Source organism: Vibrio sp. 10N.247.311.49, from assembly GCF_041467655.1.
Lineage (GTDB): Bacteria > Pseudomonadota > Gammaproteobacteria > Enterobacterales > Vibrionaceae > Vibrio > Vibrio crassostreae_C.
The window spans coordinates 56,828-114,498 of record NZ_JBFSVA010000012.1; the positions used below are offsets into that span (position 1 = coordinate 56,828).

The 57,671-nt window shown below is 41.9% G+C and carries 46 protein-coding genes and 7 pseudogenes (1 of these 53 cut by a window edge); 22 read left to right on the top strand and 31 right to left on the bottom strand.

All coding sequences use genetic code 11. From position 1 onward, the window contains the following. A protein-coding gene (locus AB6E54_RS13370) for a hypothetical protein (RefSeq protein WP_102394558.1) crosses the window boundary here: on the bottom strand, window positions 1-507 show its 5' portion. 69 nt of this gene lie to the left of the window's left edge; only the first 507 of its 576 coding nucleotides appear in the window; the start codon lies at window positions 505-507; the stop codon falls past the left edge of the window. A gap of 96 nt (window positions 508-603) precedes the next feature. Between AB6E54_RS13370 and AB6E54_RS13375 the strand changes: the two genes are divergently transcribed. After that, entirely contained in the window at window positions 604-1,287 is a 684-nt protein-coding gene (locus tag AB6E54_RS13375; protein ID WP_372106100.1) for an SH3 domain-containing protein, read from the top strand. Window positions 1,288-1,724: 437 nt separating this feature from the next. Here AB6E54_RS13375 and AB6E54_RS13380 read toward each other — a convergent pair whose 3' ends face one another. The 6 genes from AB6E54_RS13380 to napF form a co-directional block, all read right to left on the bottom strand. Then, window positions 1,725-1,862 carry a TIGR02808 family protein gene (locus tag AB6E54_RS13380; RefSeq protein ID WP_010430103.1) on the bottom strand — a complete coding sequence of 46 codons (138 nt, stop codon included), beginning with the start codon at window positions 1,860-1,862 and terminating at the stop codon, window positions 1,725-1,727. Window positions 1,863-1,873: 11 nt separating this feature from the next. Further along, window positions 1,874-2,455: a NapC/NirT family cytochrome c gene (locus AB6E54_RS13385; protein WP_009845456.1), complete on the bottom strand. Its 582-nt coding sequence runs from the start codon at window positions 2,453-2,455 to the stop codon at window positions 1,874-1,876. Between the two features lie 29 nt (window positions 2,456-2,484). Continuing rightward, window positions 2,485-2,940: a nitrate reductase cytochrome c-type subunit gene (locus AB6E54_RS13390; protein WP_102333502.1), complete on the bottom strand. Its 456-nt coding sequence runs from the start codon at window positions 2,938-2,940 to the stop codon at window positions 2,485-2,487. A gap of 125 nt (window positions 2,941-3,065) precedes the next feature. After that, complete coding sequence (gene napA / locus AB6E54_RS13395) at window positions 3,066-5,555, bottom strand: periplasmic nitrate reductase subunit alpha (RefSeq protein ID WP_102320774.1); 2,490 nt, start codon at window positions 5,553-5,555, stop codon at window positions 3,066-3,068. Next, window positions 5,552-5,857, bottom strand: a complete 306-nt coding sequence (locus AB6E54_RS13400; RefSeq protein WP_019824440.1) for a chaperone NapD — start codon at window positions 5,855-5,857, stop codon at window positions 5,552-5,554. The genes napA and AB6E54_RS13400 overlap by 4 nt, the downstream gene beginning before the upstream one ends. Before the next feature lie 23 nt (window positions 5,858-5,880). Next, entirely contained in the window at window positions 5,881-6,360 is a 480-nt protein-coding gene (napF, locus tag AB6E54_RS13405) for a ferredoxin-type protein NapF (protein WP_017062611.1), read from the bottom strand. Between the two features lie 253 nt (window positions 6,361-6,613). Between napF and narQ the strand changes: the two genes are divergently transcribed. After that, window positions 6,614-8,344 (top strand): nitrate/nitrite two-component system sensor histidine kinase NarQ, encoded by a 1,731-nt coding sequence (narQ, locus tag AB6E54_RS13410; RefSeq protein ID WP_017062610.1) that lies wholly within the window; start codon window positions 6,614-6,616, stop codon window positions 8,342-8,344. Continuing rightward, the gene (locus tag AB6E54_RS13415; protein WP_017062609.1) at window positions 8,331-8,963 is read left to right on the top strand and encodes a response regulator; all 633 of its coding nucleotides are present in this window, start codon (window positions 8,331-8,333) and stop codon (window positions 8,961-8,963) included. Before narQ ends, AB6E54_RS13415 begins: the two co-directional genes overlap by 14 nt. Window positions 8,964-9,132: 169 nt before the next feature. On the opposite strand, the gene dcuC is transcribed toward AB6E54_RS13415, so the two are convergent. Both dcuC and AB6E54_RS13425 read right to left on the bottom strand, forming a co-directional pair. Further along, entirely contained in the window at window positions 9,133-10,500 is a 1,368-nt protein-coding gene (dcuC, locus tag AB6E54_RS13420; RefSeq protein WP_016788598.1) for an anaerobic C4-dicarboxylate transporter DcuC, read from the bottom strand. A 522-nt stretch (window positions 10,501-11,022) separates the two neighbouring features. Continuing rightward, a pseudogene (locus AB6E54_RS13425) lies at window positions 11,023-11,930 on the bottom strand (IS5 family transposase). A gap of 79 nt (window positions 11,931-12,009) precedes the next feature. On the opposite strand from AB6E54_RS13425, the pseudogene AB6E54_RS13430 reads away from it, so the two are divergent. From AB6E54_RS13430 to AB6E54_RS13445, 4 genes and pseudogenes are all read left to right on the top strand, one after another. Next, window positions 12,010-12,279: pseudogene (locus AB6E54_RS13430) on the top strand (lipase); the annotation flags it as partial. After that, window positions 12,269-13,461, top strand: a pseudogene (locus AB6E54_RS13435) (outer membrane protein transport protein). The pseudogenes AB6E54_RS13430 and AB6E54_RS13435, both read left to right, overlap by 11 nt. A gap of 194 nt (window positions 13,462-13,655) precedes the next feature. Next, window positions 13,656-14,963 carry an efflux RND transporter periplasmic adaptor subunit gene (locus tag AB6E54_RS13440; protein WP_102333514.1) on the top strand — a complete coding sequence of 436 codons (1,308 nt, stop codon included), beginning with the start codon at window positions 13,656-13,658 and terminating at the stop codon, window positions 14,961-14,963. Beyond that, window positions 14,950-18,027 (top strand): efflux RND transporter permease subunit, encoded by a 3,078-nt coding sequence (locus tag AB6E54_RS13445; protein WP_102333513.1) that lies wholly within the window; start codon window positions 14,950-14,952, stop codon window positions 18,025-18,027. The genes AB6E54_RS13440 and AB6E54_RS13445 overlap by 14 nt, the downstream gene beginning before the upstream one ends. Before the next feature lie 88 nt (window positions 18,028-18,115). On the opposite strand, the pseudogene AB6E54_RS13450 reads toward AB6E54_RS13445, so the two are convergent. The 5 genes and pseudogenes from AB6E54_RS13450 to AB6E54_RS13470 form a co-directional block, all read right to left on the bottom strand. Beyond that, window positions 18,116-18,867: pseudogene (locus tag AB6E54_RS13450) on the bottom strand (DUF481 domain-containing protein). Window positions 18,868-19,058: 191 nt separating this feature from the next. Continuing rightward, window positions 19,059-19,955 (bottom strand): hypothetical protein, encoded by an 897-nt coding sequence (locus AB6E54_RS13455; protein ID WP_065584767.1) that lies wholly within the window; start codon window positions 19,953-19,955, stop codon window positions 19,059-19,061. A gap of 275 nt (window positions 19,956-20,230) precedes the next feature. Next, a complete protein-coding gene (locus tag AB6E54_RS13460) occupies window positions 20,231-20,521 on the bottom strand; it encodes a putative quinol monooxygenase (RefSeq protein ID WP_065584768.1) in 291 nt (96 codons plus the stop codon). A 192-nt stretch (window positions 20,522-20,713) separates the two neighbouring features. Continuing rightward, a complete protein-coding gene (locus AB6E54_RS13465) occupies window positions 20,714-22,084 on the bottom strand; it encodes an endonuclease/exonuclease/phosphatase family protein (RefSeq protein WP_065584769.1) in 1,371 nt (456 codons plus the stop codon). A 279-nt stretch (window positions 22,085-22,363) separates the two neighbouring features. Beyond that, window positions 22,364-23,506: a fatty acid desaturase gene (locus tag AB6E54_RS13470; RefSeq protein WP_017062601.1), complete on the bottom strand. Its 1,143-nt coding sequence runs from the start codon at window positions 23,504-23,506 to the stop codon at window positions 22,364-22,366. A 166-nt stretch (window positions 23,507-23,672) separates the two neighbouring features. Here AB6E54_RS13470 and AB6E54_RS13475 point away from each other — a divergent pair, with 166 nt between their 5' ends. Continuing rightward, window positions 23,673-24,218, top strand: coding sequence for a GNAT family N-acetyltransferase (locus AB6E54_RS13475; protein WP_004731280.1), 546 nt, complete (start codon window positions 23,673-23,675; stop codon window positions 24,216-24,218). Between the two features lie 169 nt (window positions 24,219-24,387). Here AB6E54_RS13475 and AB6E54_RS13480 read toward each other — a convergent pair whose 3' ends face one another. The 3 genes from AB6E54_RS13480 to AB6E54_RS13490 form a co-directional block, all read right to left on the bottom strand. Beyond that, a complete protein-coding gene (locus AB6E54_RS13480; RefSeq protein ID WP_026012341.1) occupies window positions 24,388-25,413 on the bottom strand; it encodes a diguanylate cyclase in 1,026 nt (341 codons plus the stop codon). A gap of 284 nt (window positions 25,414-25,697) precedes the next feature. Then, window positions 25,698-26,642 (bottom strand): ribosome biogenesis GTPase YlqF, encoded by a 945-nt coding sequence (gene ylqF, locus AB6E54_RS13485; RefSeq protein ID WP_108193400.1) that lies wholly within the window; start codon window positions 26,640-26,642, stop codon window positions 25,698-25,700. An 896-nt stretch (window positions 26,643-27,538) separates the two neighbouring features. Beyond that, the gene (locus tag AB6E54_RS13490; RefSeq protein WP_133154074.1) at window positions 27,539-28,537 is read right to left on the bottom strand and encodes a hypothetical protein; all 999 of its coding nucleotides are present in this window, start codon (window positions 28,535-28,537) and stop codon (window positions 27,539-27,541) included. 393 nt (window positions 28,538-28,930) lie between these two features. Between AB6E54_RS13490 and AB6E54_RS13495 the strand changes: the two genes are divergently transcribed. After that, the gene (locus tag AB6E54_RS13495) at window positions 28,931-29,587 is read left to right on the top strand and encodes an inovirus Gp2 family protein (protein WP_086714178.1); all 657 of its coding nucleotides are present in this window, start codon (window positions 28,931-28,933) and stop codon (window positions 29,585-29,587) included. Between the two features lie 37 nt (window positions 29,588-29,624). On the opposite strand, the gene AB6E54_RS13500 is transcribed toward AB6E54_RS13495, so the two are convergent. The 5 genes from AB6E54_RS13500 to radC form a co-directional block, all read right to left on the bottom strand. Continuing rightward, entirely contained in the window at window positions 29,625-30,125 is a 501-nt protein-coding gene (locus AB6E54_RS13500; RefSeq protein ID WP_102333512.1) for a lecithin retinol acyltransferase family protein, read from the bottom strand. A gap of 102 nt (window positions 30,126-30,227) precedes the next feature. Then, window positions 30,228-30,788 carry a tyrosine-type recombinase/integrase gene (locus AB6E54_RS13505; RefSeq protein WP_102333511.1) on the bottom strand — a complete coding sequence of 187 codons (561 nt, stop codon included), beginning with the start codon at window positions 30,786-30,788 and terminating at the stop codon, window positions 30,228-30,230. 211 nt (window positions 30,789-30,999) lie between these two features. Continuing rightward, window positions 31,000-31,428 carry a DUF2787 family protein gene (locus tag AB6E54_RS13510; RefSeq protein ID WP_017102422.1) on the bottom strand — a complete coding sequence of 143 codons (429 nt, stop codon included), beginning with the start codon at window positions 31,426-31,428 and terminating at the stop codon, window positions 31,000-31,002. A 26-nt stretch (window positions 31,429-31,454) separates the two neighbouring features. Beyond that, complete coding sequence (locus tag AB6E54_RS13515; protein WP_102333510.1) at window positions 31,455-31,880, bottom strand: DUF2787 family protein; 426 nt, start codon at window positions 31,878-31,880, stop codon at window positions 31,455-31,457. After that, window positions 31,877-32,353, bottom strand: coding sequence for a DNA repair protein RadC (gene radC, locus AB6E54_RS13520; RefSeq protein ID WP_102333509.1), 477 nt, complete (start codon window positions 32,351-32,353; stop codon window positions 31,877-31,879). The genes AB6E54_RS13515 and radC overlap by 4 nt, the downstream gene beginning before the upstream one ends. A 219-nt stretch (window positions 32,354-32,572) precedes the next feature. On the opposite strand from radC, the gene AB6E54_RS13525 reads away from it, so the two are divergent. From AB6E54_RS13525 to AB6E54_RS13545, 5 genes and pseudogenes are all read left to right on the top strand, one after another. Then, window positions 32,573-33,010 carry an RNase H family protein gene (locus tag AB6E54_RS13525; protein WP_102465041.1) on the top strand — a complete coding sequence of 146 codons (438 nt, stop codon included), beginning with the start codon at window positions 32,573-32,575 and terminating at the stop codon, window positions 33,008-33,010. Between the two features lie 118 nt (window positions 33,011-33,128). Further along, window positions 33,129-33,335, top strand: coding sequence for an AlpA family transcriptional regulator (locus tag AB6E54_RS13530; protein ID WP_102304078.1), 207 nt, complete (start codon window positions 33,129-33,131; stop codon window positions 33,333-33,335). A gap of 152 nt (window positions 33,336-33,487) precedes the next feature. Next, window positions 33,488-33,673, top strand: a pseudogene (locus tag AB6E54_RS13535) (DUF2913 family protein); the annotation flags it as partial. Between the two features lie 324 nt (window positions 33,674-33,997). Continuing rightward, a complete protein-coding gene (locus AB6E54_RS13540; protein ID WP_229647825.1) occupies window positions 33,998-35,914 on the top strand; it encodes a TonB-dependent siderophore receptor in 1,917 nt (638 codons plus the stop codon). A gap of 4 nt (window positions 35,915-35,918) precedes the next feature. Beyond that, a complete protein-coding gene (locus tag AB6E54_RS13545) occupies window positions 35,919-37,424 on the top strand; it encodes an AbgT family transporter (protein WP_102465043.1) in 1,506 nt (501 codons plus the stop codon). 390 nt (window positions 37,425-37,814) lie between these two features. Here the strand turns inward: AB6E54_RS13545 and AB6E54_RS13550 are convergent, their stop codons facing one another. The 4 genes and pseudogenes from AB6E54_RS13550 to AB6E54_RS13565 form a co-directional block, all read right to left on the bottom strand. Further along, a complete protein-coding gene (locus AB6E54_RS13550; protein ID WP_086714187.1) occupies window positions 37,815-38,123 on the bottom strand; it encodes an AzlD family protein in 309 nt (102 codons plus the stop codon). Next, window positions 38,120-38,851 (bottom strand): annotated as a pseudogene (locus AB6E54_RS13555) (AzlC family ABC transporter permease). The gene AB6E54_RS13550 and the pseudogene AB6E54_RS13555 overlap by 4 nt, the downstream one beginning before the upstream one ends. A gap of 284 nt (window positions 38,852-39,135) precedes the next feature. Further along, window positions 39,136-40,305 carry an MFS transporter gene (locus AB6E54_RS13560; protein ID WP_086714188.1) on the bottom strand — a complete coding sequence of 390 codons (1,170 nt, stop codon included), beginning with the start codon at window positions 40,303-40,305 and terminating at the stop codon, window positions 39,136-39,138. A gap of 31 nt (window positions 40,306-40,336) precedes the next feature. Then, window positions 40,337-40,759 (bottom strand): IS1-like element transposase, encoded by a 423-nt coding sequence (locus AB6E54_RS13565; RefSeq protein ID WP_086714189.1) that lies wholly within the window; start codon window positions 40,757-40,759, stop codon window positions 40,337-40,339. A 396-nt stretch (window positions 40,760-41,155) separates the two neighbouring features. Between AB6E54_RS13565 and AB6E54_RS13570 the strand changes: the two genes are divergently transcribed. Then, window positions 41,156-42,130, top strand: a complete 975-nt coding sequence (locus AB6E54_RS13570; protein ID WP_086714190.1) for an alpha/beta fold hydrolase — start codon at window positions 41,156-41,158, stop codon at window positions 42,128-42,130. Between the two features lie 161 nt (window positions 42,131-42,291). Here AB6E54_RS13570 and AB6E54_RS13575 read toward each other — a convergent pair whose 3' ends face one another. After that, window positions 42,292-43,185 (bottom strand): LysR substrate-binding domain-containing protein, encoded by an 894-nt coding sequence (locus AB6E54_RS13575; RefSeq protein WP_086714191.1) that lies wholly within the window; start codon window positions 43,183-43,185, stop codon window positions 42,292-42,294. Between the two features lie 210 nt (window positions 43,186-43,395). On the opposite strand from AB6E54_RS13575, the gene AB6E54_RS13580 reads away from it, so the two are divergent. From AB6E54_RS13580 to AB6E54_RS13590, 3 genes are all read left to right on the top strand, one after another. Then, window positions 43,396-44,163: a carbohydrate deacetylase gene (locus tag AB6E54_RS13580; RefSeq protein WP_086714192.1), complete on the top strand. Its 768-nt coding sequence runs from the start codon at window positions 43,396-43,398 to the stop codon at window positions 44,161-44,163. 108 nt (window positions 44,164-44,271) lie between these two features. Next, window positions 44,272-46,119: a hybrid-cluster NAD(P)-dependent oxidoreductase gene (locus tag AB6E54_RS13585; protein WP_102333506.1), complete on the top strand. Its 1,848-nt coding sequence runs from the start codon at window positions 44,272-44,274 to the stop codon at window positions 46,117-46,119. A 482-nt stretch (window positions 46,120-46,601) separates the two neighbouring features. Continuing rightward, on the top strand, window positions 46,602-47,351 hold the full coding sequence (locus AB6E54_RS13590) for a 3-oxoacyl-ACP reductase family protein (protein WP_086714194.1): 750 nt from the start codon (window positions 46,602-46,604) through the stop codon (window positions 47,349-47,351). 607 nt (window positions 47,352-47,958) lie between these two features. Here AB6E54_RS13590 and AB6E54_RS13595 read toward each other — a convergent pair. Beyond that, window positions 47,959-48,666: an SDR family oxidoreductase gene (locus AB6E54_RS13595; protein ID WP_086714195.1), complete on the bottom strand. Its 708-nt coding sequence runs from the start codon at window positions 48,664-48,666 to the stop codon at window positions 47,959-47,961. A 168-nt stretch (window positions 48,667-48,834) separates the two neighbouring features. Then, window positions 48,835-49,806, bottom strand: coding sequence for a LysR substrate-binding domain-containing protein (locus tag AB6E54_RS13600; protein WP_086714196.1), 972 nt, complete (start codon window positions 49,804-49,806; stop codon window positions 48,835-48,837). Between the two features lie 1,114 nt (window positions 49,807-50,920). On the opposite strand from AB6E54_RS13600, the gene rarD reads away from it, so the two are divergent. The 4 genes and pseudogenes from rarD to AB6E54_RS13620 all read left to right on the top strand — a co-directional run bounded on the left by rarD (window position 50,921) and on the right by AB6E54_RS13620 (window position 53,895). Continuing rightward, window positions 50,921-51,850 (top strand): EamA family transporter RarD, encoded by a 930-nt coding sequence (gene rarD / locus AB6E54_RS13605; protein ID WP_086714197.1) that lies wholly within the window; start codon window positions 50,921-50,923, stop codon window positions 51,848-51,850. A 98-nt stretch (window positions 51,851-51,948) separates the two neighbouring features. Further along, window positions 51,949-52,979: pseudogene (locus AB6E54_RS13610) on the top strand (IS630 family transposase). Between the two features lie 359 nt (window positions 52,980-53,338). After that, complete coding sequence (locus tag AB6E54_RS13615; RefSeq protein WP_102333505.1) at window positions 53,339-53,500, top strand: diacylglycerol kinase; 162 nt, start codon at window positions 53,339-53,341, stop codon at window positions 53,498-53,500. A gap of 5 nt (window positions 53,501-53,505) precedes the next feature. Beyond that, complete coding sequence (locus tag AB6E54_RS13620) at window positions 53,506-53,895, top strand: IS30 family transposase (protein ID WP_267868993.1); 390 nt, start codon at window positions 53,506-53,508, stop codon at window positions 53,893-53,895. 285 nt (window positions 53,896-54,180) lie between these two features. On the opposite strand, the gene mrdA is transcribed toward AB6E54_RS13620, so the two are convergent. Continuing rightward, entirely contained in the window at window positions 54,181-56,067 is a 1,887-nt protein-coding gene (gene mrdA / locus AB6E54_RS13625; RefSeq protein WP_102333503.1) for a penicillin-binding protein 2, read from the bottom strand. A gap of 191 nt (window positions 56,068-56,258) precedes the next feature. Beyond that, on the bottom strand, window positions 56,259-57,554 hold the full coding sequence (locus tag AB6E54_RS13630; protein WP_086714200.1) for a dicarboxylate/amino acid:cation symporter: 1,296 nt from the start codon (window positions 57,552-57,554) through the stop codon (window positions 56,259-56,261). Window positions 57,555-57,671: the final 117 nt, after the last annotated feature.

Consider the following 57,671-nt stretch of genomic DNA (forward strand, 5'->3'; position numbering starts at 1 on the left):
GTATTTTGAAGACAGCTGACGGAATTTTTCACTGAGTGTATGGAGATCTCGGGAGAGTGATTGTGAGCTTTGTACGTGCACCTTTGCGCTTTCTGCCTGGCGCGGGAGTCTTGCTTTGGTGCAGTGTTTGGCGACGGCTTGCCATGAATACGCTAGAGAGTCAGCGCCTTCAAGTTCACTAGACACAACATACGCCTGTTGTAGCAAAACCTCGGAGACGTCATACGCGGTATTCATATGACTATTGAGCTGCACATTAAACCTTTCTTCGTACTTTGCCCAAAGCTCAATGATCTGCTTTTCATTAAAGTGTTTAGATAACAATGTCTGTGACTCATAGGTTGAAAGAACTTGGTTGAACTCTTTGGTGTACTGACTATAGCGACCTTCAAAAGAGAGCTGACGATCCAACAGTGTTTGCCAGTTTTCACGGTCACAATGATTCGCTAGAGCGACATTGGCACTCAAAGTTACGCTTACAATGATAACTTTCCCCCAAAAACTCATGACTTTCCTCTACTTACCGTGCGCTCTATTGAGAGTATAGATGAGCAGCAGCATGAGTTGATGTACACTTGAGACATACCTATAACGGAAGAGCTGGTGGATTTGATGAAAAAAGCGCTGATCGCTTTACTTGTGTTGTTGATATTGGGCGGAGGGGGAGGAGCGGCATACTACTTCTTGGTCATGAATAAAGACCCAATCCCACAAGAGAAAACGGAAGGGCCGGCGTTAGAAGCTACCGAGCAATCTGAATCTGACCTTGTACCCATCATGGATCTTCAGCCTGAACCAGAGCAGACGGAATTTTACGTTTTGGAGAGAAAGCTTGAAGTGGTCGAGCAACCTGAAATTGATGGCTTGATAACAGATTACCTCTATAAAGGGGAAAAGGTGGTGGTACTCGAGAAACAAGGCGAATGGGCACGTATCTCAGACTATATAGTCCTTAAAGAAGGCGGCCCACAGACGGCGGAATGGGTCTCTATGTCAGGCTTATCGAATGATGAAGTCATTATTTCGGAAAAAGAAAGCAAAGAGATATTGGATTCCTATTTGGTTAAGTCTGATGACCTCAAGATCCATCAAGAAAAATTCCGTAATTCGGTGGCTAAACTGATCTCTGAGGGGGAGTGTGCCCCAAGTGATTTTGAAGAATTAGGCGGATGGGTGAAATCTGTTAAGTACAGCAATCGAGATGTCTATTTTATTTATTGTGGTGGGTTGTCCCTTGAAAACAAAATTTATCTTGATGTAAATACAAATGAAATATTTACGAAGTAAAAATCGCCCCATTTTAAGTGTTGGACGTATTAATATTCTTTAGGGTTACCGTTCATAAGTAAAATTTTTGAAATCTTACTTTATCGCAGAGTGGGCTTCTTTATTGGCACCTCATTATATTTAATCCGATATAAGCAGTATCTGGCTATTCCGTTTAAACAATGGGTCTACAGTTTTTATGGTATGAGAGTATTGTTGTCGGGATTCCGTAAAGCAGGTGCTGCCGATTCTTGATAAGGAAGATGTCGATAAAGAGAACGTCGATCCAGAAGCTTCGGAAAACCAAGCTTAACGTTTTGCCTCTTACTTAACAGTAGGAATACCTTAACAGTCGAAATACGAAGCACCAGACAATAAAAAAAGCCACTGAAATCAGTGGCTTTTTCGTATCAACTCATATCAGAATTATCTGGTAGAAGTTGATGGAATCTCGATTGTTAATCGATTTCTTTGTCTTTACCCATAGATAAAATCCAAAGAGATACGGCTGCAACACCTGCAAAGCCACCAAGAATGATAACTGGCATAGCGCTGTAACCTAGGATGTGCCAAATTACGCTTTCTAAAGTACTCATTCAATCGCTCCTTATTGCCAGCCTTCAACGCCGTGCATGTCTGGTAGTTTGTGTGCAATACCTTTGTGACAGTCTACACACGTTTTTTCACCAGAAGCTAGCGCAGTCGAGTGTTGTTTCGCACTACGGGGGCTCTGCTCTGAGAAGTCCATGTAATCGAACTGGTGACAGTTACGACACTCAAGTGAATCGTTCTTCTTCAATCGAGCCCATTCGCGTTCCGCTAGGTGAGCACGACGTGCTTTGAACTTTTCTTCAGTATTGATGGTTTTCGCAATAAAGTGTGCGTATAGCTCTTTAGATGCTTGAACCTTACGAACAATTTTATCTGTCCATTCATGAGGAACGTGACAGTCTGAACAGATAGCACGAACACCAGAACGGTTAGAGTAGTGAATTGTCTCTTGGATTTCAGCAACGATAGGTGCGTGACAGCCAGAACAGAATTCTTCCGTGTTGGTTGCCTCCATACCCGTGTTGAATGCACCCCAGAACAAAAGACCACCCGAGAAACCCAAGAACAAAACAACGCCTACGGCTGCTTTGCTTGGTGTCGCAAGTCTTTTCCAAAACGCTTTAAGTAATTTTATCATATATAGCCTCTCTTACAGTCCGGCTACGATTAACGCAGTGAATCTACAGGTTTGAACTCGTTCTCAACTAGTGGCTTAGCATTAGCTTGAGGTACGTGACACTGTAGACAGAAGTAACGACGAGGTGATACGTCTGCAAGTACCGCATCTTCACGGTTCATGTAGTGAGTTACACTCACTTTAGTAGCACCCATTTCTTTTGCGTTTTTCCAGCTGTGGCAAGAAAGACACTTGTTAGCGTTAAGAGAAACTTCATAGCTACGAATAGTATGAGGCACTAGAGGTGGTTGGTATACGTAGTCACTCTCAAGTACTTGGTCACGAGGGAACTTTTTGAAGTCATCTGCTGCGCGAGTTGCTTCAAGTTCACTTGCACCACGTAGAGATTCTACGCCACCAATGCCGCCTGGGTTATCCAGTTCAGCTTGAACTGCACCAGCTAGCAAAAGACCAGCTGATAGTAGGGCAGTAATCAGTTTTTTCATGGTTAATTTCTCCGCCTAAAGGCTAATTCTTTGAGTGGACTACTTCTTTCAAAAAGTAACGAAAAAAGCAGTCGCAATATTAAAAACGTCAGATCTACGAGCTAAGTGGTAAGAACATATTGTCCTTAAGCGACCTTAGTGATCTTAACTGGACACTTCTTGTAATCCGTCTGTTTAGACAGAGGATCCGTTGCATCCAAGATCAACTTGTTGATCAGAATTCTTGCATCAAAGAATGGTACGAATACCAAGCCTTGTGGTGGACGGTTACGACCACGAGTTTCAACACGAACGCGTACTTCACCACGTTTGTTTTCGATAAGAACTTCATCACCACGGCGAAGACCACGAGCTTTAGCATCAGCAGGGTGGATGTAACAAAGTGCATCCGGTACTGCTTTGTAAAGTTCTGGTACACGACGAGTCATAGTACCTGTGTGCCAGTGCTCAAGAACACGACCTGTACATAGCCACATATCGTATTCATCGTTTGGTACTTCAGGTGGCGCTTCGTATGGTGCATTGATGATCAGTGCTTTACCATCTGGTTTGCCGTAGAAGTCCCAATCAGAACCTTTCTTAGCATATGGATCTGAACCTTCTTTAAAGCGCCATAGTGTCTCTTTACCGTCAACAACAGGCCAACGTAGACCACGAACTTGGTGGTAGCGATCGTATGGTGCTAAATCGTGACCGTGGCCGCGACCAAAGGCTGCGTATTCTTCGAATAGACCTTTTTGAACGTAGAAACCTTGAGCTTGTGCATCGTCGTTAAGCTCTTGAGCTTCAGACAGTGGGAATGCATCAACGTTGCCGTTTTTGTAAAGCACGTCGTACATGGTTTTGCCACGGTACTCAGGCATTTTCGCAACCAGTTCTTCACCCCAAACTTCTTCAATAGTGAAGCGCTTAGAGAATTCCATGATTTGCCATAGGTCAGACTTAGCTTCACCTACAGTTTTCACTTGTTGGTACCATGCTTGTGTACGACGCTCTGCGTTACCGTAAGCGCCTTCTTTCTCAATCCACATTGCTGTTGGAAGGATGAGGTCAGCCGCTTGAGCTGTTGCCGTTGGGTACGGGTCAGAACATACAATGAAGTTATCTGGGTTACGGTAACCTGGCAGACGTTCAGTGTTGATGTTTGGACCCGCTTGCATGTTGTTGTTACACATTACCCAGTAAGCGTTGATTTTACCGTCTTTCAACATACGGTCTTGAAGAACAGCGTGAGCGCCGGGTACCGGTGGAATGGTGCCTTCTGGAAGTTTCCAGATATCTTCTGCAATTTTACGGTGTTTAGGGTTAGCAACCACCATATCGGCAGGTAAACGGTGAGCGAATGTACCAACTTCACGCGCTGTACCACACGCTGACGGTTGGCCAGTTAGTGAGAATGGGCTGTTACCTGGAGTAGAAATCTTACCTGTAAGAAGGTGGATGTTGTATACAAGGCTGTTCATCCATACGCCACGAGTATGTTGGTTCATACCCATAGTCCAAAGTGACATTACTTTGATGTTTGGATCGGCATATTGCTTAGCCAGCTTGATAAGGTCTTCTTGAGATACACCTGACATTTCAGACGCTTTCTCAACTGTGTATTCAGCAACAGACGCTTTGTAGTCTTCGAAAGAGATAGCAGTCATTTCGCCTGAGTTAGGGTTTGCGGCTGCTTTCTGTAGTGGATCATCGTCACGCAGACCGTAACCGATGTCTGTCGTTGCTTGCTTGAAGTTCGTGTGCTTGTTCACGAAGTCCCAGTTAACGGCATCGTTTTGAATGATGTAGTTAGCAATGAAGTTAGCAATTGCTAGATCTGATTGAGGTTCGAAGATGTAACCCGTGTCTGCAAGCTCGAAAGAACGGTGGTAGTAAGTAGACAGTACGTTTACTTTAACGTGTGGGTGGCTTAGACGACGGTCTGTAATACGAGTCCATAGTACTGGGTGCATTTCTGCCATGTTTGAACCCCACAGTACGAATGCGTCTGCGTGTTCAAAGTCATCGTAACAACCCATTGGCTCATCAATACCGAAAGTGCGCATGAAGCCTACTACAGCAGAAGCCATACAGTGACGAGCGTTTGGATCTATGTTGTTTGAACGGAAACCCGCTTTCATCATCTTAACGGCTGCGTAGCCTTCCATTACTGTCCATTGGCCTGAACCGAACATACCAACACCTGTTGGACCGTTCTTCTTCAGTGAAGCTTTCCATTTCTCAGCCATCACGTCGAACGCTTTGTCCCAAGATACGGGTGCGAAATCACCATCTTTATGGAACTCACCATCTTTCATACGAAGAAGAGGTTGTTCTAGACGGTCTTTGCCGTACATGATTTTTGAAAGGAAGTAGCCTTTGATACAGTTAAGGCCTTTGTTTACAGGAGCTTCTGGATCGCCTTGAGTCGCAACCACTTTACCGTTTTGAGTACCTACTAGTACTGAACAGCCCGTACCACAAAAACGACAAGGCGCTTTATCCCACGTGATTTTTGTTTGATCAGAGCTAGCAATCAGGTTGGTTGCTGTTGCCGGTAGAGTTACACCTGCAACGGCTGCCGCTGATGCAGCTGCGTTTGCTTTCACAAACGCACGTCTTGTCATTTTCATACTTCACCCTCAAGTTGAGAATTGTTGCTTCCAGTTTCTAAATCCGTTTCGTCCAGTCCAGTCTCGATTTGGTGATAAACCAAAGCTGTCCCTAAAACGTTCGTAATATTATTAATTTCTTCGATGGTGTCCGTTACAAAACCTTGGTTCTCGGTTTCTAGGACCACGATGATTTTGCCTTCAGGGCTGCTGCCGTAAATCTCTGCATTATCGAATTGCTCGATTTGTGCTTTGATCTCGTCTAGATGCTCTGGGCTCACATGCACGACTAAACTTGATATATGCACTTCATTTAGTGCCATAAATTGCTCTCGTTATTTTTGTTTTATGCATTACTCACAAGAATAGCCGAAGTAGGGCAAATTGCTACGCAGGCCCCACAACCGCTACACTCATCTAACTCGATTTTTGGTAGAGCAACACTGCCTGCTCTAAGTTCAAATTGAATGGCCATAGGTTCACACATGTCACCACAGCTTCGGCATTCAACATTTTGTTGCGCTAAACACTTATCAGAGATTTGTGCTTTTGCTTGCCAAGGCTCTCCTTGCTTTGGCTTAAAAATGGGTTCGGGACAAACATCTGCACATTGATAGCAGAACGTACACTCATCAATAGAGAAATCTACAGTGGGAAAACCACCATCGCCTACAATGATTATCTTAGTCTCACAACTCTCGATGCATTTACCGCAGCGAGTACAGTCATCTGTAAAGCTTTCTAGGCTGTCAATCCAAGGCAAACGAATCTGGCTTGAGTCAACTTTTCGTCTAGAAAAAAGACGGCGTTTTGATAGATCTACCACTAGATACCTATAGATGTTACTAAGATGTTGTAATTGTAGGTCATTATTCTATTAATATCTTGTAATGAGTCCTCACAAGTAGTGTAGTTTTAGAAACAATTGTATAAATACCCCCTAAGGGCTAATTGGGGGCATATATTGTCTTAGATCAATAAATTACGGAGCGAGTGATCACATATTGAATGGAGCTATGATTTTTGATGTGTGACAATACGATATCGCTGGCAAGTCATTTATCAATAGGAAGGCACTTTTGCTTATAAAACCGGTTTCATCTGTAACAAGTACGATAGCAAAATCTTTGCTCTCTATACTGCTGTTGTCGGTTGCTACGACTGGCTTTGCCATCTTTACTTTGGCTTCAAGTTTGAATGATGCGGAAGCGGTTAACGTGGCCGGTTCAATGCGAATGCAAAGCTACCGTTTAGCCCATGATATTCAAATAGAATCTGTCGATTATGAATCTCATATTCGTGAATTCGAAAGTTCTCTTTACTCGCCATCCATGACTAATTTGGTCAGTTGGAATGTTCCGACAGACATCACAGAAGATTACTATTTAATTATCGGCCGTTGGCATGAGCTAAAACAGGTCTTGAATAGCGAAGAGCGCGATCACTATCTCGTGTTGGTTGAAAACTTCGTGGCTGAAATCGATGGCTTCGTTTATAAGCTGCAAGAGTTCTCTGAAGACAAGTTAATAAAGTTAGCGTGGGCTGGTGGTATCGGCCTTGGTGGGATTCTGGTCATATCTCTTTTTGTTGTTCACTTTGTACGTAAACAGGTTGTTAAACCGCTACATGCTCTTGTCGGTGCGAGCCAAAGAATCAAAAACAGCGACTTCGAGGTAGAACTCAAGGTGACCAGTAACAACGAAATGGGCATTTTGACCAAAACCTTCAACTCGATGGCCAAAGATTTAGGCGTGCTTTATCGAAACCTTGAAGATGTGGTGGATGCAAAGACGATTGAGCTGCAAAATGCGAACCAGTCGCTGCAGGCACTTTATAACTCGTCACAAGAGCTCACGGTGACGCGTATTGCTCCTGAAAACTTCCGAGCTATCTTGCAGCATCTCGTGAGCTTGGAAGGGATTGGATCACTGAGGCTCGAGATTGTCGATAACTCAGGCCGTTCATTGATTATGGATGAAGGTTACGATTCGAATTTAGACTACGAAAAGTTTGAGATGAAACTCGACGATAACGAACTTATTCTCGGCTATTTATACTGTTCATATCACCACGGGCACTCAACTAAAGCTCTGATCGAAAGCTTCATTCAACTGCTATCGAGAGCGATCTACTACAATCGTGCTCAAAAGAAAGCTGAACAGCTTATTATCATGGAAGAGCGTGCCACGATTGCACGTGAACTCCACGATTCATTGGCTCAATCACTGTCGTACTTGAAAATTCAAGTTACACTATTAAAGCGTGTGATTGGCAAACTGCCAGAGCAACAGCACCGAGAGCAATCTGAACAAATCGCGTCTGAGATCGGAAACGGCTTAGCCGACGCTTATACCCAGTTAAGAGAGCTACTCACCACATTTAGGTTGACCATTAAAGAGGGCAACTTTGGAGACGCCTTAAGTACCATGCTTGAGGCGCTCAGCGAGAGAACCGATGCGAAGATTAACCTCACTAATAATCTCTCATCGATCGAGCTTGATGCGCATAGTCAGGTTCACTTGCTTCAATTGATTCGTGAAGCAACAATAAATGCAATAAAACACGCCAATGCCGACTTGATAGATGTATGCTGTATCGATGAGGACGGTGAAGTATTAGTCGTGATAAAAGATAATGGAGATGGCTTTGACTCAAGTAGTTCCAAGGTGAACCACTACGGGATGAGCATTATGCAGGAGCGTGCGGCAAGACTGAATGGCGACTTGACGATTGAAGCGGCGCAAGGTGAAGGCTGTACAGTCATATTGAAATATAAAAGTTTGAAGGAAGTTAAAGTTGACGATTTGTAAAGTAATGCTGGTTGATGATCATCCATTGATGCGCAGAGGTATAAGCCAATTACTGAGCTTTGAAGACGAATTCGAAGTGATTGCAGAAGCAAGTAACGGCACTGAAGCGGTTGCTCTTGCTCATGAAGAAGAACCTGATTTGATCCTTTTGGATCTCAATATGAAGGGCATGTCTGGTTTAGATACCTTGAAAGCACTTCGCACTGACGGTTCTAGCGCAAACATTGTTATTCTAACGGTTTCTGATAGCCCTGCAGACATTGAAGCGATTGTAAAAGCAGGCGCTGATGGCTACTTGTTGAAAGACACTGAACCCGATGAGTTAATTGAACTGCTTAAGCAAGCACACAGCGGTGACAAGGCTTACAGCAGTGTGGTTGCTCGTTACCTAAATGATGCTGGAAGCCGCAATGATATCTTCGAACAACTGACTGAACGCGAAATGCAGATCCTTCAAGAAGTCGCGAAAGGTTACCGCAATAAGCAGATCGCTGATCACCTGTTCATTTCTGAATCGACAGTTAAGGTACATATGAAGAGTCTACTGAAAAAGCTGCAAGTGCCTTCCCGTACCGCTGCCACGGTTCTGTATCTAGAACGCTATGGTGAAATGAAGTAGGGCTTGGTCCTTTGAGATAACACTATTTCAAGCCTGACTGTTTATACATGTCTCGATAGTTTTGACGATGTGAGAAAGTGACATTAAAAAAGGCGCTGAACTTACTAAGTTCAGCGCCTTTTTATTAGGGCATTTTATATCCAAATAATCATGTCTGTTTTACTGACAATTAAGCTGCCATTGGTACTAGAACAAGCGTACCGAAGATCACCGTGATAAGACCACAGATTACTGGTACTGAAGTACGTTTAACGACTTCAAACGGGCTGATTTTACCCATGCCAGAAGTCGCTACAATTACACCCGAAACAGGAGAAATTGTACGGCCTAAGTTAGACGCTTGAAGCATTGGGATGATTAGGAACGCAGGGTTCAAGCCCATTTTCGCAGCAAGTGACGGAGCCAGTTCTACGAATGCATAGAATGGCGCGTTACCAGAACCTGTCGCGATAGCAGCAGCAACTGTTAGACCAGTCAGGATAAGCATTAATGCGATACCGCCAGCGCCAGCTGATTCAGCAAGGCCGATTAGGTTATCAATTGCACCGATAGACATTAGGCCCTGAGCAAATACACCCGCCGCAACCAACAGCATTACTACGCCTTTAAATGCTTCGGCCATACCTTGGTAGCAAGAATCTAGGTCTTCTAGTGTTTTTTCGCCGTCAAACTTCTTCACAACGTAATCGATAACAGCGCCCACGAAAATTGAACCTACTACGATGGTGTAGATATCAAGTGAAAGGCCCGGAATGGTACGACCGTTGAATAGAAATACTCCAAAAATAGGTAAGAATGGAAGAGCAGCATAAAAAGCCGGCGCATTCGTTTCAATTTCTGAAACGTCTACTTTTTCCATTGGCGTGTTTTCTTTCTTATCTAGGTATTTGTTCCAGAAGAAAGCCGCACCCGCCATCACGATGATCGCACAGATAGAAACAGGCAGTACCGTTTGAACAGCAAACACATCAAGAGACATACCTGATTTTTCTGCTGCGATAACCACATCACCCGACGTTGGTGAAAGAATGATTGCTGCAGGTGATGCACAAACCGCCACCGCTGCTGGACGAGAAATACCCATTGCCGTCATCATTGGGAATAGGGTCGCCATCAATAGCACGCCAAGGCCTGTTGCAGAACTTACTGCTAGAGACATTAGACACGCTACGATGTAAGCCGCAACAAGAAGTACGTATGGAGATTTGATAGCAGCAAGCGGTTTAGAGAATTGTTTTACTACCACATTGTTTGCGCCGATATGCGTCATGTAAGAAGCAAAGCCACAAAGAAGCATGATTTGCATGCCTAGGCCGCCTCCACGGTACTGAAGCATGTACTTAACGAATTCTAGTGAGTCGGTAACCATGTTACCTGTTGAAGCGACCTTAGCGGGTAAGACTGTGTGACCTATAAGGCCAGTAATAAGAAGTAGGGCAAGGCCAGCTGTCAGTAATACACCTGCCGCTTTATAGCCTTTCACAATAAAGTAACCAACAGCGATAGTAATCACTAATCCGATCAAGAGCTCTAACATAGAAATCTCCACAAAGTTTAAAAAAATATAAGAAAGTGTTTCAGAATATGACAATGAATGTACAGAAAACTGCACTGTGGCACGAGGCATAGTTGAGGTTGATATGATCTAAGACAAACATTTTCTTTGATGTTAATTGTGGTTGTAAATCATGAACAACTACTGTTGTTTAGATGTTAATAAACAAATTATCTATCTCAATAGAATATAACTTGGATCACCTTTATAGTGAGGAGTTGTATACAAAGGTGTGGATTTATAAATCTATGACTTTTGGAGCCTAACGTGCAGAACTAAAAAGAAGTGTGTATTTTTACATGATATCGGATTAATTTATGAACTGATGCCTACTGGGAATGGAAAGTTAAGTAGGCTTCAGCGAGAGTTGAATTGATGTGGAAATGCATAGCTCCTAACGTATTGGCTTAAGTACAGCTACTGACCGAAATAGTTGATAGTTAAACGATTGGCGTTGTTGATCAAATCAGCTTGAGGTTCAACGACGCCATATTTGACTAATCGTTAGCTTCTAACAGGCATACCTAGTCCTATGACTTTGTTTATAGCTTTGACATTCGCCATGATTTCTCCCACTTGAGCGTTGTAACATCTCAAGCTCAATTTACCGCTGGTTAGTCCTTTATATCGAGACATTGCGGTCTCAGATATTGAGCGATAGTGGTAACCAGACTCAGATTTCCACTCCGTTATTGTTCCGTTTTTAAGAGCCTCTACAGCTTCATTTCTGGGATGCCCATCTTCCCAAAGAGCCGCATTCTTTCGAGGTGGTATCAACGGAGTACAGCCCTTATTTTTCAGAGTCTCATGGCAACTTTTTGTGTCATATGCTCCATCAGCAGATACTGTATGGATCTTTCTACGTAAAGGGTTGAGTAATGTTGGCAGCACTTCGTTATCGCCAACACTTACAAGACTGACTTCTGCACTAATGGCCTCATGAGTTTCTACATCAACAGCTAAGTGCAGTTTACGCCAAGTTCTGCGTTTTTCGGCGCCGTGCTTTTTCACTTTCCATTCACCCTCGCCAAAAACTTTGAGACCAGTCGAGTCAATGGCTATATGGCGAATAGCTCCTTTGGATTTATTGCGATATTTGACCTGAACTGTCTTCGAGCGTTTGCTGATACAGGTGTAGTCAGGGGACGTCAGTGGAACATCCAATAGCTCAAAGATAGAATCAATAAAGCCTTGAGAGCACGTAATGGTAATGAGAATACTCCTTTAATCATCAAGGCAGTTTCAATCGCTGTATCAGAGTACTGAAAGCCTCTACCACGCTTACCATGATGGGTTTTGCATCGCCATGCATCTACGGCTGTATCATCTATCCAGAACGTAACCGAGCCCCGTTTGCACAAAGCCTTATTGTACTCCGCCCAGTTAGTTATCTTCTTTTTCGCCTTACCCATGTTGTCACCGCTCTAACCATCATAAAGGATCAGATCGCAGGACTCGAAAAAGGTTCAATTGATTTAGGCAACAACGCCCCCAATAACGGGTACAAAGCGTGATCAGATCGAACTCGGTGGAGTCATAAGAACGACAACCGGTGGACATGGTACGTACTTATTCCCGTATGAAGGCCCCGTTGATGAAAATGGCCTACCGGGTATGCCAGGCGGAAATATGTCAGATGTACGTGAAGCCGTGACAACCCAACAGTTAGCTGTTGCTTCGATGGTGATGACTGACGGTTCGCTTGTTGTCATTAATAACGAAGATCATATCGAAACAGAGGTGCCTCAAAATGAAGAATAAACTTTTTTGGGCACTGCAGTTGCTCTTGTTCCTTGCCTGATTAACGCGGCCGGTTTTCAACTTAACGCACAGTCCGTAACAGGGTTAGGTCGTGCATTCGCGGGTGATGCTGTTATGGCCGATAGTGCGGCAATTGTGGCTAAGAACAGCGCTGCGATGGCTTACATCGAGCAACCAACACTTTCTGTAGGTGCTATCTATGTCGATAGTGGTATTGATGTGTCTAATGTTAGCTACACGCCAATGATTGGTGATACTGAAATGTTGGATGACCAATCATTAGACGCAGGGACATTAGTTCCAAACATTCATTATGTTCATTCTATCGAAGATTCGAAGTTCACATTAGGTGTAACGGTTCACTCCAATTTCGGTACTGACGTTGAATTTGATAACTCGTTCGAAGCTGATGAGTTTGGAGGAAAAACGGCGCTTTCCAGTATCAATGTGGGTTTCGCTGTGGCTTACGAGTTGTCTAAAAAAATCAATTTGGGCATAGGGCTAGATGTTATTTACGGTGAGGGCGAAATATACCGCCAAAACTTGTTAAACGTAGATGCAGACGGTTTCGTTTTGGGGGCTAACGTTGGTGCGACTTACCAAGTCAATGAACATAACAAGTTTGGTATTAGTTACCGTTACAGCCCAGATATCGAAGTGGAAGGTGACATTACCAAAGGCGGCGTTCCTGCCGACAAGATGAACGTACCTCTACCAGACACTCTAGAGTTTTCCGGTTGGCACCAGCTCAACGAACAGTGGGCTTTCCATTACAGCTTGCAGTGGGTGAACTGGTCTGAATTTGACTCGCTAACATCTGACTCTTATGACGACTCTATTAAAGAGTATCAATGGAAAGATGCAGGACATGTTTCTGTCGGTGGTACGTACACCATGTCAAAAGAGGTCGTTCTAAGAGCGGGTTACATGTACGACATTTCCCCGACTGACGAACTCACATCGCTCTCTATTCCTGATGTTAACCGTCACTGGCTCACGGTCGGAGGGACATATAACTTCACCAATGCCAGTTCTGTGGACGTTGGAGTCGGATTTATCATCGGAGAATCACAAGATATTGACGAAAACCTGACGACGATTCCAGGAACGAGTTCCAATATAACTGCTGATGTGACTGCCGATGCTCTTTTGCTTGGTGTTCAATATCAGCATCGTTTTTAACTTTTACTTTGGAGTTCAGAACGTAAAAATTTAGGAATCATATAAAAATTGCAGGGCTCGACAGTGAGTTGAGCCCTTTTCTCATTATTAGCTGTTTTAGCATTATTTAAATAGCTGGAAGCTCATTAAGTAAGAAATAGCTGCTTAGAAAAACGTTTTAATTCAGACGAATTCAACGGTTATGGTTATTAAAAATGAAATTTACAAAGCTTAGCAAAACAATCTGTTTGGCACTGTTTGCCTTACATATCTCTCCATCGTTTGCCCAAGATTCAAACTTGATTCCTGTGACTATCGAAAAAGCGCACAAACAAGCATTCACATCTTCAATCAACGAGGTTGGCAAAATCAGGGCAACGGATTCTGCTGCATTGACATTCAGTGCCTCCGACAAAATTCTCAACATCCATTTCAAAGATGGAGATTCAGTTAAAAAAGGCGAGTTGATCGCTCAATTGGACAATACCAAAGCGAAAGCCGATCTAGACAAAGCAAGAAGCTCTCTAGCGTTAGCAAAGTCGAAATTAAAGCGAGTACAAGAATTACTAAAGAAACAGCCCGACTCTATGTCTCAACAAGATGTGGAAGAACTGGGAGAGCAGGCGAATTTAGCAGCAGCGGATTACCGACAGAAAGAAGCGCTGATGAATGACTATTTATTGGTAGCGCCATTTGATGGGCAGTTAACTAATTTTACCCACTCAGTGGGCAGTAAGATTGATGGCGCAACCGCGTTGGTGAGTTTGATTAAACTCGATCCTGTCGAAGTTCAGTATTCGATTGGACAATCGGATTTAGGCAACGCAAAACTTGGGCAGAATGTCTCTATCCAAGTTGATGCTTTTGTCGATGAAGCGTTTTCTGGTGTGGTGGATTACATTGCGCCCGCGGTTGATGAGAGTTCAGGTCGCGTAGAAGTACACGCGCACGTGACCAATCCAGATCATCGCTTAGTTCCGGGCATGTTTGCCAAAGTAAGCCAAATGACGAGCGAAGACACGACTCAAATGGTGGTTTCCCAAAATTCCGTTCAAGCAAAAAATGCACAACGTTTTGTATGGATTGTGAATGGCGAAAAAATCGAGCAACGCATTGTTGAATTAGGCGTGAACACTAACGATGGGTACGTCGTTGTAGAAAGCGGGTTGAAACTGGGTGATCAGGTCGTAGTGACGGGACAACAGAACCTAAAGAAAGCGTCTCTAGTTAAGGTAATGAACCCTAATGCGGAGCAGAAAACGGTTGAGTTAATAACGGAGCCGGTAGATAAAGTGGTCACTAAGCAGACCGTTCAGCACGAGGTAGAAAAGACCGAAACACAGATTGATGAAGCACATCCGGTTGAGCCTTCGGTTGATTGGACGGAAGCAACAAAAGGTGTAGATGAAGCGATCAATGAAAATAGCGAGCAAGCAGAGACTAGCGCGACTGTTGAGCCGTTATCGAGCGAAACCCACAGCAAGGAAGCCGTAACAAAGGAGAATCTGAATGAAGCTTCCTGAGATTTGTATCAAGCACCCTGTGTTTGCGTCTGTTCTGAGTATCACCATTGTTTTGCTTGGACTTTTGTCGTTTCAAAAGCTCTCAATCCAATACTTTCCTGAACATAAAACACCTTCAGCAACGGTCACTGCTGCGATCAATGGTGCCAGTGCCGAGTTCATGTCGCGCAATGTGGCAGATAAACTGATCACGGCGGCAACGGGCTTAGACAGCGTGAAAACCATGACGACCGACTGTCAGGAAGGAACGTGTAATCTAAAAATCATCTTTGAAGATGACATTAATGACGTCGAATACACGAGCTTGATGAACAATCTGCGTAGCAGTGTTGAAGCGATTGGTGATTTCCCTCCTAGTATGACGGATAAGCCAACGGTAACGGATGACTCTTCTGATACCAGCATGCCGAGTAACATCATCACGTTTGTGAATACCGGCAAGATGTCTAAGCAAGACATGTATGACTACATTAGCCAGCAAGTCGTGCCCCAGTTTAAGCACATACAAGGTGTGGGTGGGATTTGGGGGCCGTATGGTGGCAGTGAAAAAGCGGTTCGTGTGTGGTTACAACCAGATCGAATGATGGCGCTCAATATGAGTGCATCCGATGTGGTTGGAACATTAAGCTCATACAATGCGACATTTACCGCGGGTACTATCAAAGGTCAGGTGCGAGATTTCTCCATTAACCCAGTCAACCAAGTGACCAGTGTTGATGATGTGCGAGATTTGGTGGTTCGTGTCGATAACGGCAAAATCATTCGTATTGGCGATATTGCTGAAGTAAAAATGGGTGAGGAGAGCCTTACACCGAGTATTCTTCGTGTTGACGACAACTTAGCTATGTCGATTCAGGTACTGCCACTGAAAAGTGAAAACCCAGTGACGGTTGCCAATAAGGTTAAGAAGCAAATAGACGTGATTCAACCTCAGTTGCCTGAAGGCATTGAGATGAAGATGGTCTACAACCAAGCTGATTTTATTAAAACTGCAATTGACGAAGGCTTCATGACTTTAGTTGAAGCGATTGTTCTGGTTTCAGCCGTTGTCGTGTTGTTCCTTGGTTCAGTTCGTGTGGCGTCTATTCCTATTATCACCATTCCTGTGTGCGTAATAGGCGTATTTGCCGTCATGCATTTACTTGGATTTAGCATCAACGTACTGACGATTCTCGCTATCATTCTCGCCATTGGTTTGGTGGTTGATGATGCGATTGTTGTGGCTGAAAACTGCTACCGTCATATCGAAGAGGGTGAAACGCCGTTCAATGCTGCAATTAAAGGGTGTCGAGAGATCGTATTTCCAGTGATTGCGATGACGCTGACTTTGGCCGTTGTTTACTTACCAATTGGCTTGATGGCAGGCCTAACCGCCGATCTATTCAGGCAGTTCGCGTTCACGCTTGCAGCAGCGGTGATCATCTCTGGGTTTGTGGCGTTAACGCTCTCACCAATGATGAGTGCTTACTTAATGAAGCCAGTATCAACCCCGGCGAAGTGGTATCAAAAAGTTGATGCGAAACTGAATGTGTTATCGGATTTATACACGAAAGAGTTAGGCAAATGGTTTGATCGTAAGGCTCTGATGAGTGGTATTGCTTTAGTGCTGATCGCTTTATCGGCCTTAGCGGTTTGGACAATGCCTCAAGTGTTGCTTCCAACGGAAGATACTGGTTTTGTTGAGGTCACTTCAACGCCTCCTACAGGAGTCGGACGTCAGTATCACCTAGACAACAACGAGCAACTCAACAGTGTGTTCAAAGGTGATAATTCAGTAGAAGCGAATTTATCTTACATCGAAGGGACTCCGACCAATCACGTTTTATTGAAATCATGGGGCGAGCGTGACCAGTCAGCTGATGAGTTGGTGAACGAGTTTATCGCTAAAGCGCAAAGTTCGGTCTCTGCTTATGGCATGTCTTTCAAGGTTCGCTCGGCTGATAACTTGAACATTGCCACTAATATGATCCTAGAGTTAACGACGGTTAACCGTGATACCACCGTATTGTCGGAAACGGCGAATGAGGTGGTGGAGGCGCTTGAGAGTTATGAGGGCGTGACCAACATTAAAAATTCGATGTTGCGTGACCAATTGCGTTATGACTTGTCGATTGACCGCAATGCTATCGTATTGTCTGGTGTGGATTACAGTAATGTCACCAATGCGCTATCTACTTTCTTAGGATCAGTGAAAGCGGCAGATCTACAAGCGGATGATGGCTATACGTACCCAATTCAAGTTCAAGTAAATCTTAGTGATCTTGGCGATTTCAAGGTGCTCGATAAGCTGTACGTGGATTCACAGTCGGGTCAAAGGCTTCCTTTATCTCAGTTTGTATCAATCAAGCAAGTGACATCGGAATCTAATTTCAAGACGTTCATGGGTAAAGACAGTGCTGAAATCACCGCGGACTTGATGCCCGGATATACGGCGAGCGACGTGAAGGCATACATTGATGACACGGTACCAAGTCTGTTGAAACCTGCTCAGAGCTACGAGTTCAATGGCGTAGTTAAAGACCTGGTTGATTCAACCGCGGGCGCACAAGTGCTGTTCGTATTGGCGTTGATTTTCATCTTCTTGATCTTGGCGGCGCAGTTTGAAAGCTTTGTTGACCCAATGATCATCTTGCTAACGGTTCCATTGTGTATTGTGGGCGCGATTTTGACGCTTTCGGTATTTGGTCAAAGCCTCAATATTTACTCGAAGATAGGATTGCTGACACTGGTTGGTCTCGTGACCAAACACGGTATTTTGCTGGTGGAGTTTGCCAACGAGAAACGCAAATCTGGCGCGAGTGCGAAAGAAGCGGCGATCAGCAGTGCACGTTCAAGGTTACGTCCAATCTTGATGACCTCACTGACGATGATCCTCGGTTCATTGCCATTGGCACTGGCGGATGGCCCGGGTTCCTTAGGTCGAATCAATATTGGTTTGGTTCTGGTCGGTGGCTTGTCTGTCGGAACTTTTTTCTCATTGTTCTTAGTGCCAGTCGCGTATGTCGGTATGGCGAACCTAAAGCAAATGGATTTGTTGACTCGATTGAGAACGAAACCAGCGTAGCGAGATGTTTTAGGTTTAGCTAGATACTTCAAGGCCCTCATTGTGAGGGCCTTTTGCTGTTGTGGGCTAGATTAAGTGAGGAGAGCGGTTAGAAGTCGTAGTTTAGATTCATTGAGCTGTAGATTTCGGCGTTACTTTGGTCTGATGCGACAGTGGTGTTGTAGATGTATTCGGTATCAAAAGTCAGCGCCAAATTGCCCATCAATATGTTCTTTAGATAGCCTTTGAGGTTGTAATTGGTGTTCTCTTCACCGTAAGCCATGTTAGCCGTTGCCCACATAGAAAACGTTTCTGTGATCGTCAGAGAGCCATCAACACTGGCATTCACGATTAGTTCATAGTTCTCTTTGTTCGGGAACTCTTCATCGGAGGATTGCCGTTGACTGATTCGGTAACCCGGACCAGCAGAGCCTTGAAGTTTGATTCTTTCAGTATCATAAAAGTGGCGACCCAATCCTGTAGCCGTTATAAATTGCTTACGATAAGTACCAAAGTGGTCGTGTTCAAAACGTGTTGTTGCGACCAAATAGGTGACTTCGTTCAAGTCATAGCTGATGCCATAGTTGGTGGTATAGCGATTGGTGCCGTCTTCATCGTTTTCAGCATCGGTATAGTAGGTATCAAACTGAACTCGTTGGCCCCAGTTCTCTTTTTGTATCCAACAGAGATTCCAGAGTTGATCGACAAAGATGAACTGGTGTTTTGCGAGTAGATAAACCCGAGCTTGGTCAGGGGCGTAAAAGGGGATTCTTCAGTTTCTTCTTATACCTCAGAAGCTTCGCTTAATACAACGTCGTCCTCGAGTACTACTTCTTCAACCTCTTCTCCAAATACGGGCATAGAGAACGCGATGAGAAATAGAGGCAGCTTTGCTAGGGAGCGTGTGTATAAAACTGTGTTTGTTAATGGGCGCGTTGTTTGCGAGATAGCGTGTGTCGACATAATGGTTTGGTATATAAAATGATAGAACACGACGAACGCAAGGTTAGTCGTGAAGAGTCGCCAATGATTGAATCGAAAAAGCTAGTGAGTTACGACGCCATAGGTAAAGGCGAAAAAATCGTTTTTATCGCTGAGAACCCGCTACCTCGATGAGGATTGAAATCTTCAATGTGGACAAAGAATTCAAGTATCTCAGAAGGTTTATCGTCTTCGATTAATAAGAACTCGAGTAGCCCTTGTTCGACATGCCATGAAACTATGGTCTCGCTTGATTGATCTGCTGAAATCTGTTCAACATTGATCACAACGCTCGTCTCGGGTAAGACATTGAAAGCATCTTGCGCACATTTGAGAATACAGCTGGAGACATACTCTCGATATAAAGCATTGCTTTCAGAAAGAGACATCGTTTCAAGCTTCACTTCACCTTGGCACATTACCTTTTTTTCTTTAGGGATCACGTTGTGCTTATTAACCTGAATATTGATTTCTAGCAGGTGACCATTCTTATAAGTATTGAAGTTATGGTTAATCAGCTTAGTGTCGGCTACCGCGGCGTTAATAGAGTTCTGCTGAGCTTCGGAAAGGGCAGAAAGCTTTGCTTCGCTATCGTTGTTTAAAATACCTTTCGATAATTGATTGCCCTTGGCCCAGTAGCTGTAGCTTTGAACCCAATGCACAAACTCTGTCTTGTATTGCTCGATGTCCTGTTCGGCGGCACGCTCAATATTGTTGGTGAGGGTGTACAATTTCGACTTGTTGCCTAGCAGCATATCTAGCCAGCTAGGCTTGTACTCATCGAGTGCTTCCATGGCTTTGACTTTATGATCGAATCGAACTGTTGGCATTACCGGAGCAGGCTCCATCGCAATCGACTCCCAATTCATTTTTGGGGCCGGAATGGTATGCACGGATTGGATTAAGTATAGGTGCTGATTGAATAAGTTCACTTCACTTACAGCGTCCTCAAGTTGTTTGGTATTCATCTACATTCCTGTCGACTGTTGTTCTTGTAATTTGGCGCTTAGTTTATGGTCAAAGCGCGCGAACAGTATTTAAATGAATGTGAATGATCTTTCGTGAGGTTACTTGATATTGGTTTAGGAATATTTCGACTGTGGAGAGATTAGCTTCTGTTTATGAGGGAGGAAGCGGCACATCGAGCCTGGCACAAAATGAACTCGAAACAACATGACAGGCAAGAAAAGCGAAACCCTGCGTTGAAAGCAGGGTTTTTATTGAATCAGTACTGAGTGACTGGTTAGGCAATGTGCGTCATTTTGTTAATCACAAAGGTTTCAATACAGTTTTCAGTCGCAGCCATGTACTCGGCGATGTGTTGGCTCGCTAAGTGTTTCTCTAGATGAGCTTCAGAATCCCAGTTCTCATGAAAAACGAAGTGAGCAGGGTTACTGTTATCTTGATGGAGGTCGTAGTTGATACAGCCTTCTTCGGAGCGGGTTTTATCGATCAATTTAATCATCTCTGATTTAACTAGCTCAGTTTTATCTTCTTTAGAGACGATCGTTGCAATAATGGTTAGCTTAGTCATTGTGAATTCCTAGGGCAATAAATCTCTGGGTCCGGGTAATATAAGTATCTATAAACCAAAGAAAAAGATACGATCTATCCAATGACTATGGCTGTTTGTGTCCATAATTCTCTTTGTAATCGCGAGATTTTTAATGAATTACGCTCATAAGAAAGCCCGACACTAAGCCGGGCATTTTAAAAAGTGAATGAATTAGTTACTGAAATCAGCCTTTACCCAGATCATGCGGTGGTCAGATGAAACATCTTTACCGTTACCATAATCACCAATTCGTGAGTCATTGAATAGCTTGCGTCCTTCTTCATAAGAAGCGGCCCAGTAAACACCAGAATCAACGATGTTAAGTGTTGCTGAAGGCAGTGCGTAATCTACAGCAAGTCCAAATGTTGAAGTGATACGGTTCGGTTGTGGGTGAGACGATGATTTATCTACCGCATGTTCAGCTGCGCCATAACTTGTTGGATACAAGCTGCCATTGGTGACGTCTTGGTTAACTAACGAGTCGTTATGCAAATCTTGCATTACAGAGCTAATGCCGTCGCCATCAACAGGATCTAGGTTTTGGTCACCCATCATAACAAAGTGCTTGCCTTGCTCTAGGCCACCTGTTTTTCCAGTGTCATCATAGATGAACGACTTGTTTTGGATGTATTGGTGCCAGAAGTCGACTTCCGCTGCGTTTTGCTCAATGTTCTTACCCACATCAAAAGCTGGAGGAGTAGGGTGTGACATCAACAAGTGAACGGTTTCTGTCCCGTTTTTAGTTGGAATTAGGATCGGCGCGTCAACGTGGTTTTTTGACGATAGACGAACTTCTTCCCATTCAGCTGCTGTGTACCACTCGTCGCCACAGTTCATGCCGACAGGGAACTTACTAGGATCATCACAAACTGTGATTGTTGGGATGGTTGCACCTTCAAGATCTTTCCATTTAAATTCTTGGAATGTGCGAGTGTTGGCCGTGTCTATCTCATATTTAGACATTAGAGCAAACGCATACTGACCATGGTAGAAACCGAAGCCCCACGCATCACCGGGAAGTGTTCCAAAATTACCGTCATTGTCTAAATCAAAACCAAATTCGTTCAACAAACCTGTATTGGTCGAGTAGCTTTCAAAATATGGATATGAAATTGGTTCTAGGTTCGCGTCGCCACCTGCACCTTCGATACTTTGAGCAACAGAAAGGTAGTTCTTCTGGAAGCCTTCGAGCGCTGATTTGTCGGTACCAGTACCATTATTGTTAAATTCAGCCATCATCAGCACATCAGGTCGATTCTTTTGAATCACGGCAGCGACGTTGCGGATCTGGATAACCTTGGCAGCTGTTACTTTGTCAGCGTCATCAATCGTGTTATCCAAATAGTCGGTTACTAGTTTTGTTTGAGCGCTTGGTTCAATCTGCATTTCTGTTACAAGGTCTTCGAAGGTGGCACGATCAAAAGACAAGTTATAAGTCGCGATCTTTACTTCTTCAGGTTGAACGTAATCTGTGTCACTGCTGCAACCAATCAAAAGTGCAGAAGAGATGGCGAAAGCGATAGATGTTTTTAACAATTTCATAAAGTGGGTCCGCTAAATGCTGAAAGAAATTTGGGACGCGCATGTTATGAGATGGATATCATTCTGTAAGTGATTCTTGTCACAGGCAAGGCTCTGAAGTGATATCTTGTTGCATTGAAAATGTGACATTTGGAACTAGTGTCTGTAATTAGAATAAAGACTTAAAATTCATAAATTTAATTAGAACTGTGAATTAAAAAAGCCCTCATAGCAATATGAGGGCTTTTGAATAAGAATCAAACTGTGTTGTTACTGGGGTGTTAAGCGTACTGTTTTAGCTTAAGCGTATTGCTCAACCGTCATTGCCCAATTTTTCTTCTGTTGTTCGAAATTCATTTTGATTTGCTGATAACGAACCTTAAGAACAGAGTGTTCGTACTTCTTCACAACGTCTTCGCGCTTGCTTTCAAGTAGCTGTTTTTTAACTTCGTAATATTCGTTCATGTTTGATACTAGAGCATCAAACTCTTGTTGAAGCTTCTCTGCGATTTGTTGCTTGTCGGCACGATGCATGATTTTTTGCTGGGTGCGTTTAAGTAACATTGACGCTTCAGCTTTCTCAATACGAGCTTGAGGGGTTTTCTTAAGCTTACTTGCCAGTCCCATCAACGAAGCACTCTTAATCAACCATTTTGTTGGATCGTATTGCCACCAGTAGATGCCGTTACGGTAGTCGTTCTCAAAGATGTGGTGGAAGTTGTGGTAGCCTTCGCCGAAAGTGAGTACTGCTAACACACCGTTATCACGCGCTGTGTTTTTGTCAGTAAAAGGTTGGCTACCCCAGATGTGAGCAAGAGAGTTAATAAAGAATGTTGTGTGGTGGTTAAGTACCAAACGAACTGCACCTACGATTAACAACATGCCAATCACGTCACCGTAAATCACGCCTAAAGCGATAGGAACACCGAAATTCATTAGTAATGCTAACAGAACATAGTGCTTGTGCTGCCACATAACAATCTTATCTTTTTTAAGGTCACGGCAGTTTTCGTAGTTTTCGTACATTGAGGTGCTGTAATTACGAATCATCCAGCCAATGTGTGAGTACCAAAATCCACGTTTTGCAGAGTATGGGTCTTTGTCGTTGTTATCGACATGCTTGTGGTGAACACGGTGATCAGAAGACCAGTGTAGCGCGCTGTTCTGCAGGGCAAATGCACCACCTAATGCAAACAGGAATCTTAGGCTTGAATGCGCTTCAAACGCTTTATGTGACCATAAGCGGTGATAACCTGTCGTGATTGAAAGGTTACAGAACGTAAAGCAGATTGCTAGCCATATCCAGTGCTCCATGCCATAGCCAAAAAAGTAGCCATAAACGGGAGCCGCTACAACAGCAAGCAGCATACTAAAAGAGAACACAAAAATATTGAGCCAGATTAATGGCGGCTTTTTTGTAGATTGTTTATCGGCACTATTCATTAGTAAATTTCCATTGAGCTTACATCTGTTCGCTAGAATATCAGCGTACACGTGTAAGTCAATATTGAAAGTGTAAACGTGTATTAGTATGTTTTGCTTAAATATTGTATAAAGGTAGTGTGAAATGTAGTAGCAAGTCATAAATGGAAGTACTAAGGGCTAATAAATGGAAATTAAGGTAGCTGAATATAAAGATTATGAGCGGATTGCCCAATTACACGCGGATAGCTGGAAGCTATATTACCGTGGCATTCTTGCTGATGATTACCTAGAAAATGATGTTTTGGAGGACAGATCTGTTATTTGGCAGACTCGTTTGATTAATCCTCCTTTCAACCAACATGTTTTATTGCTTGAAGAAGGCGGTTTACTGGTTGGTTTTGTTTGCGCGTTTGGTAATCACAACTTTGAACGTGGTACGTTCATTGATGCGTTACACGTAGACAATAATTACCACGGTCGTGGTGTTGGCAAGCGTCTATTGTCTGAATTGTCAAAGTGGTTGCAGCAATACTATTCTGATTCGGGGCTTTACCTAGAGGTGATGTCTGAGAACCACCAAGCGATTGCTTTTTATCAGGCGATTGGTGGCAAAGAAGAACTAGAGCAAGTTTGGAACGCACCATGTGGCAGCCAAGTGAATGAAAAAGTGATTTCTTGGAGCTCTCCCGTTGAACTTGAACAGAAAACAGCGAGCGTTGTGTATTCTTAGTCGATTCTTGTTGAGTATTGGTTTTTTGCTGAGTAGCAGGTGCTTAACGAAGCTATTTTAAAGCACAAGAACAAAGACAAAAGCCCCGAGCATTCAATTGTTCGGGGCTTTTTTGATTGGATTAATGGTCGTTATAATGAATCGCTAAGGCGCATGAAATACTGGGCGATTAATCACTCCATGTGATCTTATTTCTACCGCTCTTCTTCGAAATGTAGAGTGCTTGATCGGCATCGTCGATAAGTTGTTCGACAGAGCCGAGAGCTTGTGACGCATGTTTCACACCGATTGAAATCGTTACTTCTAACCGAAGGAGAGAAGGAGATTCTAATAGGGAGTTAACTAGCGATTCAATTGAAGCCTCAGTTTCTCCTTGGACCATCACCAAAAACTCTTCACCGCCGTATCGAAAGCAGTTACTACTGGTTGGTAGTCTTTTTTGAATCTCATCGGCCAGTTCTTTGATCACCATATCACCCATTTGGTGGCCGTAGGTGTCGTTAATCGATTTGAAATGATCAATATCTATCATGATCGATGTAATGGATAACTGACGGTCTATGCTTGGTTCGATCACCTGATGAAGATAAAGGCGGTTGTAGCAACCCGTTAGCGCATCTTGATAAGAAAGGGCTTCAAACATATTAGATTGCTTGCGGAGTTGTATTGCTTGTTTACGAAGCTGTTCGGATTGAGTGAAGCGTTTATGCACTTCGAAATCTCGTCTTAAACAAGAAGCTGCAATAAGAATATAAGCTGAAGCGTATACGGAAATGGTTTCTATTTCGTGACTAGGCTCTGCTTCATAAAGCTGAGGGGCAAGGCCAATGAGATAAGCCAAAAAGATAAATGACAGCGTAGAGATGCTGTATTTAACAGACAGTCTTGAAAAGGTTCCAATGTAGATCATGACGAGAATGATGCCACCTTGGTAATCGAAATTACTCAGCTCGATAGCGAGTCGGCCGACATAGACTAAGAAAAGCGCGCTAATTACAAGGAAGGTACTTTCTATGAGTTCTAAAGCGTTGGGTTTATTTGTAATGCAGTATCTGGCGACAGCCATCATCAATAGAAAAAGTAAGACTCGGAAAATGATAGGTGTTATACACTCTGTACCAAAGTGAATGTAGTCGGTAACAATGAAAGCACAGAATATTGAGATCGGGATGTAGATAAAATTTATGTACGGCAAATAAATTTCATTATCGAAATAGGTTTTAAATCTTTGATTCTTGAACCCAGAATAAGAGCGCATTGAGAAACTAGCCGAAATGAATACACAATAATTTGCGTAGTATGTCACAGTCTTTGGGATTGTAAATGACCATTTCTATAGATTTGTCAGTATGTTAGCTAGATCAACAAACGGTACAAGGCAATATTCACGCTCTATTATCGGTAGAACGTGAATATCTTAGAGGCTGGTGTAAGAGTGGTTAACAGAAACTAATGGAGATTAACAAAAACTAATAGCGATTAGCGCTTGTTCTTTAAGTAACGCTTACGACGTTCTTCTTTCTTCTTAATCTGTTGCTCAGCTTTCAGTGCAGCCGCTTCTTCTACTTCAACCAACTCTTTGGTGATCATCTCTGGTAGTTCTAGCGTTACTTTACCTAAAGTACCACTGCGAAGTTCATGAAGAAGGATTTCCGAACATTTGTGAATGTCTATATGACCACCTGCACGAAGTGCACCACGCTTACGACCAATCGCTTCCATCAATTCGATGTCAGACTCTGGCAGTTCTTCAATTTGGTAGCGTTCCTGCAGTAGGTGAGGGTACTGCTTAGCTAAGTACTCGACTGTGTAGAATGCCACTTCGTCGTATTCCATTGCTGTATCTTTTACCGCACCAGTCGCAGCTAAACGGAAGCCGCTGTGTGGGTTTTCTACTTTAGGCCAAAGGATCCCAGGAGTGTCTGAAAGGATCACGCCGTTTTGCAGGTTGATACGTTGTTGGCGACGAGTTACCGCAGGTTGGTTACCCGTTACCGCAATCGTACGTCCAGCCAAGCAATTGATAATGGTCGATTTACCCACGTTAGGGATACCCATAATCATTGTTCGAATGTTCTTGCCCATTTGCTCACGGTGCGGTGCGAGTTTACGTACTAGCTCCATCACGTGGTTAACTTCTTCTTTTACGCTGGTGGTAATGGCAATCGCTTTAACGCCTTGCTCTTTCTCGAAGTGTTCAATCCAACGCTCAGTAAGCTCAGGATCGGCAAGGTCGCGCTTGTTCAACACTTTTACACAAGGCTTATCGCCGCGCAGTGAAGAGATCATTGGGTTTTCACTACTGAACGGGATACGAGCGTCCAGTACTTCGATGATCACATCAACCTGTGGGATAACTTCTTCGATTTCTTTGCGGGCTTTATGCATGTGACCCGGAAACCATTGGATTTTACTTGCAACCATATGAAAAATATACCTTTTGTTTTTATGGTAAATCTGATGGGGTATCAGGTGGGGTACCAAAAGAAAAAATCAGATAGTGGGGGGACTAGAAGTATTTTTACGACCACCTTAAGCCCCATCAACATTGTTGTGATCATTTTAACACTTTAACTGTTTGGACGAAAATCATAGTCAATTTAATAAATTTCACTTAGGTAGGTGGAAGCTGTCTGCGAAATACATCATTCTACTTGAACGGGTTCAGCTCATCAGATTGTTGGTTGGGCGTAACTGGAGTCCAGACTAAATTTTAGGAGTTTTAACGGGTGTAGGAATACCCAGGAGGCATGTGCTGATTTATTGATATATAGCTGAAGAGAAGGCTAATAAAGATAAGCTCTGCCGACACTTTAGGCAAGGACATAAAGAGTATCGCAAAGGTAAAAGGATTAAAGTTGTAGCTATTATGAGGGTACTGTAAATTAGATAAAGGCGTCGCAGAGAGACAACCTTGAATATACTGATGCCTTACAAAAGGCATGAAGGCACGGTTTACAGCCGACAATGATCGTTATTTTAAGAATCTCGAAGCGATTGGCAAAACATTAGATGCTTAATTGCAGGCCGAAGAAGTGTCTCGAGTTTTTGGCAATGAGCCTTCATGTTCAGAGAAATATGCGTGGTTACTTAAATGGTGAAGTTTCGCTTTTGGACTTGAATTCGGTTTTTTAACGTATAACTATGGGCACCAGATGGACGAAAATAAAGAAAAGCCCTATAAATAGGGCCTTATTGAAGGTTGTGAATTGAGGCTGAAAGCAGTTAGTATTCTGATTTTCAGTGTTGACTTTTTTGTTATTTAAAAAAAGGTTTGATTTTTTGTTAACGAGAGTGTCGCATTGCAACCACAACTTGTGCTATTTCAGTTGCTCAAAGCGCATATCAATGAGATTTTTTATGATTTCATTGATGCTACTGTCTTCTTGTTCGACCAACCACATCAATCGCTTTTTCGTCCTGTCTGTCATCGATACGCTATAGGGCCTCTTACCATTACATTTATCTCGAAACTTTTTTTGACTCCATGCGCGCTTCATTTTACCAATCAAGAGTGATTTACGATCTGGCTTATCGTGAAGCATATCGAAAATCGCAACAATAGCGGCTCTTTTGTCTTGTTCGCTTGAAACGCTCCAGACTTTTGACTGAAGTCTGTAACCTGTATCTTTTATATACTTCCATGACCAATTGCTTTGAGCTGTTTGGTTTTCTTCAAGCCAGGCTGACATTCTCGTATCTTCCAGAATGGACTCCCAAGTGTTTAGCAGTGTTTGAATAACTTTACGCTGCTGTGATAGTTCTAGTTCGGAACTCCGAAAGCTATCAATGATATTGCTTTTCCTTGCAGTGAAATTATTACTCATTGGCTTAAAAGCGTCATGTGATAATCCATCAAAGTTTCTGCCAATATCAAGATCGAGGCCAAAGTCATGTAGTTTTATTTTGTTGGAGTTACCTCTTCTAAGCTGATCTCGAAACTTAATTCTGTCAAATATCTTGCTTTGTTCCCTCAGATAACACCATACCCAGTTACAGAAACGTTCATCTGAGTTATGGAGCCATAAAAAATCCTCACCAGATAGTTGACAGTTTTGAAAATCAGTCTTCATTTTCTTAATGTGATTACTGTTAATTTTCCCATTTTTTTCTAGGTAGGATAATTCCTGTCTAAGAGCATTCAAACATTCTTGAACGCTACTGAAACCTTCCACCGATTGAAAAGTATCCTGATTAAGGGCTTGATTTAGGTAGTTGATATAGAAGCTGCATTCGCGGAAGGAATAAGCATTAAATGGTTCTTTAGGTACGTGAAAAGCCATAGTTGATATGCCTCTGTCGTTAAGTTCAGTATCCAATATATATCATTAATTATAATTACTGTGTAGTAATTTTAGTGATATATATGTGATTTTTTGGTGGTTATTATGTGGTTTTAGTGTGAGTTATTAGTGAGGTTATTCTGCATTTTATTGTGGCAATTCATTGGTATTGTTGCTCTGAACGGTGAGCGGAACTAGGCTAGATGTACATAACTTCTGAGTGGATTACAGGACACCCGTATTACGTGCAGCATTGTCCTATAAGGTTTGTGACCAAGTAGCTGAAGAGCAGGAGTGTCGGTATGACTATTATCTGATAGTAAGGTGGGTAACTATAAGCGTTACACCTACCCTAAGTAGGTGATAGAGATAAGGTAAAAAATAAGATGAGTGGGGATACCTGTAGATAAACAACACAGGAACTAACTCATGAAAGAATCAACTTACCATGGACTAACTATTCAAGGTTCGCAGGAAGAAAATAACATGCTCTATCTCGATAGATTGCTTACTACAATGAACAGTGCGCTTGAAGAATACACGCGAGTGTACGCTATTCGAATTGATCTCAGATTGCCAGTCGATGATAGTTTCTTTGATTGTCTTAGCCGAGATGAAATTGTTAGTTATAACCTTAGACGAACAAACTTGATGAAACGCTTTACAGAGTCTTTAAGCGCCAGAATTGAAGCTCAGGCGCGAAAGATACGTGGAGAGCGAAAAAGAGTACATTCCTGTAATGTCAGGTATGCTTGGGTAAGAGAGCGTGATACATCATGTAACGATCATTACCATTTAGTTCTGTTTCTCAATAAAGAGCGCTTTTGCAAGGCAGGTGACTACTCAGGGCAAGATAGCTTAGCCGCTTTAGTGATAAAATCCTGGGCGAGTGCGCTTGGCTGTGCAGCCGAAGATGTTTGTCGTTTGGTCTACTTCCCGAGAAATCATGGTTATCACCTGGATTCAAACCACAAAGATTTTTCTTATTGGTACAGTAAGCTGTTTTATCGAATTAGCTATCTAGCAAAGAAGAGAACTAAGCGCTATGGCGAGGGGCATCGTTGCTTTGGCTGTAGCACTAGGTAACCTCGACTAAGAGATTAAAAAAGGGGAGAGAATCCCCTTATCCTTTGTGACGATCCCTCAAGTCCCACACGCGCCATTGACTCGCTTGAATGTGCAAAAGAGCGTCACGTTTAAGCTGAGTCAAGGTGAAGGTATTTGAGAAGATGTCACCACTTAGGCAGTGGCTACAGAACTGATGGCAGTTTTCATTTAACAGGGAATAGTCTGTTTGTACATCAAGCATAGCGCCTGCTATTTGAACAGTAGACTCATTGCCAACGGCTCTACCTTGGGCGTTGCAACTGACGTAAATTGAAAGGGCTGTGGTATCTGCTAGAAACTGACGAATTGATGCAGCTTCGATAAGGCCTTTGCCATTACGATGGATGATACGTCCATTTCCCATGTACACACCTGAATGCTCAGCATATCCAAATGCGAGATCGCAATACACAATGCTCCCCCTTACTGGACCGTCGGTTTTCCAGAATAAATTTTGGATTAAACTTTTCGATAAGCTGCCTACAACAAAGCTCCCTATTGCGTGATATGGATTCATGTTATTTACCTCTCAAATGTGATGATAACGAAACTCAAAAGGGCTCTGAGCTTAATGTTAATAAGGGATTAGCGGTCCCGCCCCCTGAGTAAATGATTAGGTTTAAAGTTCAAGAGAAACAAAGTCTTTATCGACTTCATCTTGAGTGATTCCTATATAGCGAAGTGTGACTCCCTCAGATGTGTGACGAAGCATTTTCATGACACGTCCTATATCTTTTGTGGATTGATAGAGAAAGTAACCTCGCGTCTTTCTCATCGAGTGAGTACCTAAAGCGATATTCAGTTCTTGGCCTACTTGCTGAAACGCCATTGACACGGCGCGTCGTGAGATTGGCTGGGGTGGTTTGTTTTTCAACTGTTGGCATCGGTGGGATTGAAACAAATAGATGTGGTCGGGATGTTGCTCTCTCAACCTAGCAATATGCTGCTGCGCTTTGGTATTGAGTTGAATGTTGGCGAGCTTTCCGGTTTTACTCTCTCGAATAATGACTCGGTCGCCATGAATGTCTTCAAAGCGAATCGACAACAAATCAGAAATCCTCAGTGCTAGGTTTAATCCGATATGCCATACATCGGCCATTTGTGGATGACAACGAATACTCAATAAGTGACCAACCATACGTATGGTGTCATCGTCTTTAATTGCTTGGACTTCAGCCATAGTCTGCTTCCTTTTTTGTCTGTAGAAGGGTGTTTTGGGAAGCACAGAGCAGACGATATTAAAGAACCCTTATACAGCAAGGGATGGAAGCTTCCCGTTTTAACAATATGGGAAGCAGCCTCGTTTTGGCTCTGTGCTGGTGGTTGTGCTGAATGTTTGTGATATGAAGTGGAGCGGGACGGTTAGTGGATAGGGTTGCTACGAGTGATGATTAACTGTACTCAACCTGAACTTGGTCGTAGGCGTTCATTTCTACATAAGCTAGAAAGTTACACTCCCACATTTCATATAGCTCGGTTGTTTCTTGCAGGTACATACCAAGCCATCCGCTGAAACGAGCGAAAGCGACGTTGTTAGCAAAATCAAAAGCCAAGTCAGGAACGAGCTCTGGTGTACCGGTTCCCACATAAACAAGGTCAGTGATTTCAATAAGAGCGATATGGCTATCTTTGATATCTACCGTAATAGATACAGGGTGAAAGCCGCCGTCCTTCGGGTGGTAATTGGTATCTTGAAAACAGATGGTCATTTTTCCTCGGTAATTAACATCATCAATAGATCGTTTGATTAAGTCTTTCAGTTGATGTGAAGGCTTAGCTCGCTTGCACGCGAACATAGCCAGATTGGCTGCTTGATTCATAGGAACCTCTTTGAAATAAGTTAGGATTAACGAACGGATATGATGTTGATTGAGATAGCCGGTTGCGTGATGAGAGTGTGAGTGATGGCTTTAAGCCAGCTAGCAAGTAAGGTTTGAACTTCTGGCCGTTGTAAGTTGCACTGCTTAATCTCTGGGTGGTAGAACCAACACCCTGCGAAGTTGAAATACAGCGATAACTCTTTTTGTGGCTTACCAGTAACCATCACATCAAAGGTGGCAATAAAGCGAAGTTGCCAAGGTGTTTTGCTTGATGTTCGCTCTAATTGAATTTCGATTGGTTGAAAGCGACTATTTATATCTTTAGAGCGTATGTTTAACGCTACCCGCTCGACTGTATTGGGGATGACGTTTTCAGACATAAGTGCTTCAAGAAAACAATGCATGGGACTAACGAGTTCATCATTTACCCCAGAGATAGAAAACTTATTCATATCCACCCCTTTTCTGCAAATGACACATAATCCTCACCCACAACGATGTGGTCCAACACTCGGATATCCACCAGCTTGAGAGCATCTACTAAACGCTGTGTAATGCGTCTATCTGCTTGAGAGGGCTCAGCAATACCTGAAGGATGGTTATGAGCAAAAACGACGGCAGCAGCGTTATGGTTTAGTGCTGCTTTGAGTACTTCGCGTGGGTAAATAGAGGCAGCATCAATGGTGCCAAAGAACAACTCTTCAAAACTGATCAATTGATGTTGGTTATCAAGAAACATCACCGCAAACACTTCTCGGTCATGAGCTCCTAATTTGAGTTTTAAGTACTCTTTGACATTAGTTGGGTTAGTGAACGTGCCTTCACGTTTGTATTTTGCAGCCAGTGCGTCGGCTGCACGTTCTAGCAGTTCATTTAACTCTGAAGTTTTAAATGGGTAATCGTGTTGGTTGTTGGCGTTACGCATAAGAGCTCCTTGGGTTATCTGTTTGGTTATGCGTACTGATGAAATATATCTGAGAGCATTTTGAATCGGGGTGTGAAGGAGAGTATTTCCAGAGACAGGTAAAAAATAACTCTCTTGCCGTTGTTATGTAGCAATCGCAATAGAGCGACGAATGAACAATCAACACAATTAGCTGGTGCAAAGGATGTATCGGCTTTTCAGTCTCTGGAGAGTATAAAAATGAAAAAAGAAATTTATGTAGAAGCAGCCATCGTAGAGAAGCGAAGAGGACGACTCTCTGCTGGGGTAGGGCAGGTTGTATTCGATGACTATGAAAGAATAGCGGGTGAAGACTGGTTGTTCCTTGATAGCATCGTAGACCGTAATTACGCAGAGTTATCAGCACTTGCTTTTGGGCTAGAGCGTGCTTGTGATGGCGATATTATTTATTCAAGCAGTGACTATTGCGTTGATGGTTTTAATGACTGGCTTGATGGTTGGAAACGTCGAAATTGGCGTAAAGCAAATAAAAAGCCGATAGCTCATCAAGACCTTTGGGAGCTAGTGGATAAACGAAGTACAGATAAGCAAGTTGAGGTAAGAAAAGTCGCTGCTTGCTCCGCAGGAAAAGATGCCGCTTATAGATACGCTCTTGCAGCTGCGAATCGTCAATTGTAATGATAAGGAATCACTTGCTGGCATAGCCAGCAGGTGTTTTTTGTTGTTACTGGGTTTGAAGTTGGCATTGAACACCACAAGGTACAAAACGGTATTTTTCTACGTGCCAGGTAATCACATGGGAACCAATAACATAGGAGGACGTCCCATGAGATTTCTAAAGCTAAAAGAAGTAATGCAAAAGACCGCCCTTAGCCGTTCAGCGATTTACCGAAAAATGAATGAAGATCAATTTCCTCAGTCTATCAGTCTGGGGGGTAGGGCAGTAGCTTGGGTTGAAAGTGAAGTTGATGCGTGGATGGAGGAGTGTCTAGCTTTAAGGTAATTCAATGCCGCTTTGTTTTTAAGGTAGCCGTCACACTCTATCAGTCTTTTGTCATTTTTCAGCCAGTCCCTAAAGTCTATGATAATCAAGGCAAACCAGTAACTGAACAAGTGTCCCATCAGCCCTTGAACTTGACGTGAATCGCCTTACCAATGCCTGAATGTTCATATCATCAACTACTGAAAGTTACTTTCGAAAATACCCTTCTCCACCTTTACTTTAAAGTGGAGGCTTCTCGTGGTTTTGTCAAAGAAGAGCAACGAAATAAGATCATCATTAACTTCTTAAAGTCAAAGGTTAAACAAGCTAGGTATAGTGCGATTAAAAAGAGATTGAAGCTCGATAATCCTGAAGGCTTATCTGCTTGGGAGCAATTTTACGCACTAGCAACCTAATTGCATCTGAAAACCAGTACATTTGTTTGCGGAACAACCCTTTAAGCCATACATTCAAAGTATGGCAATACGGCATCACACACTTATCAATCAAAAAACAATTCAACATCATTTTAAACTATCAATAAGTCTGAATTATTATCCACAAATATATTAAATTTCAATAGAATATAATCAAAAGAACTTTATGGTGAGTGGTATTGTCAATGAGATTTATTTTCATTATATTCTAGGCCAGTCCTCATTTAAAAACCATGAAGTCATTACATGTTAAAACTCAAATCAAGTCATGCTGTACCGTGTCTGTTTAGCCTGACCTTTATACCCGTTTCTTTTGTTATGGCGGAATCGGCAATTGATGAAACCGTGGTTGTCACCGCAAACGCTGGCCAAAACACAAGTCTACTAGAAGCCCCTGCAACCTTGACCGTGATAGACGTTCAAGAGCAGAGTAAATATCAGATGACAGGGGACGTAGGCGATCTGCTTATTGACGCACCAGGCGTTAGCGTGTCGACCCAAGCAAATGGCTCTCGTGGTGTGCGAATTCGTGGTTTAAATAGTGACTACACGCAAGTGTTATTGAACAGCCGTCGATCTTATACCCGAGAAGCATTATGGCGTGGTAGCGACAATGCATTGAGCCTAACGCCAAGTATTGCTATCGATAATATCGAAGTGATTCGTGGCCCAATGTCCACTCTATATGGTGCCGATACCATGGGCGGTGTGGTCAATGTCATCACTCGTCAGCACAGTGGTACCGCAGAGGGTGCGATAAGCGTTGAAGGGCAATACAACCAAGGTGACAAGGGTGGTAGTGGACAAATTTATGGTCTGTATTTTTCAACCCCTATTACCGATGCTTTGGGTTATACCGTATATGGTAACTATTTAGACACCGACGAATCTTTTTATTCCGAACAGTCGAGCTTCACTAAACGTCGTGCGCAAGAAAATTACAATTTAGTGAACTCTTTTGATTATGCGCTGAACGACCAACACACGATTGACTTGGAAGTCCAACTGTCGAATGAGGATCAATCGGGGACGGCAATGTATCGTGGCCGCTCGTATGAACAAGAGCGTCAACTCCAAAGTTACACGTTAGGGTATGATTACCAATCGTATCTTGTGAGTGTCGATGCCCACCTCTACTACAGTGACTTTGATGTTAAATACGACACCCCAAGTTCAGACATCACCGAACAAAACTATGGCGGTGATGTACAAGCCGTTTTCTTTGTCGATGATCATACAATGACAGTGGGAGCCGAGGCTCGCAATGCCGAAATCGAAAACGTCGGCATTACAGGAGGCTCTACCGATAGAACCAGTACTGCTGTTTATCTTGAAACCAACTTAGCCGTTGCCGATTCGACCATACTGACACTCGGTGGACGTTTTGATCATGACTCCCTGTTTGACAGTGAATTTACTTATCGTGGATACATCACACAAGGTTTAACCGACAACTGGAGCTTAAAAGCCGGCGCTGGAACCGCATTCAAAGCACCGACCATGGCACAGATCTCACCGTCTTATACCGCGCCAGCCAGCGGCCCAGCTTGCCCTGATAGACCCGCGGCTTGTAACGTCTATGGCAACCAAGATCTCAAAGCAGAAACCGGCACCTTCAGTGAAATTGGCGCCTACTATGCCAACGAAGCCACCTCTGCTAACGCCACCGTATTCTATAACCGCGTTGACGACATTATTCAGCAAGTTGAAAGCTCCAATGGGAGCGACGGCTACTATACGTTTATCAATGTGGATAAAGCGACGCTCAAAGGCTTAGAGTTGTATGCCGAACACCAGTTCAAGCACGTTGGATTTGACGCTTCATATACTTACCTTGATGCGACAGACGACACAAGCGGCGAACGCCTTGTCGGCACCTCTGAACATGAAGCTTCAGTAAAAGCCAATTGGTATGTCACTTACGATACCGATCTGTTTGCAAGAGCCCATTACCGCAGTGAAGTACGTGGTGAGCTCGGTAACAATGATGTCTCTGACCCATACACAACCTTTGATATTGGCATGCGTCATACCCTAATGGAGGAACTGGAACTGAAACTCGGTGTCAACAACGTGATGGATGAAGATGTATCAAGCCCTGAGACTTATACCGAAGTCATTCAAGGCCGAACGTATTACGCTGGCTTGAATTACGCTTTCTAACCTGATGCCAAATACATTTTTTGATAAGTTAGAGCGATGGGGAAATAAACTTCCCCATCCTGTCTTCTTGTTTCTATGGTTGTCGTTGATAATCATAGTAACCTCATTCTTCACGTCCAACGCCCAAGTCTCTTACACACTGCCCGGTGGAAACATTGAACACGTCAACAACCTGTTGTCTTTAGAGGCGGTAAGAACTTGGCTCGGTGGCAGCGTCAAAGAGTTCATCAGCTTCCCACCATTAGGCGTCGTCATTATTGCCACCATTGGAATTGGCTTGGCGGACTCTTCTGGCCTCATCAGTTACTCCGTTCAGCGGTTAGTCAGTAAAACCGGCAAGTGGCAGCTGACAGTAAGCATCATGATCTTGGGCATTTTATCGAATGTCGTCGGTTCTGTAGGCTATATTGTACTCATCCCCTTGGCTTGTCGAGCATACCAAGCCGCCAATCGCCCGCCGCTTGCTGGGCTTGCCACCGCATTTGCGGGGGTAGCAGGGGGAACTCACGCCACCGTATTCTTAACCACTTATGACGTTGTGATTGCAGGCATCACGACCTCTGCTGCTCAACTGATTGATCCGACTATTATCGTCAGCCCTCTGGCTAACTATTTTTTTATGAGTGCCAGCGTATTCGCTCTCGTTTTAGTAGGCTCGTTTGTTTCGATTAATATCGTTGAAAAGCGTCAAAGTCGATTCGCATGCCATTATGCTACGCCTGAACAAAGGTTCACTGACAGCTATGATTTCGATAACAACAAAGCTGCCAATAATGACAAAGCCATGTGGGCCGCAGCCGTTGTATTCGTCATGGTTGCCGTGTTTGTTGTACTTTCAACCGTCCTACCCAACGGCTGGCTAGCCCCATACGAAGGCCAACCTTTAGGACGCAGCGAAGTGATGCGTGGACTACCTATTATTATTGCCGTTACATTTGGTTTAAGTGGATTAGCCTATGGCTACCTCTCTGGAAGCTTCAAGTGCGAGCGCGATCTGCTGAATGCTTGTCAAAAAAGCATGAGCCAACTTGGAGTGTTTTTACTGATCATCTTTGTTGCGTCGCAGATGATCTACCTCTTCAAGCTCAGCCAGTTGTCGGGTGTATTAGCCATGTCGATGAGTAGCTTAGTGACAGAGGTACAACTACATCCAGCAATAATTCTCTTATTGGTCGTTATTTTGTGTGCCTTTCTGAATATCTTTATGGGATCTCCGATTGTTCAATGGAGCATGATAGCGCCCGTATTGATCCCTTCATTGTTCTATGTCGGCATTCCACTAGAAGTGACACAGGCGGCGTTTCGGATTGGAGACTCAGTCACCAACATTATTAGCCCACTGTTTGGCTATCTCGGGTTAATTTTAGCGGCCGCACAAGATTACGATAAGGAGGCTAAATTAGGTACCCTGATGTCATTAATGTTGCCTTTTAGCTTGGCGTTTTTGTTGGTGTGGACGACCTTACTACTAGTTTGGGTATACGTATTGCAGTGGCCGATGGGGTTATAGACTTGACTAATTCTGTGTAAATCCATTGTTATATTGATGTGGGTGATGTGGATTGTAATAACCAACTGGAAAAGCAGGGGTAGACTCACTTGCTCGAGAAGTTTCAGACAAGTATCATGTCGCTACTGTAATGGAATTGTTATGTATAGGCGATTAGATTATGAGCTTTTTTAACAAAATTATTTTTATTTCTTTGACCACTCTATCTCTATTGGGTTGTAACAATAATGAACAACCGTCATACTGATCTGCACCAGTCAGACTGGTGCAGATCACTTGGTTTATATCCGTCACTTTCAGGTATTGGGTAAGCCTTGATAGCATCGAAAGATGTGACCAAGGCGCAGATGTGGTTTAGCTATTTGGGGAGTTTCGTAGTAGTGGTAATGGCTACAAAGATCGTACTGCCGCCGCGGCAATGATTCCTGCTGCGATTGCTGGTAGAGGTTTTTTGATGACGAACATGACGACAGCTGTAGAAAAGAGTGCAGCTCTAGCTCCGTTGTCACCTTCTACGGCAAGAGGTGTGAGAAGGGCGACTAATACAGAACCTGACATCGCTGTAATAAAACGTTGAACACGCTCGCTAATTGGAACAAATGACATGACATATACACCACCCCAGCGTGTAGCTAATGTGACCAATGCCATTGCAATGATTATCAATAAAGTACCACCAACATTTGTTTCAATACTCATGATTTCTTCTCCTTCCAACAAGCACCCAACACCCCACCAGAAATAGCACCAACAACAACATGGCTGTTTTCAGGTAAATACCAATATGCCAATATTGAAGATGCCGCTGCTGTGGCCCAAATAATAAAGATTCTTGAGTTTTTAGGCCCAACGACGACCATGGAAAGTAAAAAGCAGCCCATAACCATATCGAGCCCAAGCCCCACTGGATCTTGGATTACGCTGCCAAAGTAAATGCCAACCCAAGTGCCGATGATCCAAAATAACCAAAGTGCTAAACCACCGCCAACGAGCAATCCAAAACCGGGTTCCTTCCTTCCAAAGGCATGGAGTGCCATTGCCCAGTTTGCGTCCGAAGCTATCAACATCACACCATATCGTTTTGTCGGGGGGAGTTGACGTAACTAAGGATATAGCGTGGCCCCCATCAAAAGGTGGCGAGCATTGATCGCAAATACGGTAATAAGAACTGGAATAAGGGGGACTTCTGCTCCCCACATATCCAACGTAGCAAACTGTGAAGCACCTGCAAAAACAAGTGTGCTCATTAACATAGTTGGAAAAGAATTCAGTCCAGTTTGTACTGCAGCGACACCGAATGCGAAACCAAATACGATCACAAACATAGAGAGAGGCAAAAGTTGGGTGAAGCCGCTCCAGATGTCGGTACGTGTAAACTCGTGTAACTCAATCGAGGAGCGTTGAAGGTGTTGAGTGTTTTCTGTCATAGAGGTCCTAGCCAGTAGGCAAAAGAGCAGATCCATTGAAGGATCTTTGTTGTTATTTTTTAAGCCGCATGTTTAACATCAATTAGTTAGGCTTTCAAACGTTATGTCACAGATGAAAAAACATAAACGGTGGTGAAGATAGGATCTTGAAAGGGCTTTGTACGTAATTCAGGAGAAATAAACAAGCCCCTACGATCTGAACAGCTGTTTGGGGGATGGAAACTCAAAAATAATGCAGGCTTTCGTGATTAAGGCTCTAGTCACGAAAGCCGCATTTTCATAGACTAATTCACTTTTGAAAGTTTGAGATCTGAACTTTTCTTCTGGTTAAGTAAGATGCTAACTAATGCTAACATCGTAAAGACTAAGCTTGATAAAAATAGATTTTCTACGCCGAATTGAGAGATAAACCATCCCGCGATAACTGAGCCAAGAGTAATTCCTAAGTTAGAAAAAGACACAAAGAGGCTATTTGCAAATACTTTTGAATCACCTGCATTTTCCATTATCCATGTCTGGCTCACGATCAATCCTGCAGAATGCACTGCACCCCAAAACGCGACCATGCCGATCATAAAGTAGAATGAGAACCCCATGAAGTAAACAATTATGAAGGTAAGACCGAATATTATAGGGTACAGCATCACTGTTTTAAGAATATTTTTACTGAGTAGCTTACCAAAAATGAAGTTTCCAAAGATACCAAAGATACCAAACACCATCAGCATTGCACTAATCCACGTACCGTTCATATTCGTTACAGTACTTAAGTATTGAGTAATAAAACTGTACGAAGAAAACATCGCTGCAAAGATGAATATAACGGTGAATAATGACAACCACATTGATTTGCTGCGTAAGATAGTTACTTGAGAGCCGAATGACATTTTTTCCTTAACGGGAGCACTTTCCATCAAGAACATCACACTCACTAACGCAATGGCGCAAGCGGCTAAACCAAAGTAAAAGGCATAAGCGAGAGAATATTCTTCAGCAAGAAAAGCACTAATCGGAATACCAAAGACTAATCCTACGGCTACTCCACCAAAAACTTTAGCAGCGGCGTTGCTTTGTTCTTCAACTGGAACCATTGATGTGACAACCACTAAAGCGACAGAAAAGAATACAGCATGTACTAACGCCGGTAGAACGCGAAATATCATCATGGTTGTGTAATCTTGCGTCATAGCGTACACAAGGTTAGAGACAACGAATAGAGACAAAATGCCGACTAGAACATGCTTTCTATTCCATCCAGACATCATTAACGTAATAAAGGGGCCACTCACCGCGACGACAATAGCGTAGACACTGACTAATAGACCAGCTTCTTGTACATCAATATTGAAGTCTTTCATGACTTGTGGAAGGAGACCAATAATACCAAGCTCTGTCGTGATAACGCCAAAAACGGCTAAAGATAGAGCAAAGATAAACAAGCTTTGTTTTTTCATTGTTTCAACTCAAATTATTAATATGCGGTAATTACGTACCGTCGATATTGGTTGTTGTTAGAGCCCTAAGTCCAAGTGTTGGAAAAGTGGCACAAAAATGTTGTTTTTTATCCAATAAAAATGCCGTTTTCAATGTGATTGAATTCGGCAACGTATCAGAATTCGTATTATCAAAGGGTGGAGACTTTTTTCTTACCCGATGACATGTGCTTAGAACTGTGTTGTAGGCAACGTGTAAATGACGACTGGTTTCTCGCTTTCCATGGTTTTGTGCGGTCATTTCAATAATCCTATTTCGAATTCCTGGTTTGCAGGCCTCGTAACAATAATTCACTTGAAAGGTACGGCGGCAAGCAAGACAGCGAAATCGTTGATGGCCATTGGGGCCATAACCATGCTTTATGACACTGTCACTCTTATGACAGAAGCGGCAGTTGGGTTTATTCGTTGTCACATGGAACCTTAAATCTCACCAAAAGATATCTGTAGTCGTTTAAATTTAATTATCAACTTGGACAGCATAATAACGGATAAAATGAATTCAATTAAGTCTTAATGTTTATTAATAGATATTCCAATTGGGACTTAATGTGTTATTTAGAGGTATCGGTCGCCAAATCAGAAATAGAATGAAACTAGTTAAGTTATTGTTTTTAATGTTTTTTATATTCAATTTTTCTTTGGTGGCTGTTGGGAGGATTAGTGCGCGAAATGAAGGCGTTACTCTAATTTGTTAAGAAATGTCCTGTTGACTGCTCTGAAACATCATGACACATTTTGCGCCCTGCTTCGGTATGCCATTAACTTTAAGTGCATATCGACTTAACACGTTATGAGATGATTTAACTTTATGAAAAAATGGAAGAAAACACTTTTAGTCGCATCGGGCATTTTACTTTCCTCAATGGCTTTTGCGGGTAATGAGCAGAGTCAAGCGGACAGTGAGTTTCCAATTCCTTCTGGTTTTGAAAGCAGCTTTAAAGAAGTTAACGGAGTGAAGCTTCATTATGTAATTGGAGGGGAAGGGCCTTTATTGGTAATGGTCCATGGCTTTGCTCAGTCATGGTACGAATGGCACCAGTTAATGCCTAAATTAGCAGAAGATTACCAAGTTATTGCTATGGATCTTCCAGGTCTTGGTTTATCTGAGCCGCTAGACTCCACTTATACAGGGCAGGACGTATCACCTTATATCCATTCTTTAGCTAAGACCTTTAGCCCGGATGATAAATTCAATGTCATAGCTCATGATATTGGTGGCTGGGTCACATATCCTATGCTAGCTCAACATCAGAATGATATTGATAAGGTCGCTCTACTGGAGACCATCGTACCAAGCGACTTAATATACACGTTCCCAGCTTATACTCCTCAGGGAGAGTCGACCGCGTGGCACTTTAGCTTTTTCTCTGCGAAAAACGAATTGGCTGAATCACTTATATCAGGCAATGAAGATAAGTTTTTTAAGCACTTCATTCTTGAGCATGCAGAGAATAAGAATGCATTTTCAGATGAACTGTTCGGTATGTATGCGGAATCTTATAAAAAACCTCAAACTCTAAACGCTGCTTTTGAGTATTACAGAGCACTTCCTGAATCTGTGATTCAAAATGACAATCTATCAGAGAATAACTTGTTGAAAATGCCGATTCTGACGATATCAGGTAATGGTCAAGGCAGTTTAGGAGCGACTCAATTTAATCAAATGAAAGAATATGCTAATGATGTTCAAGGTCATGTGTTGGAGTCATGTGGTCACTGGTTGATGGAGGAGTGTCCAGTCCAGGTTGAAGATCTAGTTATTGATTTTTTTAACAAAAAATAACTTACAAAACGAGAGCTAAGTTTTGTTGACAATGCAGTCTTGATTACTGTCGTAGATTGCCTATCATTGTTAATTCGTACCCTAGAGCCACTCTAGGGTATTTTTATATTTGAACTGCTTATAATTTGTACTCGGTTATGTAGCAATATAACGAGAACTCTTTATCCGTTGTCTATCTCAGAATGTACCCAGCGAGAAAACGCTTGGAACTTCGCTCTGGTTTCCATTCCTTTAGGGCAAACCAAATCGTAGCCTTTTCCTGATTCAATATGTGGAAATGGCGCGACTAACTTACCCGCTTGAATTAAAGGCAGCGCAAATTCTAATCGAGCAAGAAACACACCGAGTGATAATTCCGCTGCTTCCATCGCCAGTCTGTTATCACTATAGAAATCACATCGCTTTTCGCAGTCGATGCCTACACTTATCTCATCTAACCAATACTGCCACGCACTTGTATCCCCTCTATGGATAAAATTAACGTCTGATAGAGTATTGATTCCATTGTTAAGACAATGCTCCTCGGCGTAGTCAGCACTGCACACAGGTGTTCTCTTTCCAGAAAATAAACGCTCACTGTAGTGATTTGGGTATTCTCCTTTACTATAAAAAATAGCTACATCGTATGGCTCAAATTCAAAATCAGATTGGTTTTGTTTGGTTTGCAGCTTGATGCTTAAGTGTGGGTATTGCTGACGAAGTGAGGGGAGTCTCGGGATCAGCCAAGCAGAGGCGAAATAAGGTGATGTGGCTATATGTAAGCTACCAGTCAGCTCTCCGGTTTGAATGTCAGAGAGGGTGGAAAATATGGACTCAAATGATGAGTTTAAAACACTCAGAACTCTTTGCCCCTCTGGGGTGAGCTCTAGCTTTCGGGTCTTTCGAATAAACAGATTGAATTGAAGCTGTATTTCCAGTTTTTTTATTCTCTGACTGACTCCGCTTTGAGTAATAAAGAGCTCCTCTGCTGCTTGGGTAAAACTCAAGTGGCGCGCTGCAACGCTAAAAGTATGAAGAAGAGAAAGCTGTTGTTGTTGATTGGTCACTAAGTTCATGCATTACTCTAGTTAATTTATATTGAAGTTTTGTTCGTTTGTCAGAAGCTTTTAGCTATTATAGAGTAATTTTTGTAATGGGTCATGGGCGAAGTGTTAAATTTTACTCAATCAACAAACGCAAAGTTGTTGTGTGAGATGTTTAAAATAGACGTCGGGTCTTATAGATACGTTACAAGAATTGATTATTTATAAATTGGACAAGATACGATGAAACTTATATTAAACGCTGATGATTTCGGTCTGACGGAATCTGTAAACTTGGGTATCGCTGATTGTTTTCGCGCCGGGACCGTAAAATCGACCACCATAATGATGAACCAACCTGGTGTATCTCACGCGTCACAACTCTATCAGCGTGGTCTTATTCATGAAGTTGGACTGCATTTTACAGTGACATCAGGTAAATCAATATCGTCCCCTAAATTAATTCCAACACTGGTTGACGAGAATGGTCATTTTTTTGATAGAAAGGCCCTGTTTAATAAATCTGATGTGTCTTCTGATGAAGTCTTTAGAGAGTGTATGGCGCAATATCAAGCGGCTTTAGACGCGGGATTTAATATTAATCATATCGATAGCCACCATTTTGCTGGTGCCTACCGTCCTCTTAAGATAGGTTTCACGCAGGCAGCGAATGAAATAGGTCTTCCAGTTAGGCGTATTGATAGCTTTATACAGGGTCAAAGTTTACTGTCGGTTCCTACCCCAGATGCGTTTGATATGGGCTTTCATGCTGAAGGTGTCAATATTGAATACCTCAAAGCAGTATTGCTGGCTTATCAAGACAGCATGCCTAACAGTACGATTGAATTAATGTGCCACCCAGCAAGGACGCTAACTGAAGAGCTAGAGGAAATCTCTAGCTATGCTCATGCTCGTGTTGAAGAGTGGAAGATTTTAACCAGCGATGAGTTTTCTCTCTGGCTAAGAAAAAATGGTATTGAATGCGTTGGTTTCGATGCGCTTCATGCTTAAGTCCGCGAGGTAATCTTCGTAGCGACAAGATAAACCATCTGCCTTGTTAGGTCGTTAAAACAGTTCCTTTCGGTTCAATAAGTCAACACAATAATAAAGGGTGACATTGTGGTAAATCCTACCGTACTTTCCCAAGTTAATATCTATCCAGTCAAATCCATTGGCGGGCTTTCTCTCTCTTCTTCATGGGTCGAAAAGCAAGGCCTTGTTTTTGATCGTCGCTTTATGTTGGCGTTAACTGGTGATGATGTCTCCGCCTCGGCTAAATACCCAACCATGGTGACGGCGCGCCAGTATCCAAATATGGTGAAGGTGAGTTCTAGTCTAATGCCAACCGGTGTCATTTTTTCTTACCCTGGGCTGGCGGCACTAAAATTACACTACTCTACCTTCAAAATGCAGGCGACAGATGCCAGTGTTTGGAGGGACAGCTTTTCAGCCTACACAACAACCGATGAAGCGAATGACTGGTTTAGCCAAGTAATTGGGAAGCGAGTTGAGTTACTGTTTACTGGCGAGCAATCTAAGCGTGTGAAAGAAAATCTTGGTCATAATGTGAGCTTTGCCGACGGATTTCCTGTTTTGCTTATTAGCTCTGGCTCATTAGCGGAGCTAAATAGACGCAGCAGCGAAGTTCACACCATGGAACAGTTTCGTACCAACCTGGTGGTGCAATCAGACGAACCTTTTATCGAAGACTCATGGAAGCGTATCAAAATAGGTGATGTCGAATTTGAAATTGTAGAGCCGTGTGAGCGGTGCATTTTAACGACACTTGATCTGGAAAATGGAGAGTTTAGGAACAGTAAAGAGCCATTGACGACCTTTTCGCGCTTTAGAGCCAACGAGCAAGGCAAAATATTTTTCGGGCAAAACCTTGTAGCGAAAAACGAAGGTGTTGTCTCCATCAATGATGCTATCGAAGTACTTGAGTATAAATCCAAGGAGTTTTATGAAGATCTCGATGCCAAAAAACAAGAGTTGATTTGCGTTGAAAGAGAATCAGTGGCAAGAAGTTTCGAGACATTTTGGTTTGAGCCCAAAAGCGGCATGGTGCCTGAGTATAAAGCGGGGCAACATCTTCCTATTGAGCTCATGATTAATGGCAAACTGACCAAACGAATGTATACGCTGTCATCTAGCCCCTCTCGGCCAGAACGTTTGTCGATTTCAGTGAAACGAGTCCATGGTGGTGAAGTTTCCAACTGGTTGTTCAACCACTTACAAGTTGGCCATACCATTATTGCGGATCAACCCAAAGGCACTTTTCATATTACTAAAGAATCGAATGAGCCGCTGTTGCTGCTTTCTGCCGGTAGCGGTGTGACGCCCATGATCGCTATGCTTCGGTATTTGACAGACCAACGAGACACGCGTGATATTGCGTTTTATCATCAATGTTTGACGAAAGCGGATATTCCATTCATGGAAGAGCTCCTTATGCTAGAAAAACAACACGCCAATGTCACTGTGACTCTAGCCCTTAGCGAGCCATCAACTGATTGGCTAGGCGAAAAGGGGCATTTTAGTCGTACTCATTTAAATCAAATTTCAGAGTTTCACAAACGTCAAGTTTTTGTATGTGGTCCTAGTGGTTTCATGGAGAGTGTAAAGCGCTTGATGATAGAGAGTGGGCTGCCCGAAGAACAGTACCATCAAGAGACATTTGGCGTTGCAAGAGTGGCGGACGGGAGCGAGAAAAGGGTTCAAATCAACCTTGATGGTGTCGTGTTTGAAGGAAGCAACCAGCGCACCGTTCTGGAGCAAGCTGAAGCAGCAGGGCTTTCTATTTCGAATAACTGCAGAGCTGGTTTCTGCGGCGCCTGCAAAGTCACTGTGAAATCAGGAGAGGTTTACCAGCCCGATGCCCCAGGAATTGAAGACAGTGATAAGGCGAAAGGAATGGCCCTAGCTTGCTGCGCGATACCTAAGACAAATGTAAATATTGTTAGCTAGTATGTAGGTTTTATGATGATTGAGGCCACTATCAAACTTTGATAGTGGCCTCAATATCGTTGATCTAACTAAAAACAATGACACCTAAAATATCTGATTTACTCTTATTTTAGGTAGAATGTAAGGCGTTTTTATCTAGATAAAAATGATCGCTCCTTTCCTAATGCTCTTATCTAAGTAGCTAGCTCGAGTCACAGGAGCACCCCGTTACTGATAAAATCAGTAGGGCGACGATTAAAGGTGAGCGATAAATCGAATGACTCGAACTTGGATGTTAATTCTAGTAACTTGGGCAAAATTGCTTAACTTCGCTACGATAACCAAGTGACAAACTTCTATAAGCTGACTTTGTATTTACAATTAGTTCCTATAGGGACTTTTTGATTTTAACTTTAAGGACTTAATAATTGAGATTTAATCGGTTATGATGCAGACATTAAAAAGATGATTCACATTGACTACTTTTAATTAAGGCAAACATAATGAACAACTTAAATAGATTTAAAGGTAAGGTTGCATTTATCCAAGGCGGCAGTCGCGGTATTGGTGCTGCGATTGTTGAGAGATTGGCTTTAGAGGGCGCGTCTGTTGCTTTTACGTTTGTGTCATCCCAGGGTAAAGCAAAAGACCTTGCTGATAGCTTAATTTCAAAAGGTGGTAAAGTTATCGCGATAAAAGCGGATAGCACGAAGCCGGAAGATATCAGAAATGCAATCAGTGAAACCATCAAGCAACTTGGTAAGATTGATGTTGTCGTAAACAATTCAGGTACGCTTATCTGGGATAATATAGAAAATTTGACGATGGATGATTGGGACAAGACCATCAATACTAACGTACGAAGTGTATTTGTAGCTATTCATGAAGCCTCGAAGCATATGAATAATCATGGCAGAATAATTAATATCAGTAGTACTAATGCTCAGCGTATTCCTTTTGCTGGCGGTTCTATATATGGAATGAGCAAGTCTGCACTAACCGGATTGGCCAAAGGTCTCTCTCGCGATCTCGGCCCTAGAGGTATTACGGTCAACAACATTTTACCTGGTCCGGTCGATACTGACTTAAACCCAGACAATGGCGATACTTCAGAGCCTGTAAAAGCTATCGGTGCACTTGGTCGTTATGGTCAAGTGGAGGAGATTGCTAGCTTAGTAGCATTCGTCGCTAGCTCAGAAGCGGGTTACATCACTGGTGCTGATTTGATGATCGACGGTGGCTTTTCCGCTTAATAAAAATATGTGGTCGAGTAACTCGTTACTATCAGTCTAACTTCATGTAATCATCAATACGTGATGAGTAAATATAAGTATGATGATTGGCCTATTTCATAGGTCAGTCATTTAGAAGCTATTGGTTTTAATCTGCTCCAGTAGGAGAGACCCCCGCATTAACCGATACCTTACTTTAGAGTTTTTCGAGGATGGTGGTGGCTCTTTGTCCAGTTTCTAGTTCTTCTGCCCATTCGATTAGCTGCCGTTTGAGCTTGGCAGCATCTGCTGCTAGCTCCTCGCTCTTGCTGATTAGTTTAGAGTCTTCCTTCGAATTCTTTCACCAAGCGTCGATTTGATATTCATGTAAATAAAGCTGTCTTGTTGCCACAGCCCTTCTCACTTTCTCTGCTAGTTTTGTTGCATCTCCTTTTAATTTAAGGATTCTAGTTTCCTTAGACGTCGTTGTTTAAGTCGTTAGTGATCACTTAATTCAGTGTCTAGGAATATTGGTGTAGACCTCCCAGGTTACTCTAACTTTTTATAGTCGAACGATGGCCGTTATAGACCACTACAGTGATGTTAAGTATGGTATTAAAGGTGTTAGAGTTTCTCTGAACGTTCTTTATTACTCTAAGTCTATGATACGACAGCGTATGGAGAGTGTGCTTACGGCTGCCGCAGAAGATAAGCTTCGAATAAAATCGAGTGCTTTTGTTAAATCTTGAGTTTCAATTTTTAATTTATTATCAATTCGACCATCGTTAGTCATGTCTGTGTTTACGACACTTGGGCATAAACAACAAACTTTTACACCAAATGGGAGAAGCTCATGATAGAGCGACTCGCTATAACTGACAATGGCCGCTTTTGAAGCTGCATAAGCGGCTATTTTGGGGACTGGCGTCAAACCTGCAGTGGAACCGATGTTATATATTTCTCCAAACCTTTGTTTTTTCATTTGTTCTGCAACGATATTACAAGCAGTGATGGTAGACAGTAGGTTTACATTCATTAATTCAGAAAGTTTGACTAAAGGTAGTTTAGTGTTGCCTGCTGCCAAAATACCAGCGCTATTGACCATGACCTCAATGTTTTTATTTTTTTTGATGATTGATGTGATTGTTGCTTCTACCTCGGACGGGACGTTGAAATCGATAGGCACTACTTCTACGTTGCACGATGGAAAGAGTGTGTTTATTTCTACTTTTGCCTGTTCAAGATTCAGCTTATTCAAGGACATTAAAATTAAAGAGTATCCTTCCTGAGCGAAATAGTGAGAAATTTTTTTCCCGATACCGCGGCTAGATCCTGTAATTATGGCAACTTTAGTCATGGTGAGCTCCTAATTTAACGTATGAGACGTTGTTGAAGTAACGTATCTAAGATTTTCTTGAATACGAACATATCTCATAAAAAATAGATAGTAGTGCAAATTTTTGCATATAATAAACAGTTGGAGGTTATGTGTCACATTCTTAATGACTTGAGAGGGTAATGGTTGTTACTTATAAGTATGTAGAGGGACAGTCTTAAACCAATCTATTATTTCCGACTTAGTCATATGCTTGGTTTGTTCAATCACTACTTTTGTGAGGTGTGGTGCAAGCTTTTCGATAAAATCATACATGTATGTCTGCAAATACACGTTTTTACCAAAACAAAGCCATGCGTAACAATCGGGAAAAAATCCTTCTAATGAGCGTACGGTAAAAGAATCATCTATTGAGTGGGCAGCAACTGACGCTATGATACCAATACCGACCCCTTTACTGACATATTCTTTTATTACCTCTACATCCATTGCTGTGACAATATAATCTGGGGTTAGGCCTAGTTGAGAAAACGTATTGTCTATAGCGATTCGCCCTGTTGATTTTAATTCATAGCTAATGAGTTTTTCTTTTGCTATTTGTTCAAGGGTTAATGTGTGTGTCTTTGATAGTGGATGTTCAGAAGGGATAATTAAGCTCAATGACCACTTGTAAACTGGGAGTACCGTTAGGCCTGTCATCTCTTCAATATCCTGAGCCACAATCGCAATATCACCGGGTCCAGCCGGCAAGGAATTATTAAGATGACTTGGTTCGATTGTCGACATGTGCAGAGACACATTTGGGTAGCTTGTCAGTAAGTAACGGACGCTTTTAGGTAGTATGAAATTTGCAATGGCGTTAGTTGTAAAGATATTGAGTTTCCCTTTTTTTGGGGATGTAACTTCGGATGAAATAGCCTTGATTCTATCCTCAATCTCTAAGATTTTAATGGCTTCGTTTAGGATTTCCTTACCGACATTTGTAGGACCAGATAAGTGTTTACCTTGTCGATCAAAAATTTTCACGCCCAGTTCATCCTCTAAAAGTGAAACTTGTTTACTGATACCGGGCTGAGACGTATATAGCTGATGTGATGTAAGAGATATGTTATACCCATTTTTTTTTATTTCATTAATGTAACGAAGTTGCTGTAGTTTCATTTTCTGCTCCTTGTTATATATGGTTTTATAGCGTGAACTCTAGCTGAAGGGGTGTATTAATTAAAAAATAGGTATTAGGCGCAACGCCACTGTAAGTTTTTTTAAAAGTAAAATTAAGTTAAAAAATAAAAGTGTCTTTTTATAAATCATTCACTTAATTTAAAGTTAAAACCAGGAAAAATATTCAACTTTAAGGCGTCACCTTTTTCAGTCATCATTAATCATTTTTTCTTGTTAGTTGGAAGTGTAACTTCTGTTCTAGATAATCTATTGTGAGCTCTGATTACTTTGTATAATGTAAAAGATATTTCTATTGTTTGATATTTTTTAAACATTTTTCATGATGTTAAGTCATCTCGCTACGTAATAAAATTGGGAGCTGAATTGTAATGGTATATACCGTTTTCTTTGAGGAATGTGTCATATTTCCTCCCATTTGGCAAGGCGGTTTTTATGTAAAATTAAAATACTATCTAATTTTTTTGTACCACTTCTCTACCAGGGTACTTCAGTTTAAAATATAACAAATCAATATAAAACAGGTGCTTAGGTTGGGTGTACTTGTCTGACTTTGTTATTAATGATTAAGTCCTGCGGGGACTGTGTGTTTATTTCTATGTGGTCTTAATTGACGGTTAGATTTGAACTATGATGCCTGCTCTTTAAACAATTCTTTGAAATAAAAGATAAATGGTAGTAAGGGTACTAGTAATGATTTTATGGGAGTGAGAATGAAAGTGGTAACCGAAAAAATATCTAGACAAATTTGTAATGAAAATTTTTCTTATAACTCTGTGTTGATATTTTAAACTGGTTTTAATAAAAATTGCTAATTTAAATAAGGTATTAAAAAATATAAGCCAGGTTGGTTTTTTATTTGCAATGCATTGCGTGAATGGTTTATATACCTATAGATTTAATGGGTGAGAATCAGTCAGTCACTCATTTATTAATTTAATTAAGATGAATTGGCATGCGTGGACTATTTAGATTTTCTAAGTGGCACTTATTTTTAATGTTTTAGTTCGTTCGATTGATAACGATCCAATAAAACAATAAATTAAAAAACTAGTATTTTCTTGAACGCAGCGCCGTAAAAAAGGCCATATTAATCATGACGTGTTTCTATTTTTCATTAAAGTGCCACATTAAAACCTTGCCAGCAGAAACCAAAGGTATTATAGCATCTATTCTTTGTTCATTTTTGTTTGCATTCATACCTGTATATGTCCAGTTTCAACCACCACTGCCCCCAAGTGAGATTACAGGGGGGGAAAGCCATTGGTTAGCAGTGCAGCGTATACTGTGGAGTACAATGTTACTCTGCTTATTATTATTTATCTCCAAAAGAACTCACCTACTACTGCAAGCTTTAAAGGTGTGGAAAATGTGGCCCAAATACTGTGTTTCAGCACTTTTGGTTGCACCGCAATACTGGTTGTTTGTTTGGGCGCCTGTGAATGGAGAGACTTTGTCTCTTGCATTAGGCTATTTTACGATGCCAATCGTAATGGTTTTAATTGGTCGATTGGTATATCGAGAAACGTTGTCTTTTTATCAAAAGCTAGCGTGTTATCTCGCACTGTCGGGTACGCTTTATACGTATGCTTTATCCGACGGAATCTCTTGGGTGGTACTAGTGATAGCTTTGGGTTACCCAGCTTATTTTATGCACCGAAAAACAATACCATTAGCTACCGATATTGGATTGGCTGTAGATCACCTATTCCTTATGCCATTGGCTTTGTTCGGTTTTTTCTTGCTCTATCCATTAGACTTTTCTTTATCTCTTTCTGTCGGTAATTATGCATATTATGCTGGCTTAGGTATCGTATCTGTAATACCTATGCTTTGCTATCTGTACGCTTACTCTAAATTGTCAGTTTCTGTCTTTGGGTTGCTTGGTTACGTTGAGCCTGCTTTTATTTTTGTTGTTGGGTTATTGATTGGTGACGCTATTACAGTACAAGAAATACCAACTTATTTGTTGATTACGTTATCACTGTTCGCACTCGTATTAGATGGGATTAAAAGGTTTAGGTAAACTAGATTAGTAAAATTTGGGTACGAGTTAATAAGATCTATACCCGTGATCATTGAAGATGCTTGATTTTAGCCAAAATGAGGATCATGCTAGGTGACATGAAAATAACTCTATCCAATGAACAAAAGCTTACGCTGATTAACCAACATGATACAACTCGTGATGATCGAGTTCGCGACCGTATCAAAGCTGTTATTCATGCCAGTAACGGGTGGAGTCCTGAAGAAATTGCCGATGCACTACTTATCCATGAAACAACGGTTAGACAGCATCTCAAAGATTACTCGCTATCGAACAAGCTCAAGCCTGAAAACGGTGGCTCAAAAAACTACCTATCTCAGCAGCAAACCCAAAGTTTAATCACACACCTAACCGTGCACATCTATCATCATACGCGTGAGATTGTTGCTCATGTTTTCACAGTTTATCGAGTGCAATATAGTGTTGCAGGGATGAACAAGTGGCTTCACCAAAATGGTTTCAGCTACAAGATGCCCAAAGGCGTACCTCATAAATTCGATGAAACCAAACAGAAAGCTTTTATTGAGGCTTATGAAGCGCTCAAAGCAAGCTGTAGTAAAGATGAATCGATTTTATTCATTGATGCCGTCCATCCTACTCAAGCAACCAAAATATCACATGGTTGGATACGAACAGGGCATGATAAAGCCGTTGAAACAACGGGAAGTCGAAGTCGTCTCAACCTCATTGGTGCTTTGAATCTTAACGACATTGGCGGCACTATTATTAATGATTACGAGACCATAAACAGTGAAAGCATCGTTCGATTTTTCTGCCAAATTAGAGAACGTTATCCATTGGAACACAAGCTCCACATTATCTTAGATGGTGCGGGGTACCATCGTAGTGATTTAGTCAGAAATGCTGCTTTTGTCTTGAATATTAAGCTTCACTACCTTCCACCTTATAGTCCAAATCTAAATCCAATCGAGCGGCTTTGGAAGGTGATGAACGAATATTCAAGGAACAACGTTTATTTAAAAACTAAACGGGAATTCAGAGAAGCAATCGAGAATTTTGCACCGTGACTCTTCCAGAGATCGCAAGCTCTTTGACGTCTCGAATAAATGATAATTTTCAGGTGTTCAAGCCAGCATCTTCAAGTTGATTGGGTATAGTACCTGGTTACTCAACGACTAACCGAAGCTGTTTGATGATTGGTTTCATAATAAAAATTCGAAATAGGTGAACTAATTGATATCAAACAATAATATTTGAATTAGTGGCTGGTTTATTATCTATTTAACTTATTTAAGGGAATATATGAGATTAGATAAGGGGGCTCTAGGTTTAAACCGATTCGAAAAATTAGGAGAGAACTTAGAGGTGTCTTGCTGTCCTTATGGATTTTTCCGTCGCTTACAAATTAGCACTTTTTATCATATTGATGATAGGGTTTTTCTATTTCAGTCAATGGTTAGATTTTAGTTTGGTATTCATTGCGACCGTATTAGTCCAGTATCAGAAATGTTTAATACCGCCATAGAAGCACTATGTGACTTTGTTGAATTAAATCAAAATATTAAAATAGGTCGAATCAAAGATGTTTCTTCTGCCGCAGTAGGTGTAAGTATATTTGTATCGTTTATAATAATCGAAGTATGTCGAGTTTTTTCTAGAGTTGTTTGATTGACATGGGCAATAACGTTTCACTCGATAGATTTTTAATTTTCAGAATTTACATTATCGCGGTTGAGTGTTTAAGAATAATAATGTGCATGATAACAAGAATAGGTTCTTGCCTGACCGCCGATAACGGTAGTGAGTTTGCGAACCACAAAGAGATAGCAACAGCATTAGACGCTGAATTTAACTTTGCTCATCTATGCGGTTCATTGGAGCGTGGATCCAATGAAAATACAAATGGACTCCTTTGTCAGTATGTTCCGAAAGGGAAAAACATAAGAGAAGTTGGCGATGATGTTATCTTGTTTGCTATAGCGAGGATTAACTATAGGCCGGAGAAGTGTTTGGGTTTTAAGCAACTTGCGGTTATATTCAAAGAAATTTGCATGGCTGCTTAAATGGCGAAGTGTCGCACTTAGGACTTGAATACGGGCTATTATTTTTGTCATAAAAACTAATGCCCTAATTCATGTAGCCCCCTAACTACTAAAATCAGATTTCTGCTAAGGGGGTATTTACACTTGTCGGTACAAAAAGCTCAAATATTTGTTGTTCCACCCTGCTTATCGGTGGAGGAACGTTCGTACTAAGAGAAAGTAACATCGATACATATTGAAAGATAGTAAATAGCTTTTCGTTATTTCTACAGCTATAGACGATTAACAACTTATCACTATCACTATCTATTGAACGTCATTCTTCTGATTGTCGAAAGCGAAATCTAATAACTTTCTTATGTAAGGCGCACCTACTTTAGAGCCGCCATTACCATTTTCAATTACGACCGTTGCGATATACTGTGGGTACTCGTACGGTGCAAATGCAGTATATAGCGCTTGGTCATGTAAGCTCCTCGCAAGTTTTTTAGAGTTATAAACCTGGCCTTTCGCAAGATTGAAGACTTGTGCAGTTCCGGATTTACCACCACTTATATATTCTACATGCTTGAAAGCATTTCTAGCGCTACCACGGCTACCATGGTTTACCAGACGCATTGCGTTAAGTGGAATATCCCAAACTTTATTTGACACTTCCTTCATGACTCTTATCGGTGCCTGTACAATTATCTTTTGTGTACTAAAACTTTCTCCATGGTTTAACGTTGCTTTAAGTAAATGTGGAGCTGTAACCTGGCCACGATTAACCAAGATGGATGTAGCTTTCGCAAGCTGAAGAGGAGTGGAGGTCCAGTAACCTTGACCAATTCCTACTGGAATAGTGTCTCCTTGATACCATGGGATACGATAACGATCCAGTTTCCATTCTCGAGTCGGGAGGTTAGCGGTACTTTCTTCATAAAGGTCGATTCCTGTCGGTTCACCAAAACCAAACCGTTTCATCCAAGAAGATATTCGGTCTATACCTAAATCAAATGCTGTTTGGTAAAAGAATGAATTGACTGATTCTTCTATAGCTTCGGTAACGTTTACTGGACCGTGCCCCCACCTGTTCCAGTCTCGCCACACTTTCGAGTTTGGTGCAGATCCCGGGATTTTCCATTTACCATGATTATCGCGAATCGTGTTGTTAGAAATTACACGTTCTTGCAAACCAGCGATGGCCATAAAAGGTTTTATTGTTGAAGCTGGAGGGTAAACGCCTAATGTAGCTCGGTTAATCAATGGACGGGCAGGGTCATCTAATAATTTTTGGTAGTTTTTATTAGATATCCCATCGACAAAAAGATTTGGGTCATAGCTAGGAGCTGATGCCATCGCTAATACGCTGTTGTCTTTTGAGTCTAGTAGGATGGCACTACCTGTATGCGGAGCTAGTTGATGAAATAAGTAATTTTGTAGTTCCAAGTCGATGTTTAGAACGATATCTTTACCTGGTAATGCCGGTATGTATTTAATTGTTCTAACGATGCGGCCTTGGCTCGTGACTTCTACTTCTCTGTACCCTTTTTTACCGTGAAGTAAATGTTCATAATATAGTTCGACACCAAGTTTCCCAATCACTTTAGTTGCTTGATAGTTAGCCACTACACCTTTTTTATCCAGTTTTATCAATTCGTTATTGTTAATCCTTCCCACATAACCTAACACATGAGTAAGGACTTCACCATGAGGATAAAAGCGTTTTTTTCTGGCTTCGATAGATAAACCGGGAAATTGATATTTACGAACCGAAAACTTCGCGACCTCTGTTTCATTCATGTTTTCTAAGAGCGTCACCGATTCAAAGGAACGTTTGTTGTTTAAGCGGTGTTTGAAGTTATTGATTTTTTTTGTATCTAGGACTATGAATTTGCTAAGCCTTTGTAGCATCAATTCTACATCAACTGTTTGCTCTGGAATCAATGTCAAAGTATATGTGATCTTATTTTCGGCAAGTAAAGAACCGTTTCGATCATATATTAATCCACGTGTAGGAGCAATAGGAAGTAATTTTATTCTGTTACCATCAGCTAATGCTTTATAACGTTCAAAATTTATCACTTGGAGCCTGTATAAATTCCCAATTAAGATTAAAGTGAGAAAGATTATTCCAGAATATACAACAATTATTCTGGTCCTGAAAATACTAATTTCTCTTTTATGATCACGAAGCTTTATTTTTTTTATTATTCATATCAAACTCGACCTTCTATATATTAGAGGCTTTTATATTATGTATGAAACATGTAATTTTTCATTGGTTTGAAGTTATGTTTTATTTTATAGGATGCACTCGTTTATATAGATTGAATTTAAACTTAGTTTTTAGAAGCCTGATATTATTACCAGGCTTTTTTTTTGGAAATAGAACGAGGAATGATTTAGGAGTTATTTCGTATTGGGTGTTCAGTTAAACCTGCCGTTGGATCATTGAAACGAGCTTCGTCTAATGCTCCTTCAGATTTTGCGACAATAATTGTTACTGCGCTGTCGCCTGTAATATTTACCGCTGTACGAATCATATCCAGAAGGCGGTCAACGCCCATAATTAGCGCTATTCCTTCTAAAGGTAAACCTACTTGATTTAATACCATTGCTAACATGACCAACCCAACACCAGGAACGCCGGCTGTACCAATAGATGCTAGTGTAGCAGTCATGATTACCATTAGATAATCGCCCATTGTTAAATCAATATTAAACGCTTGAGCTATAAATGCAGTAGCAACGCCCTGCATTATTGCAGTACCGTCCATATTTACAGTTGCACCTAAAGGTATTGTAAAGGAAGATACTCGGTTTGCTACGCCCATGCGGTGTTTTGCAGTTTCCATTGTTACCGGAATAGTGGCATTAGATGATGCTGTCGAAAAAGCAAACATGATCGCATCTTCCATTTTTCGCAGAAACAAAACAGGATTCAAACCTGTAAAGCCTTTTAACATTAAGCCATACGTTACAAGACCATGTAAAATTAAGGTTCCGGCTAGAACTAAAAAGTATTCAGCAAGATTGAGTATTGCGCCAATACCCAAGCCACTGAACAGTTTTGCCATCAAGAAAAATACACCATATGGCGCTAGATTCATCAGTAAAGCAACCAACTTCATTATTACTTCATTTAAGTTGGAAAATAATTCAGCAATTTGTTTGCCAGGTTGGCCTGAAATGCTAATGGCTATGCCAAACAGGACTGCAAATACGATAACTTGCAGTGTATTACCCTCAGCCATGGCGCTTATTGGGTTAGTTGGAAACATGTCGATGATCACTTGGCCTAAAGACGGCGCTTCTACCGATTTAAATGAACTAGCAGCTGTGAGATCGGCACCGGATCCCGGTTCAAACAATACGCCCATTGTAAGTGCGAGTGTAATCGCGATAGCAGTTGTTGCTACATAGAAAACTAAGGTTTTCCCTCCCATTCTTCCTAATGTAGATATGTCTTTTAAGGAACTAGTACCACAAACGAGTGAAACAAATACTAGTGGTACAACTAACATTTTTAAACTAGCAACGAAGATTTGCCCCCCGACTTCGAATAGTCCATTTACAATATAGGAATCAATAAACTCGTTATAGGAAAAAAATGTGCGAATTATAAATCCTGTCAAGACGCCTATAACCATCCCTGATATTACACGGCCGGTTAAAGACATCTGCTTGTTAGTTTTCATGAAGATACTCCATTATGTTGAAATCATTTAAAAATGGTTGAGAATACAGTAGGTGGAAATACATGCTCAGTTGTGGACTTGGTGAGAACCACTACTAAAAATTTTAACAAATAAACT

Coding starts and splice junctions, on each gene's coding strand:
- AB6E54_RS13380 (WP_010430103.1), bottom strand. CDS start 1,862: ATGAGTACTTTAGAAAGCGTAATTTGGCACATCCTAGGTTACAGCGCT.
- AB6E54_RS13385 (WP_009845456.1), bottom strand. CDS start 2,455: ATGATAAAATTACTTAAAGCGTTTTGGAAAAGACTTGCGACACCAAGC.
- AB6E54_RS13390 (WP_102333502.1), bottom strand. CDS start 2,940: ATGAAAAAACTGATTACTGCCCTACTATCAGCTGGTCTTTTGCTAGCT.
- napA (WP_102320774.1), bottom strand. CDS start 5,555: ATGAAAATGACAAGACGTGCGTTTGTGAAAGCAAACGCAGCTGCATCA.
- AB6E54_RS13400 (WP_019824440.1), bottom strand. CDS start 5,857: ATGGCACTAAATGAAGTGCATATATCAAGTTTAGTCGTGCATGTGAGC.
- dcuC (WP_016788598.1), bottom strand. CDS start 10,500: ATGTTAGAGCTCTTGATCGGATTAGTGATTACTATCGCTGTTGGTTAC.
- AB6E54_RS13440 (WP_102333514.1), top strand. CDS start 13,656: ATGAAATTTACAAAGCTTAGCAAAACAATCTGTTTGGCACTGTTTGCC.
- AB6E54_RS13445 (WP_102333513.1), top strand. CDS start 14,950: ATGAAGCTTCCTGAGATTTGTATCAAGCACCCTGTGTTTGCGTCTGTT.
- AB6E54_RS13455 (WP_065584767.1), bottom strand. CDS start 19,955: ATGAATACCAAACAACTTGAGGACGCTGTAAGTGAAGTGAACTTATTC.
- AB6E54_RS13460 (WP_065584768.1), bottom strand. CDS start 20,521: ATGACTAAGCTAACCATTATTGCAACGATCGTCTCTAAAGAAGATAAA.
- AB6E54_RS13465 (WP_065584769.1), bottom strand. CDS start 22,084: ATGAAATTGTTAAAAACATCTATCGCTTTCGCCATCTCTTCTGCACTT.
- AB6E54_RS13470 (WP_017062601.1), bottom strand. CDS start 23,506: ATGAATAGTGCCGATAAACAATCTACAAAAAAGCCGCCATTAATCTGG.
- AB6E54_RS13475 (WP_004731280.1), top strand. CDS start 23,673: ATGGAAATTAAGGTAGCTGAATATAAAGATTATGAGCGGATTGCCCAA.
- ylqF (WP_108193400.1), bottom strand. CDS start 26,642: ATGGTTGCAAGTAAAATCCAATGGTTTCCGGGTCACATGCATAAAGCC.
- AB6E54_RS13495 (WP_086714178.1), top strand. CDS start 28,931: ATGAAAGAATCAACTTACCATGGACTAACTATTCAAGGTTCGCAGGAA.
- AB6E54_RS13500 (WP_102333512.1), bottom strand. CDS start 30,125: ATGAATCCATATCACGCAATAGGGAGCTTTGTTGTAGGCAGCTTATCG.
- AB6E54_RS13505 (WP_102333511.1), bottom strand. CDS start 30,788: ATGGCTGAAGTCCAAGCAATTAAAGACGATGACACCATACGTATGGTT.
- AB6E54_RS13510 (WP_017102422.1), bottom strand. CDS start 31,428: ATGAATCAAGCAGCCAATCTGGCTATGTTCGCGTGCAAGCGAGCTAAG.
- AB6E54_RS13515 (WP_102333510.1), bottom strand. CDS start 31,880: ATGAATAAGTTTTCTATCTCTGGGGTAAATGATGAACTCGTTAGTCCC.
- radC (WP_102333509.1), bottom strand. CDS start 32,353: ATGCGTAACGCCAACAACCAACACGATTACCCATTTAAAACTTCAGAG.
- AB6E54_RS13525 (WP_102465041.1), top strand. CDS start 32,573: ATGAAAAAAGAAATTTATGTAGAAGCAGCCATCGTAGAGAAGCGAAGA.
- AB6E54_RS13530 (WP_102304078.1), top strand. CDS start 33,129: ATGGGAACCAATAACATAGGAGGACGTCCCATGAGATTTCTAAAGCTA.
- AB6E54_RS13540 (WP_229647825.1), top strand. CDS start 33,998: ATGTTAAAACTCAAATCAAGTCATGCTGTACCGTGTCTGTTTAGCCTG.
- AB6E54_RS13545 (WP_102465043.1), top strand. CDS start 35,919: ATGCCAAATACATTTTTTGATAAGTTAGAGCGATGGGGAAATAAACTT.
- AB6E54_RS13550 (WP_086714187.1), bottom strand. CDS start 38,123: ATGAGTATTGAAACAAATGTTGGTGGTACTTTATTGATAATCATTGCA.
- AB6E54_RS13560 (WP_086714188.1), bottom strand. CDS start 40,305: ATGAAAAAACAAAGCTTGTTTATCTTTGCTCTATCTTTAGCCGTTTTT.
- AB6E54_RS13570 (WP_086714190.1), top strand. CDS start 41,156: ATGAAAAAATGGAAGAAAACACTTTTAGTCGCATCGGGCATTTTACTT.
- AB6E54_RS13575 (WP_086714191.1), bottom strand. CDS start 43,185: ATGAACTTAGTGACCAATCAACAACAACAGCTTTCTCTTCTTCATACT.
- AB6E54_RS13580 (WP_086714192.1), top strand. CDS start 43,396: ATGAAACTTATATTAAACGCTGATGATTTCGGTCTGACGGAATCTGTA.
- AB6E54_RS13590 (WP_086714194.1), top strand. CDS start 46,602: ATGAACAACTTAAATAGATTTAAAGGTAAGGTTGCATTTATCCAAGGC.
- AB6E54_RS13595 (WP_086714195.1), bottom strand. CDS start 48,666: ATGACTAAAGTTGCCATAATTACAGGATCTAGCCGCGGTATCGGGAAA.
- AB6E54_RS13600 (WP_086714196.1), bottom strand. CDS start 49,806: ATGAAACTACAGCAACTTCGTTACATTAATGAAATAAAAAAAAATGGG.
- rarD (WP_086714197.1), top strand. CDS start 50,921: ATGACGTGTTTCTATTTTTCATTAAAGTGCCACATTAAAACCTTGCCA.
- AB6E54_RS13615 (WP_102333505.1), top strand. CDS start 53,339: ATGTTTAATACCGCCATAGAAGCACTATGTGACTTTGTTGAATTAAAT.
- AB6E54_RS13620 (WP_267868993.1), top strand. CDS start 53,506: ATGGGCAATAACGTTTCACTCGATAGATTTTTAATTTTCAGAATTTAC.
- AB6E54_RS13630 (WP_086714200.1), bottom strand. CDS start 57,554: ATGAAAACTAACAAGCAGATGTCTTTAACCGGCCGTGTAATATCAGGG.